General features: G+C 62.4%; 48 protein-coding genes (2 of these 48 cut by a window edge). 16 read left to right on the forward strand and 32 right to left on the reverse strand.

Annotation, left to right across the window (positions count from 1 at the left end; genetic code table 11):
* The 3 genes in view from lptC to ACLBXN_RS16130 are tightly spaced (each overlapping or abutting the next) and all read right to left on the reverse strand, a layout consistent with a single transcriptional unit that may run on beyond the window.
* Positions 1-111, reverse strand: partial view of an LPS export ABC transporter periplasmic protein LptC gene (gene lptC, locus ACLBXN_RS16120; protein ID WP_447612809.1) — the 5' end (the start) only. It extends 510 nt beyond the left edge of the window; the window shows 111 of its 621 coding nt (coding positions 1-111); the start codon lies at positions 109-111; its stop codon lies beyond the left edge, outside the window.
* Positions 108-668, reverse strand: a complete 561-nt coding sequence (locus tag ACLBXN_RS16125; protein ID WP_003060185.1) for a KdsC family phosphatase — start codon at positions 666-668, stop codon at positions 108-110. Before ACLBXN_RS16125 ends, lptC begins: the two co-directional genes overlap by 4 nt.
* The gene (locus tag ACLBXN_RS16130) at positions 668-1,669 is read right to left on the reverse strand and encodes a KpsF/GutQ family sugar-phosphate isomerase (protein ID WP_043004579.1); all 1,002 of its coding nucleotides are present in this window, start codon (positions 1,667-1,669) and stop codon (positions 668-670) included. The genes ACLBXN_RS16125 and ACLBXN_RS16130 overlap by 1 nt, the downstream gene beginning before the upstream one ends.
* 111 nt (positions 1,670-1,780) lie before the next feature.
* Between ACLBXN_RS16130 and ACLBXN_RS16135 the strand changes: the two genes are divergently transcribed.
* The gene (locus tag ACLBXN_RS16135; protein WP_003060181.1) at positions 1,781-2,338 is read left to right on the forward strand and encodes an adenine phosphoribosyltransferase; all 558 of its coding nucleotides are present in this window, start codon (positions 1,781-1,783) and stop codon (positions 2,336-2,338) included.
* Between the two features lie 21 nt (positions 2,339-2,359).
* Here ACLBXN_RS16135 and ACLBXN_RS16140 read toward each other — a convergent pair whose 3' ends face one another.
* The 8 genes from ACLBXN_RS16140 to def form a co-directional block, all read right to left on the reverse strand.
* Positions 2,360-3,034, reverse strand: coding sequence for a hypothetical protein (locus ACLBXN_RS16140; RefSeq protein WP_211458210.1), 675 nt, complete (start codon positions 3,032-3,034; stop codon positions 2,360-2,362).
* Between the two features lie 143 nt (positions 3,035-3,177).
* Positions 3,178-3,657 carry a Crp/Fnr family transcriptional regulator gene (locus ACLBXN_RS16145; RefSeq protein WP_043004576.1) on the reverse strand — a complete coding sequence of 160 codons (480 nt, stop codon included), beginning with the start codon at positions 3,655-3,657 and terminating at the stop codon, positions 3,178-3,180.
* Between the two features lie 294 nt (positions 3,658-3,951).
* Entirely contained in the window at positions 3,952-5,145 is a 1,194-nt protein-coding gene (locus ACLBXN_RS16150) for a phosphoglycerate kinase (RefSeq protein WP_447612810.1), read from the reverse strand.
* Between the two features lie 222 nt (positions 5,146-5,367).
* Positions 5,368-5,700 (reverse strand): AzlD domain-containing protein, encoded by a 333-nt coding sequence (locus ACLBXN_RS16155; protein WP_003060173.1) that lies wholly within the window; start codon positions 5,698-5,700, stop codon positions 5,368-5,370.
* Positions 5,697-6,467: an AzlC family ABC transporter permease gene (locus ACLBXN_RS16160; RefSeq protein WP_447612811.1), complete on the reverse strand. Its 771-nt coding sequence runs from the start codon at positions 6,465-6,467 to the stop codon at positions 5,697-5,699. The genes ACLBXN_RS16155 and ACLBXN_RS16160 overlap by 4 nt, the downstream gene beginning before the upstream one ends.
* Positions 6,464-7,429: a methionyl-tRNA formyltransferase gene (gene fmt / locus ACLBXN_RS16165; protein ID WP_447612812.1), complete on the reverse strand. Its 966-nt coding sequence runs from the start codon at positions 7,427-7,429 to the stop codon at positions 6,464-6,466. Before fmt ends, ACLBXN_RS16160 begins: the two co-directional genes overlap by 4 nt.
* A gap of 42 nt (positions 7,430-7,471) precedes the next feature.
* Positions 7,472-7,969 (reverse strand): hypothetical protein, encoded by a 498-nt coding sequence (locus tag ACLBXN_RS16170; protein WP_211458205.1) that lies wholly within the window; start codon positions 7,967-7,969, stop codon positions 7,472-7,474.
* A gap of 11 nt (positions 7,970-7,980) precedes the next feature.
* Entirely contained in the window at positions 7,981-8,493 is a 513-nt protein-coding gene (def, locus tag ACLBXN_RS16175) for a peptide deformylase (protein ID WP_447612813.1), read from the reverse strand.
* Between the two features lie 203 nt (positions 8,494-8,696).
* Between def and ACLBXN_RS16180 the strand changes: the two genes are divergently transcribed.
* Both ACLBXN_RS16180 and dprA read left to right on the forward strand, forming a co-directional pair.
* Positions 8,697-9,884: a LysM peptidoglycan-binding domain-containing protein gene (locus tag ACLBXN_RS16180; RefSeq protein WP_447612814.1), complete on the forward strand. Its 1,188-nt coding sequence runs from the start codon at positions 8,697-8,699 to the stop codon at positions 9,882-9,884.
* A gap of 14 nt (positions 9,885-9,898) precedes the next feature.
* On the forward strand, positions 9,899-11,092 hold the full coding sequence (dprA, locus tag ACLBXN_RS16185) for a DNA-processing protein DprA (protein ID WP_447612816.1): 1,194 nt from the start codon (positions 9,899-9,901) through the stop codon (positions 11,090-11,092).
* Positions 11,093-11,153: 61 nt separating this feature from the next.
* Here dprA and ACLBXN_RS16190 read toward each other — a convergent pair whose 3' ends face one another.
* From ACLBXN_RS16190 to ACLBXN_RS16210, 5 genes are all read right to left on the reverse strand, one after another.
* Complete coding sequence (locus tag ACLBXN_RS16190; protein WP_447612817.1) at positions 11,154-13,544, reverse strand: DUF1631 domain-containing protein; 2,391 nt, start codon at positions 13,542-13,544, stop codon at positions 11,154-11,156.
* Positions 13,545-13,599: 55 nt separating this feature from the next.
* Positions 13,600-14,556 carry a protein translocase subunit SecF gene (gene secF, locus ACLBXN_RS16195; RefSeq protein ID WP_003060159.1) on the reverse strand — a complete coding sequence of 319 codons (957 nt, stop codon included), beginning with the start codon at positions 14,554-14,556 and terminating at the stop codon, positions 13,600-13,602.
* Positions 14,557-14,567: 11 nt separating this feature from the next.
* Positions 14,568-16,466 (reverse strand): protein translocase subunit SecD, encoded by a 1,899-nt coding sequence (gene secD / locus ACLBXN_RS16200; RefSeq protein WP_043004566.1) that lies wholly within the window; start codon positions 16,464-16,466, stop codon positions 14,568-14,570.
* A gap of 87 nt (positions 16,467-16,553) precedes the next feature.
* Positions 16,554-16,886 (reverse strand): preprotein translocase subunit YajC, encoded by a 333-nt coding sequence (gene yajC / locus ACLBXN_RS16205; RefSeq protein WP_003066810.1) that lies wholly within the window; start codon positions 16,884-16,886, stop codon positions 16,554-16,556.
* Between the two features lie 366 nt (positions 16,887-17,252).
* Positions 17,253-20,831, reverse strand: coding sequence for an indolepyruvate ferredoxin oxidoreductase family protein (locus ACLBXN_RS16210; protein WP_447612818.1), 3,579 nt, complete (start codon positions 20,829-20,831; stop codon positions 17,253-17,255).
* A 198-nt stretch (positions 20,832-21,029) separates the two neighbouring features.
* Between ACLBXN_RS16210 and ACLBXN_RS16215 the strand changes: the two genes are divergently transcribed.
* Positions 21,030-21,512 carry an Lrp/AsnC family transcriptional regulator gene (locus ACLBXN_RS16215; RefSeq protein ID WP_003072240.1) on the forward strand — a complete coding sequence of 161 codons (483 nt, stop codon included), beginning with the start codon at positions 21,030-21,032 and terminating at the stop codon, positions 21,510-21,512.
* Positions 21,513-21,723: 211 nt separating this feature from the next.
* Positions 21,724-23,433: an MFS transporter gene (locus tag ACLBXN_RS16220; RefSeq protein WP_447612819.1), complete on the forward strand. Its 1,710-nt coding sequence runs from the start codon at positions 21,724-21,726 to the stop codon at positions 23,431-23,433.
* 92 nt (positions 23,434-23,525) lie between these two features.
* Here ACLBXN_RS16220 and mltA read toward each other — a convergent pair whose 3' ends face one another.
* A complete protein-coding gene (mltA, locus tag ACLBXN_RS16225) occupies positions 23,526-24,701 on the reverse strand; it encodes a murein transglycosylase A (RefSeq protein WP_343676793.1) in 1,176 nt (391 codons plus the stop codon).
* Between mltA and ACLBXN_RS16230 the strand changes: the two genes are divergently transcribed.
* The gene (locus ACLBXN_RS16230; protein WP_167007731.1) at positions 24,700-24,870 is read left to right on the forward strand and encodes a hypothetical protein; all 171 of its coding nucleotides are present in this window, start codon (positions 24,700-24,702) and stop codon (positions 24,868-24,870) included. The genes mltA and ACLBXN_RS16230 overlap by 2 nt on opposite strands.
* 184 nt (positions 24,871-25,054) lie before the next feature.
* Positions 25,055-25,714 (forward strand): OmpA family protein, encoded by a 660-nt coding sequence (locus ACLBXN_RS16235; RefSeq protein ID WP_167007728.1) that lies wholly within the window; start codon positions 25,055-25,057, stop codon positions 25,712-25,714.
* 76 nt (positions 25,715-25,790) lie between these two features.
* Here the strand turns inward: ACLBXN_RS16235 and ACLBXN_RS16240 are convergent, their stop codons facing one another.
* From ACLBXN_RS16240 to ACLBXN_RS16255, 4 genes are read right to left on the reverse strand one after another with little or no spacing between them, the layout of a single operon-like run.
* Entirely contained in the window at positions 25,791-26,420 is a 630-nt protein-coding gene (locus ACLBXN_RS16240; RefSeq protein WP_003066795.1) for a response regulator transcription factor, read from the reverse strand.
* A gap of 5 nt (positions 26,421-26,425) precedes the next feature.
* Positions 26,426-28,498, reverse strand: coding sequence for a two-component system sensor histidine kinase NtrB (locus ACLBXN_RS16245; RefSeq protein WP_211458196.1), 2,073 nt, complete (start codon positions 28,496-28,498; stop codon positions 26,426-26,428).
* A complete protein-coding gene (locus tag ACLBXN_RS16250; protein WP_447612820.1) occupies positions 28,495-29,310 on the reverse strand; it encodes a carbon-nitrogen hydrolase family protein in 816 nt (271 codons plus the stop codon). The genes ACLBXN_RS16245 and ACLBXN_RS16250 overlap by 4 nt, the downstream gene beginning before the upstream one ends.
* Positions 29,307-33,368 carry a YhdP family protein gene (locus ACLBXN_RS16255; RefSeq protein ID WP_447612821.1) on the reverse strand — a complete coding sequence of 1,354 codons (4,062 nt, stop codon included), beginning with the start codon at positions 33,366-33,368 and terminating at the stop codon, positions 29,307-29,309. The genes ACLBXN_RS16250 and ACLBXN_RS16255 overlap by 4 nt, the downstream gene beginning before the upstream one ends.
* A 183-nt stretch (positions 33,369-33,551) precedes the next feature.
* Between ACLBXN_RS16255 and glnE the strand changes: the two genes are divergently transcribed.
* Positions 33,552-36,335 (forward strand): bifunctional [glutamate--ammonia ligase]-adenylyl-L-tyrosine phosphorylase/[glutamate--ammonia-ligase] adenylyltransferase, encoded by a 2,784-nt coding sequence (gene glnE / locus ACLBXN_RS16260; RefSeq protein ID WP_447612822.1) that lies wholly within the window; start codon positions 33,552-33,554, stop codon positions 36,333-36,335.
* Positions 36,336-36,686: 351 nt separating this feature from the next.
* On the opposite strand, the gene ACLBXN_RS16265 is transcribed toward glnE, so the two are convergent.
* Positions 36,687-37,304 carry a glutathione S-transferase C-terminal domain-containing protein gene (locus ACLBXN_RS16265; RefSeq protein ID WP_043003322.1) on the reverse strand — a complete coding sequence of 206 codons (618 nt, stop codon included), beginning with the start codon at positions 37,302-37,304 and terminating at the stop codon, positions 36,687-36,689.
* Between the two features lie 170 nt (positions 37,305-37,474).
* On the opposite strand from ACLBXN_RS16265, the gene purB reads away from it, so the two are divergent.
* The gene (gene purB, locus ACLBXN_RS16270) at positions 37,475-38,854 is read left to right on the forward strand and encodes an adenylosuccinate lyase (RefSeq protein ID WP_034401209.1); all 1,380 of its coding nucleotides are present in this window, start codon (positions 37,475-37,477) and stop codon (positions 38,852-38,854) included.
* Positions 38,855-39,004: 150 nt separating this feature from the next.
* Positions 39,005-39,565 carry a YaeQ family protein gene (locus ACLBXN_RS16275; RefSeq protein WP_003072218.1) on the forward strand — a complete coding sequence of 187 codons (561 nt, stop codon included), beginning with the start codon at positions 39,005-39,007 and terminating at the stop codon, positions 39,563-39,565.
* A 3-nt stretch (positions 39,566-39,568) separates the two neighbouring features.
* Here ACLBXN_RS16275 and ACLBXN_RS16280 read toward each other — a convergent pair whose 3' ends face one another.
* Positions 39,569-40,018: a DUF3717 domain-containing protein gene (locus tag ACLBXN_RS16280; protein WP_003060116.1), complete on the reverse strand. Its 450-nt coding sequence runs from the start codon at positions 40,016-40,018 to the stop codon at positions 39,569-39,571.
* A 425-nt stretch (positions 40,019-40,443) separates the two neighbouring features.
* Here ACLBXN_RS16280 and ACLBXN_RS16285 point away from each other — a divergent pair, with 425 nt between their 5' ends.
* The 3 genes from ACLBXN_RS16285 to ACLBXN_RS16295 all read left to right on the forward strand — a co-directional run bounded on the left by ACLBXN_RS16285 (position 40,444) and on the right by ACLBXN_RS16295 (position 42,268).
* Positions 40,444-41,199, forward strand: coding sequence for a TerC family protein (locus tag ACLBXN_RS16285; protein WP_003060114.1), 756 nt, complete (start codon positions 40,444-40,446; stop codon positions 41,197-41,199).
* A 133-nt stretch (positions 41,200-41,332) separates the two neighbouring features.
* Positions 41,333-41,806 (forward strand): hypothetical protein, encoded by a 474-nt coding sequence (locus tag ACLBXN_RS16290; protein WP_043003320.1) that lies wholly within the window; start codon positions 41,333-41,335, stop codon positions 41,804-41,806.
* A gap of 111 nt (positions 41,807-41,917) precedes the next feature.
* Positions 41,918-42,268: a phage holin family protein gene (locus ACLBXN_RS16295; RefSeq protein WP_029158475.1), complete on the forward strand. Its 351-nt coding sequence runs from the start codon at positions 41,918-41,920 to the stop codon at positions 42,266-42,268.
* On the opposite strand, the gene ACLBXN_RS16300 is transcribed toward ACLBXN_RS16295, so the two are convergent.
* Positions 42,227-43,888, reverse strand: a complete 1,662-nt coding sequence (locus tag ACLBXN_RS16300) for a M48 family metalloprotease (RefSeq protein ID WP_447612823.1) — start codon at positions 43,886-43,888, stop codon at positions 42,227-42,229. The two genes, ACLBXN_RS16295 and ACLBXN_RS16300, sit on opposite strands and share 42 nt — an antisense overlap.
* A gap of 200 nt (positions 43,889-44,088) precedes the next feature.
* On the opposite strand from ACLBXN_RS16300, the gene moaC reads away from it, so the two are divergent.
* Positions 44,089-44,562 (forward strand): cyclic pyranopterin monophosphate synthase MoaC, encoded by a 474-nt coding sequence (gene moaC / locus ACLBXN_RS16305; protein ID WP_447612824.1) that lies wholly within the window; start codon positions 44,089-44,091, stop codon positions 44,560-44,562.
* A 48-nt stretch (positions 44,563-44,610) separates the two neighbouring features.
* On the opposite strand, the gene ACLBXN_RS16310 is transcribed toward moaC, so the two are convergent.
* From ACLBXN_RS16310 to ACLBXN_RS16335, 6 genes are all read right to left on the reverse strand, one after another.
* Positions 44,611-46,560 (reverse strand): O-linked N-acetylglucosamine transferase family protein, encoded by a 1,950-nt coding sequence (locus ACLBXN_RS16310; protein ID WP_447612825.1) that lies wholly within the window; start codon positions 46,558-46,560, stop codon positions 44,611-44,613.
* Positions 46,561-46,566: 6 nt separating this feature from the next.
* Positions 46,567-46,878, reverse strand: a complete 312-nt coding sequence (locus ACLBXN_RS16315) for a hypothetical protein (RefSeq protein ID WP_447612826.1) — start codon at positions 46,876-46,878, stop codon at positions 46,567-46,569.
* Positions 46,879-46,957: 79 nt separating this feature from the next.
* Positions 46,958-47,458, reverse strand: a complete 501-nt coding sequence (locus ACLBXN_RS16320) for a pilin (protein WP_447612827.1) — start codon at positions 47,456-47,458, stop codon at positions 46,958-46,960.
* 185 nt (positions 47,459-47,643) lie between these two features.
* Positions 47,644-48,363, reverse strand: coding sequence for an FHA domain-containing protein (locus ACLBXN_RS16325; RefSeq protein WP_447612828.1), 720 nt, complete (start codon positions 48,361-48,363; stop codon positions 47,644-47,646).
* 313 nt (positions 48,364-48,676) lie between these two features.
* Entirely contained in the window at positions 48,677-49,225 is a 549-nt protein-coding gene (gene ssb / locus ACLBXN_RS16330; RefSeq protein ID WP_003060089.1) for a single-stranded DNA-binding protein, read from the reverse strand.
* A 217-nt stretch (positions 49,226-49,442) separates the two neighbouring features.
* Entirely contained in the window at positions 49,443-50,615 is a 1,173-nt protein-coding gene (locus ACLBXN_RS16335; protein WP_447612849.1) for an MFS transporter, read from the reverse strand.
* A gap of 226 nt (positions 50,616-50,841) precedes the next feature.
* Here ACLBXN_RS16335 and uvrA point away from each other — a divergent pair, with 226 nt between their 5' ends.
* Together uvrA and ACLBXN_RS16345 are read left to right on the forward strand one after the other, a co-directional pair.
* Positions 50,842-53,910, forward strand: a complete 3,069-nt coding sequence (uvrA, locus tag ACLBXN_RS16340) for an excinuclease ABC subunit UvrA (RefSeq protein WP_447612829.1) — start codon at positions 50,842-50,844, stop codon at positions 53,908-53,910.
* A gap of 53 nt (positions 53,911-53,963) precedes the next feature.
* Entirely contained in the window at positions 53,964-55,136 is a 1,173-nt protein-coding gene (locus ACLBXN_RS16345; RefSeq protein ID WP_447612830.1) for an NAD(P)/FAD-dependent oxidoreductase, read from the forward strand.
* Between the two features lie 201 nt (positions 55,137-55,337).
* Here ACLBXN_RS16345 and ACLBXN_RS16350 read toward each other — a convergent pair whose 3' ends face one another.
* A complete protein-coding gene (locus ACLBXN_RS16350; protein WP_003072187.1) occupies positions 55,338-56,321 on the reverse strand; it encodes a Bug family tripartite tricarboxylate transporter substrate binding protein in 984 nt (327 codons plus the stop codon).
* A 205-nt stretch (positions 56,322-56,526) separates the two neighbouring features.
* On the reverse strand, positions 56,527-57,395 hold the 3' portion of the coding sequence (locus ACLBXN_RS16355) for a LysR family transcriptional regulator (protein WP_447612831.1). The gene runs 40 nt beyond the window's last position; the window shows 869 of its 909 coding nt (coding positions 41-909); the start codon falls outside the window, past its right edge — the gene reads right to left on this strand; the stop codon is at positions 56,527-56,529.

Genomic DNA, 57,395 nt, shown 5'->3' on the forward strand with positions numbered 1-57,395 from the left:
CTTGGGGGCATTGCGCACCAGCCACCAGGTTCCCAATGCCAGCAGGCCCATGATGAGCACCGGCAGGTACATCGAGGCCTTATCGCCGACACGGCGCCATTGCCCGCTCATGTGCCATACCCCGCAAGCAGCGCGGCATAAGCGCCATTGGCGGCCAGCAGCAGATCGCAGAACTGCCGCACCGCGCCCTCCCCGCCATGCCTGGCACTGACCCAGTCGGCCACATGCAGAGCCTCGTCATGCGCATTGGCCGGGGCGCAGGCAAAGTGGCTGCGACGCATGACGGGCAGGTCGGGCCAGTCGTCCCCCATGGCGCCCGCCTGCTCCCAGTGCAGCCCCAGTTCCGCCAGGATGGACTCGGCAGCAGGCACCTTGTCCTCGGTGCCAAAGCGCGCATGCTCAATGCCCAGCTGCTTCAGGCGCAAACGTAGCGGTGCGGAGTCGCGCCCTGTCACCACGGCCGGCGTGATGCCGGCCTTTTGCAGCATTTTCAGGCCATGGCCGTCCAGCGTGTGGAAACGCTTGAGGACTTCACCCTCGCCCGAGAAGTAAAGACCGCCATCGGTCAGAACGCCATCCACATCGAAGAAGACCACGCGGATTCCCTGGGCCTTGAGCAACAACTGCGGATCCCATTGCTGGCTGGGTGTCAGAGCAGGTCGGTTCATCAAATCACCTTGGCGCGCATCAGGTCGCGAATATGCACCACACCCTGCAGGTGCTGGCTGTCATCGGTTACCAGCACGGCGGTAACGCCATGCTCTTCCATCATGCGGGCCGCGGCCACCGCCAGCAAGTCAGGCTTGATCGTCAGAGGCCTGGCGTGCATGACATCGCTGGCCACACGGCTGCGCAGATCCACGCCGGCTTCCACGCAGCGGCGCAAGTCTCCGTCGGTGAAAATGCCCACCAGCTCGCCGCCTGCGTTGACCACTGCAGAGCAGCCCAGGCCCTTGGCGCTCATCTCGCGCATCAGCTCCACACTGCTCACATCCTGGGCCACCTGGGGCACATCGGCACCGCGGCGCATCACGTCGCGCACATGGGTCAGCAAGCGCCGACCCAGCGCTCCACCGGGATGCGAGCGCGCAAAATCCTCGGCCCCAAAGCCCCGGGCGTCGAGCAAGGCCACGGCCAGCGCGTCTCCCATAGCCAATTGGGCGGTCGTGCTCGCAGTGGGTGCCAGATTCAAGGGACAGGCTTCCTTGTCCACACGGGTATCCAGCACCCAGTCTGCATGCTTGGCCAGTGTCGAGCTCAGCCCGCCGGTCACTGCCACCAGCGGAACGCCCATGCGCTTGATGGCGGGCAACACACCGGTCAGCTCGTCGGTCTCGCCGCTATTGGACAAGGCCAGCACCAGATCATCCTGCGTCAGCATGCCCAGGTCGCCATGGCTGGCCTCTGCAGGGTGCACGAAAAAGGCGGGAGTCCCGGTGGATGCCAGGGTTGCGGCCACCTTGCGGCCCACATGCCCGCTTTTGCCCATGCCCATGACCACCACCCGGCCCGGCAGCTGCAAAATGCGCTGCACCACGGCCGTGAATGCGCCATTGAGGCGCTCGGACATGGAACGCAGGGCAGCGGCCTCGATATCCAGGGCCTCGCGGGCCAGGTTCAAAGCTCGCGGTGCGTCGATCAGACGCGAATTGGCAGCATCAGAATTCATGCCCGGATTTTAGCCAGCCCCTGCCTGCCGGGCAGCGGGCAACATCCCTTTGGCCCGCATTTCAGGCCTGAGACCCTACACTGACGAGCATTCAAAGAACTCGGGCTAGCCATGCAAACCTCCACCAGCGTCAACGACTATCTGCGCGACCATATCCGCACCGTGCCGGACTGGCCTGCACCGGGCGTGCAGTTCCGCGACATCACGCCCCTGCTGCAGGACCCCAAGGTCTTTCGCGTCATGACCGACGCCTTTGTGCACCGTTACATGGACCCCAAGCTTCGTCCCGACGTGGTCGCAGGTCTGGATGCCCGCGGATTCATTCTGGGTGCAGTGATCGCACACGAGCTCAATATCGGCTTTGTGCCCATCCGCAAAAAAGGCAAGCTGCCCTTCACCACGGTTGAAGAAACCTATGAGCTCGAATACGGTAGCGCCACCGTGGAACTGCATACCGATGCCGTCAAATCGGGAGACCGTGTACTGCTGATTGACGATCTGATCGCCACCGGCGGCACCATGATGGCCGGCAAGAAGCTGCTGGAAAAGCTGGGGGCAACGGTGGTGGAAGGCGCGGCGATCGTGGACCTGCCGGAACTGGGCGGCTCCAAGCATCTCAAGGACAGCGGCCTGCCGCTGTTCACCCTGGTGGATTTCGCCGGACACTGACCGAGCTGCTCACAGCCCTGATCAGCGCAACTCCCCATACTGCGTCGCACCCAGAGAGCCCAGGCCGGAGACGGCAAATTCGCCACCTTCCTCGTGGCCTGAGCCAGGACCCAGCAAGGGTGCCTGGCGGGAGTGGCGCGCGCCTGCCGCAGAGGAGGCAGCGGCCATGGCCACTGCCTGCTTGAAAGCATCCATCTCCTGCGCGTCAATGGGCTCGAAGGGGCGGCCCGCTTGCACCGCCACGGCAGGCGGCGCCTGGCGCGGCGCGGTCATTGTTGGGGCAAAGCCGTCAAACTGTGTCTGCGCAAAATCGGGGGTGGCGGCGGCTTGCAGCTGCCCATTCACGCGCCAGTACACGGCGTGAACCCCGGCATCCATGCGGGTTCTGGCGAGCTCTGCAATCAAGGCCTCGATACGTCTTTGCTGCGAGGCATCTGCCGCATACGCGGGGGCCAGATCCACCATCACGACAAAGCGCTGGCCGACGTTGTCCAGCGAGAGCACCTTGAACTTGTAGCCGGCAGAGAGAATGCCGACCCTGACCATGGCTTCGCGCACGATGACGTACAGCTGCTCGCGTCTGGCGGAGCGCTCCCGGCGCTGCGACTGACGCGCCCCCGGATCATCCTCGTGGCGCGATGCTGGCGTGCCATCGTCTTGGCGAGGCGCGCGAGAAAACCATCGAAACAGGGACATGAGCACACTCGATCAGGCTGTATTTACAATAGGACACATTCTGCCTCCTGGTCTGAAGCAGCTTGTGACATTGGCTGAAATATTAGCCTTTGTCCGACGTGGATCAAGCGCCCAACCCGCGCCAGATACAAAAAAATCTTCGCTCAGGTGCTCGCCACCCGGCGGCGACTGTCCCCTGCACGGCGTGCCAGTACCTGACCTGCCATGGTCAGCAGCGCCAGGGCCAGCGCAGGCTGGCGATTGGCAATTTCCGAATAACGCAACGCTGTCAGACACCATAGACGGCTGGGCGCTGCGGCCTGCACCGTGGCCTTGCGTGGCCTATGGGCGAAGAAGGCGCCCTCCCCCACAATCGCCCCCGGCCCCACCAAGGCCAGGCGGATTCTTTCCTTCGAATCCTGGTAATGCACGCTCAGCGAGCCGTATTCCACCATGTACAGATTGCGATCCAGCGCCCCTTCGGCAAACAACACTTCGCTGGCCGCCAGGTTGATCGGCTGCAGATACGGCGCCAACAACTCCCATTGCGCGGCACTGAGCACGTTTTGGGCGGTATCGGTGGCAACCGAAGTTGTCATCGCCTGGACCAGCGCCGACAAATCCTGAGGTGTGGAAGCGAACATAAGCAGTGAGTAGAACGCGAACGCCGCATGCCATCCGGGTGGACAACTCCGGATTCACATCCCGGCCGCTCAGGGCAAAAGAAATTCATAGCGCGCCATGGTTGACCATCAACGCAGGCTGAATGCTAAGCGACTCCGACAGTCCCGCCAATCACTTGCGCCGCCGAGTTACTTTTGCACACTTCAGATGTCTGCATTCTGATCTGCTCCAACAAAAAAGGATCGACTAGTCGATCCTTTTTTGATAGCTGATATCGCCCTAACCATATAGGTTAGCGCCCTGTTTCAATCAAATCAGCCGTTGGCGCGCTTTTCCAGGATTTCGAAGGCGGGCAGCTTCTTGCCTTCCAGCACTTCCAGGAAGGCACCGCCGCCGGTGGAGATGTAGCCCACGTCCTTTTCAATGCCGTACTTGGCAATGGCGGCCAGGGTGTCGCCACCGCCGGCAATGCTGAAGGCAGGGGACTGGGCAATCGCCCGGGCGATGACCTTGGTGCCATTGGCAAACTGATCGAACTCGAACACGCCCACGGGGCCGTTCCAGACGATGGTGCCGGCCTTTTTGAGCTGCTCGGCCAGCAGGGCTGCGGTTTCCGGACCGATGTCCAGAATCATGTCGTCGTCCGCCACTTCGGAGGCTTTCTTGACGGTGGCCACGGCGTCGGCAGCAAAGGTCTTGGCGGTGACCACGTCAGTGGGCACGGGCACATTGGCGCCGCGGGCAGCCATGGCGTCGATCACGGCCTTGGCATCGGCCACCAGATCGGGTTCGGCCAGCGACTTGCCGATCTTCAGGCCAGCAGCCAGCATGAAGGTGTTCGCAATGCCGCCACCCACGATGAGCTGATCCACCTTGTCGGCCAGGCTCTTGAGGATGGTCAGCTTGGTGGACACCTTGGAGCCGGCGACGATGGCGGCCAGGGGGCGCGCAGGCGCGGCCAAGGCCTTGTTCAGCGCATCGATCTCGGCCGACAGCAGCGGACCGGCGCAGGCGATGGGCGCGTATTCGGCGATGCCGTAGGTCGTGCCTTCGGCGCGGTGAGCGGTACCGAAGGCATCGTTCACAAAGATGTCGCAGAGCTTAGCCAGCTTCTGGGCCAGCTCGGGCTTGTTCTTCTTCTCGCCCACGTTGACACGGCAGTTCTCCAGCAGCACGACCTGGCCGGGGGCAACCTGCACGCCATCTACCCAGTCGGCCACCAGAGGCACATCGCGGCCCAGCAGCTCGGACAGACGCTTGGCCACGGGAGCCAGCGAGTCCTGGGGCTTGAATTCACCTTCGGTGGGGCGGCCCAGGTGGCTGGTGACCATCACCGCAGCGCCAGCCTTCAGCGCCATCTCGATGGCCGGAACGGAAGCGCGCACACGCGTGTCTTCAGTGATTTCACCCGCATCGTTCAGGGGCACGTTCAGGTCGGCACGGATGAAAACACGTTGACCCTGGGCCTTGCCCTGAGCGCACAGATCGGAGAAGCGGATGATGTTCATGCAGCAAAAAAGCGACTCCGAAAGTCGCCCATACAAAGGTTGAAAAACAAAAAATCTGTCTGCATTTTAGGTCGTTCATCCTTTGCAGCCATCGTTTTCACCTGCTTACTCGACTCAAAAACAGGAGCATCTTGCGCACGCTGTAACTGGATTTCAGGCCTTTTCAGCGACAGATCATATGAAAACAGGAGCACGCGGCTCCTGTTTTCTCTGGCCTTGGGGCTACCAGCCCATGCCGATATGCAGCGGCAGGTAGATCGCCATGCCCAGTGCGATGGTTCCAAGAATGCTGCGCTTGTAAAAAAAATACACCACAGAAGCGGCCAGCGCAGGCAGTCGCGCATCGGCCAGGCTGCCTATCAGCTGACCATTGCTCATCACGATCTCGGGCGCAATCACTGCGGCCAAGGCCGCCAGCGGCGCGTATTTGAGCCCGCGCTTGAGCCAGTTGGGTAGTGGCAGCTCACGCTCGGGAATCATGAAGAAGGCACGCGTGATCAGCGTGATGAGGGCCAGACCGATACAGGCGACGATGACCCAGAAACTGCTCATCATGACTGCGGCTCCTCATTCTTTGCCGCCGACAGCTGGCCGGCCTGCTTCTGCAACTGCTCGGCCATCAGGCCTGCAGCCACGGCGGCGGCAATCGCCACCAGGATGTTGAGCTTGAGCGGCAGCGCAAAAGCCGCCACGGCAGCCGTGCATGCCACGATGGACGCCACCCAGGTCGCGCGATCCTTGAGCATGGACAGCAGCACGCCCAGCAGTGCCAGCACACCGGCAAAGCCCAGGCCCCAGGACAGGGGAATCTGGTCGGCCAGAAAAATGCCCAGCGTGGACGGGATCTGCCAGGCCAGCCAGTTGGTCAGTGCTGCACCCCAGAAATAGGGCAACTGCTCGGCCTGCGGCCTGGCCTCGGGGTAGCGGCGCATGAAGTTCACGAAAATCACATCGCCGCTGAAATAGGCGACCGCCAAGCGATGACGCAGACTCAGATGGGCGAAATAGCTGCGCCACATGCTGGACAGGATCACGAAACGCAGGTTCACGCAGATGGCGGTGAACCAGACCACCCACAGCGGCGCCCCCACGGCCATCAGCGGCAGCACGGCCAGTTGGGCGCTGCCCGCATAGACGCTCAGGCCCATGAACAGCGCCAGAGGCACGGAAAGACCGCTCTTGACCATGGCCACGCCAGTCACCAGCCCCCAGGCGGCGATGCCCAGGGCCGTGCCCCCCATCTCCTTGGAGCCGACCCAGAAAAACGGATCCCTGACTATCGATTTCGCACGCTGACCCAGCGTGATCGCCATATCCGTCATACCTCGCCAGCGCCCTCTCCCAGCAGCGCACCAACCGGGAGCTCGAAACCGCGCAGAAAATCGCCGGCGGCCAGGCGCTTGCCACCCGCACGCTGCAACAGCGTCATATTGAGCACGCCGCTGCCGCAGGCCACGCGCACCCCCTGAGCATCGGCCGACAGCACCATGCCGGGCGCACCAGAGCCTTCCTCGGCCCTGGCCTCCCAAACCTTGATGGCTTCGCCGTCCAGGCTGGTGGCGCCGCCTGGGAAGGGGTTGAAGGCACGCAGGCGGCGTGCGATGACTTCGGCGTTTTCGCTCCAGTCGATCAGGCTCTCCGCCTTCTCGATCTTGTGGGCATAGGTCACACCAGCGGCAGGCTGGGGCGTGCGCGACAGGCCACCGCAGGCCGCCATTTCCAGTGCTTCCACGATCAGACGACCACCCAGCGTGGCCAGCTTGTCGTGCAGGCTGGCCGTGGTGTCGTGCGCAGCAATCGGCAGACGCTCGATCACGCACATATCGCCGGTATCCAGACCGGCATCCATCTGCATGATGGTGACACCGGTCTCGACGTCTCCGGCCTCGATGGCGCGATGAATCGGCGCTGCACCGCGCCAGCGCGGCAGCAGGCTGGCATGAATGTTCAGGCAACCCAGGCGCGGCGTGTCGAGCACCCATTGCGGCAGGATCAGGCCATAGGCCGCCACCACCATCACATCGGCCTGAGCGGCCTCGATCGCGGCCTTGGCGGCAGCAGCGTCTTCGGGATACTTGCCGTCCAGACGCAGGCTCAGCGGCTGGGCCACGGCAATGCCCTGTTCAAGCGCGCACTGCTTGACGGGAGAGGCTTGCAGCTTCATGCCGCGCCCGGCGGGGCGATCAGGCTGGGTCAGCACCAGCGGAACTTCAAAACCTGCGGCCAGCAGACTCTCCAGGGCCACGCGCGCAAATTCGGGCGTACCCGCAAAAATGACTTTCATGGAACTCACAAATTAAAAAGGCAGCCGTCGGCTGCCAGGTCTTCAACGGTGCGGCTCTCTGAGGTACATGCTCTCATCAGTGAACATGACCTTCTGCACCACACCTTGCGGGTCTATGTGCACATGGGCACGCCGACCAAAGGTATTGTCCAGAAAACGGTAGGTCCAGATGTCACCTTTGAAGCTGTAGACCCCCTCGACTATGGCGGGCGGGCCGAACATGCGATAGACATCGTCGCGGGTATCCACGCCATTGCGCAGCGCAAAAAAGTGCGCTGTATCCAGCACCTGCTCCACGCGCACCAGCTTGCGCTGGGCATCGAAATCCATGTGATAGACCTGCTGACCGGCCGGCTGCTGGCTGTAGACCAGGCGCTGGCCGCCCTCGGGCAAGGCCACGACCAGAGTGGGCTTGCCCATGCCTCTTTCCACCTCGGCCTGAGGCATGCCGGGCTTTTGCCACTGGGGCACCATGCAACCCGCCAGCCCCACTGCCAGCAGACTTGCAGTCAACAGGGTTTGCAGGCGAGACAGGGACATGGAAGCTCCGATCAGGCCCGCAGGGCCTGCTTCTGGGCCTTGACCAGCTTGGTCTTGATGCGGTTGCGTTTCAGCGGCGAGAGGTATTCGACAAACACCTTGCCCAGCAGGTGATCCATCTCGTGCTGGATGCAGATGGCCAGCATGCCTTCTGCGTCGATCTCGCGGCTGTTGCCGTTCTCGTCGAGGGCCTTGACCTTGACGGCAATGGAGCGCTCCACCCCGTCGTAGATGCCGGGCACGGACAGGCAGCCTTCTTCGCCCAGCTGCGTTTCCTCGCTGGCCCAGAGGATCTCGGGGTTGATCAGCGCCATGGGCTCGTTGCGCTCCTCTGACACGTCGATCACGATGACCCGCTCATGCACATCGATCTGCGTCGCGGCCAGGCCGATGCCCTGGGCGTCGTACATGGTCTCGAGCATGTCTTTCACCAGAGTCTGGATGCGCTCATCCACCTGCGCCACGGGCTTGGCAACCTTGTGAAGACGGGGATCGGGATAGCAGAGGATGGGAAGAATGGCCATGGTGTGTCGGTAAATCTGTCGTTATTGTCCCAACATTTGACGCCAAACGCTTGTCACGCCCTCAATAAACATTGATCTATCGAGGCCTTGCATCGAGAATTTCGACACATTTGTAAGACTTGTAGGCTGGCTATGCCAAGATCGGCCACAGTGCGGCGACGCGAGGGACGCTGCAGCAAACGAATCCCGCCAGAAGGAATTTCATGACCGCATTTGCCACTGCACGCGCCCTGAGCATCGGTGCCACATTGCTTGCAGCCCTGACTTCGGTCCATGCCCAGAGCTACCCTGTGACCGCCACCCAGCGCTCCACCGCACAGCAAGTCGCTCAGCAGGGCATCCCCGAAAGCGAACTGGCGCCCAGCGCTCCCGCGCAATACACCGTCAAGCGCGGCGACACGCTCTGGGGTATTTCGGGCCTGTATCTGCGCCAGCCCTGGCGCTGGCCCGAACTCTGGGGCATGAACCTCTCCAGCATCGCCAACCCGCATCTGATCTACCCCGGCCAGGTGCTGTATCTGGTGCGCAGCAACGGCTATGCCCGTCTGTCGACCGCGGCTCCCAACGGCGATCCCGAAGTGGTGCGCGTGTCACCGCAGACACGTGAATCCTCACTGAACGATCTGGCCCTGCCCACGCTGCCGCCGCACCTGATCGAGCCCTTCCTGGCCGAGCCACTGGTCGTGGACAGCCAGGCCCTGGCACAGGCGCCGCGCATCATCGCCACCCAGGACAAGCGCGTGCTCATGGCCAATGGCGATCGCGCCTATGTGCGCAACTCCGGCGGTGCGCTGATCACCACCGGCAAGGGACAGCCCGCGAGCTACCGCATCTTCCGCGATGCCACGCCTCTCAAGGACCCCGTCACCGGGGAAATCCTGGGCTACGAAGCCAAGTACCTGGGCAGTGCCACCGTGGCGCGTGGCGAGACCTTGCTGGCATCCGAGCCAGGCCAGCCCGCACAGACGGCACCCGGCACGGTGGATATCATCCGCTCCAAGAACGAAATCCGCGCCGGCGACCGTCTGCTGCCCTCGCCCGAGCAGCAATACCTGAGCTATGTGCCCCATGCACCGCGCCAGGCGGTGGAGGCCGCCGTGGTCTCCATCTACGGCGACTCGGTGGGCTATAACGCGGCCCAGAACCAGGTCATTGCCATCAACAAGGGGGCCCGGGACGGCATGGACATCGGCGCGGTGCTGGAACTCGTCAGCAAGGGCAATGTCATCGTGGACAAGACCAGCGCCAGCCGTGACCGCGTGAAGCTGCCCGACGAGGCCAATGGCTATGCCATGGTCTTCAAGGTGTTTGACCGGGTTTCCTACGCGCTCATCACCACGGCCCAGCGCGGCGTGAATGTGGGCGACGGCCTGCAGTCGCCTCTGCCCTAACATGGAGCCAAAGCATGGTGCCCACCGTCTCCCAAGATACGCACCATGCCTGGCCCGATGCCGAGACCCTGGCCTGGCTGCGCCTGCTCTTGACGCCCGGCCTGGGGCGCACCACGGCACGCCGGCTGCTGACCAGGGCCGGCAGTGCCGAGGCGGTCTGGCGGCTGCCGCCGTCCATCTGGGCGGAATACGCCACCCAGGCCCAGATCAAGGCCGGGTCCGAGCCTCCCGCCGACTGGGAACAGCATTGCAGCGCACTGGCCAGCTGGCTGGCCTCCCCCGCACCGGGGCTGCTGCACACCGTGATCCATCTGGGCCACCCCCAATATCCTGACTGCCTGCTGCAGACCGAAGATCCGCCCCTGCTGCTGTTTGTCCAGGGCTCGGCGACCTTGCTGGCATCTGCCCGGCCCTGGTTTCCGTATCCTTCCACCCTGGCCATGGTGGGCAGTCGCAATCCCTCGGCCCAGGGCCTCATCAATGCACGCAGCATGGCGCAGGCACTGGCCGAGCAAGGTCTGTGCATCGTCTCGGGTCTGGCACGCGGCATCGATGCAGCCGCCCATGAGGGAGCGCTTCAAGCCCGTTCAGGCACACACCCCTGCACGATTGCCGTGGTCGGCACCGGGCTGGATCAGGTCTATCCGCGCGCTCACGCCAGACTGGCGCAGCAAATTGCGCTCCAGGGAATGGTCATCAGCGAATACCCGCTGGGCAGCGGACCCCTTCCCCAGCATTTTCCGCAGCGCAACCGCATCATCTCGGGCCTGTCGCAAGGCACGCTGGTGGTGGAGGCCGCCCTGCAGTCGGGCTCGCTGATCACGGCCCGCCTGGCCAACGAACAGGGGCGTGAAGTCTTTGCCATTCCCGGCTCCATCCACGCACCGCAGTCCAAGGGCTGCCATGCGCTGATACGCCAGGGAGCCAAGCTGGTGGAAACTGCCGACAACGTGCTCGAAGAGCTTCAGGGGCTGAAACCCGTACCAATCCAAGCTGAACAGGCGCAAGAAGCCATCGGAAACAAGGCATCCATATCCGAGCACCCGCTGCTGCAGGCGCTGGGCCATGATCCCATGACGCTGGAGTCCTTGAGCGATCGCACGGGCTGGGATGCCGCCCATCTGCAGGCGCAGCTGATGGAGCTGGAGCTCGATGGCCTGGTCGCGCGCCTGCCGGGCGGCCTGTACCAGCGACTCACTCAAGGCTGAAACGCCCGGCACTCGCGCCCCTGCGCAAAGAGACACCGGGAGGACGCCTAGCGCCTGTGGGTCAGGCCAGCCTTTCCGGATTCGCCTGAATCTTCTGCAGCGCATCACGTGTGGCGCGCACCGTCAGCGCCTCGGCGTCATGCACGGCCAGCAGGCCTGCCTGCAGATAGGTGGCCATGCGCTGCGCCTGCAGCAGATAGCAATGGCCATCCAGCGAGGCGAACAGATGCAGATGCCGGCGACGGCTGTGCCAGACATATTGCACCTGTACGCGGCTGCCGTTGTGGTCCAGCGTGAACCAGCGGCCGCTTTCCAGCGATCGGGCCCACTCCAGCATCGCCGGCTCCACCGGGCTGTCCGTGTTGGGAATGACGTTCAGGTCGCCCGCATCCACGCCCAGCATCAGCTCTATGCTCTCGCTGGACAGCGGCATATCGTCGAGCTTGCCATCCTCGCTGATGTATTTTTCCAGCTCCGACAGACGCTTGGCCATGGCCTCGATCCGCTCGGCCGGAATGGCCGCAGTCTTGGACATGAAGGCCTGCGCCAGCGTATCGGTCAATACCTTGATCGCGGTCGACTGCGCATCGCCCGTCACGCTCACCAGCTCCAGCCCTTCGCGCAAGGTCTGCAGCAAGGTCGGCAGACCCTGGATGACGCGCGCACGCTCCTGACGCGACGGCTTGGCACTGGCCGACCAGACCAGCTCGCTGGCCGCCTGCTTGAAGCGCATGGCCCGCGCATCCTTGGCGCCATAGCGCACGGTGGCCATGGCCAGCACATCGGCCCAGGACTTGAAGAGAAAGTCGCGCACCTCTTCGCGCACCGGCATATCGGTGAGCATATTGCGCAGCTCGATGGTGTACTGGATGGCCAGCGTTTCCTTCTGCTCCACCTGCTGGGCCACGCTGGTGATCTTGGCCGTGGACCGGTTCTGGGCAAAGTGCTTGGTGAGAAAGGCCTCGAACTCGCGCAGCACCAGGGCGAAGACCTTCTGCCCTGTCTCGGGATACTGCTCTATCACCTGGACCACGCGGCGAATCTCTGTCTCCAGCGCATTGCCATTGATGCTGCTGGCATCGAAGCCCATGACGCAGGAGCCCATGCGGTCGATCAACTTGCGCGCCGGGTGATTCAGGTCGCTGAAGAACTGTGGCTCGGCCAGGGCCACGCGCAACACCGGCACCTGCAGGCGCGCGAACCAGACACGAATGGACGGCGGCAGCCGGTCTTCCGAAAGAATGCTCTGGAACATCAGCGCCACCACCTCGATGGTCGCCTTCTCCCCCGTTGTCTGGGCCTTTTGCTTCCAGTCGGCCGAGCGCTCGCGCACCTGATTGACCAACTGGCCGATCGCTGCCGGGCTGTAGTCCATGGCAGGCATGGCCATGGCCGAACCGGCCGCACCCGGATACTGTGCCTGGAGTTCGGCCACCATCAGCTGTTGCTGCTCCTGCAGCGCCTGCGCCAGGGCGGCAGAGGCCGGAGGCATGGGAACCAGCGGGGCGCCGGGCATCAGGCCAGGAATGCCGACCGCCGGCTGGCTCAGCACCTGGCGCAGCTGATTCATGGCATCCAGCGCGCGATGGCGCGCCCGCGCCAGCATGCCGAGACCGGCGCTGGCGCCTGGCGGCAGGGCAATACCCGGCTCGGCTCCGAAACCTGCCGCCATGCCTGCGGGCATGAACTGCTGCATGGCAGAGCTGCTCCAACCGGTCTCGGCAGCATGGCCAAAGCCGCTGGCGCCGCCCAGAGGAATGGCGCCGGTAGGCGGACCGCCCTCCGTGCGCTTCACCCGCAGCGGGGCATCCTGGGCCTTGCTGACGCCTTTGGCATCCAGCAGCTTGTGCAAAATGCCGTATTCGGACTCCATCAATGGCGCCAGCGCATTCTGCAAAGGCTCCACGGCCCGCAGCAAATGCTTGCGCTCCATGCCGCAGCTCAGCCATTGCTCGACCAGATGCAGGCAAATGGTCTCGGCCCGGAACATGTCCCGGGAAGGCAGCTCATGCCCCTCCAGCGCCTGCATGCGCAGGCGCATGGCCTCGAAACCGGGCTGCAGCGTCTCTCCCATGGCCAGGGCCATGCGGGAGGCCAGAATCTTGTTTTCGACGACATCGTCGCTGAGCAGCTCGAAGTTCAGCGGAGCCGATCCCGAAGCGCTGCTCTCGCCTGCTTGGGAAGGCGGCTTGCGCGCAGCCTGCTGCAGCGCCTGCGCACAAGCTTGTACCCAGGCGTCCTTGTGCTGCTGAAAGCCGACCCAGGCTTCGCGCCACTCCTGCATCTCCTTGGCCGTGGAGACGACGCCGGTCTGGTTGGCAAGAAATTCATCCAGCTGCTGGGCGACCTTGGGCAGGCCCTGGCAAATGCCATGGACCCAACGCAAACGCGCCTGCCAGCCCAGCTGTTGCGGGGCCGCAGGCGCGGTGGAGGAAGACTGCGATGGAGCCATTCCGTAAGTGTAAGTCGGCGGGAGCGGTTATGCGCCCGCCGTAATGGTCAAAGCATCAGACCACGGCTCCCGCGTTGGGATCGTTGGGGTCTTGCGAGCCGGGCTTGGTCGGAGCCTTGACCAGATCCTCTCGCTTGACGCCGAGCCACATGGCAATGGCAGCCGCCACGAACACCGAGGAATAGATACCGAACAAGATGCCGATCGTCAGTGCCAGCGCAAAGTAGTGCAGGCTGGGGCCGCCGAAGAAGAACATGGACAGCACCATGGCTTCGGTCGAGGCGTGGGTGATGATGGTTCGGCTCATGGTCGATGTGATGGCGTGGTCGATCACCTCGTGCGTGCTGAGCTTGCGGAACTTGCGGAAGGCTTCGCGGATACGGTCGAAGATCACCACGGACTCATTGACCGAGTAGCCCAGCACGGCCAGCACGCCCGCCAGCACGGAGAGCGAGAACTCCCACTGGAAGAAGGCGAAGAAGCCCAGGATGATGATCACATCGTGCAAGTTGGCAATGATGGCGGCCACACCGAACTTCCACTCGAAGCGGAAGGCCAGATAGATGATGATGCCCAGCACCACCATGCCCAGCGCCATCAGGCCGTTGTGCATCAGCTCGTCGCCCACCTGGGGGCCGACAAACTCGGTACGGCGCAGCGTGACCTCGGCATCCTCGGCCTTCAGCGCAGTGATCACCTGCTCGCTTTGCTGGGCAGTCGTCACGCCTTTTTGCACGGGCAGACGGATCATCACATCCTTGGATGTGCCGAAATTCTGCACGATCACATCGGCATAGCCGAGCTTGGAAACGGTTTCCCGCACCTTGCCGATATCGGCCGGCTGGGTGTAGGCCACTTCCATGACCGTACCGCCCGTGAACTCCACCGACAGATGCAGGCCGCGCGAGAACAGGAAGAAGACGGCCAGCGCAAAGGTGATGAAGGAGATCGCGTTGAAGACCAACGCGTACCTCATGAACGGAATGTCTTTTTTGATGCGGAAGAACTCCATGATCTTCCTCCTTAGTTGTTGCTGCCGCGACCGGCCACGGAACGAAGACCCTCACCCTCAGGCTTCCAGACCTGACCGATGGAGACGCTCTTGAGCTTCTTCTTGCCGCCATACCAGAGGTTGACCAGGCCGCGAGAGAAGAACACGGCCGAGAACATGCTGGTCAGAATGCCGATGCAGTGCACCACGGCAAAGCCGCGCACCACGCCCGAACCGAAGGCCAGCAGGGCCAGGCCGGCGATCAGCGTGGTCACGTTGGAGTCCAGAATCGTGTGCCAGGCATTCTCGTAGCCGGCATGGATGGCCGCCTGGGGCGAGGCACCGGCACGCAGCTCTTCGCGGATGCGTTCGTTGATCAGCACGTTGGAGTCGATGGCCACGCCCAGCGCCAGCGCCATGGCGGCGATGCCGGGCAGGGTCAGCGTGGCTTGCAGCATGGACAGAATGGCCAGCAGCAGAAGCACGTTCACCGACAGGGCAATCGTGGAGAACACGCCGAACAGCATGTAGTACATGCACATGAAGGCCGCAATCGCCACCATGCCCCAGACCACGGAGTGGATACCACGGTTGATGTTGTCAGCACCCAGGCTCGGGCCGATGGTGTATTCCTCGATGATCTCCATGGGTGCGGCCAGCGAACCGGCGCGCAGCAGCAGCGAGGTGTCGTTGGCTTCCGCCGTGGTCATGCGTCCGGATATCTGCACGCGGCCGCCGCCGATCTCGCCACGGATCACAGGAGCCGTCACCACCTCGCCCTTGCCCTTTTCGAACAGGATGATGGCCATGCGCTTGCCCACGTTCTCGCGCGTCACGTCCTTGAAGATGCGCGCGCCCTTGGCGTCCAGCGTCAGGTTGACGGTGGGCTCCTGGGTCTGGCTGTCAAAGCCGGGCTGGGCGTCCGTCAGATTCTCGCCGGTCAGCGTCACCTGCTTTTGCACGATGATGCTCTGGCCGTTGCGGTCCAGATACTTCTCGGAGCCGAAGGGCACGGGGCCGGAGCCCATCTCGGCCGAGCGCGCTTCGGCGGACTCGTCCACCATGCGCACTTCCAGCGTGGCGGTACGGCCCAGAATGTCCTTGGCCTTGGCGGTGTCCTGCACGCCGGGCAGCTGCACCACGATGCGGTCCAGGCCCTGCTGCTGGATCACGGGCTCGGCCACGCCCAGCTCGTTGATACGGTTGTGCAGCGTGACGATGTTCTGCTTGAGCGCCTGCTCCTGCACCTTGCGCAGGGCCTCGGGCTTGATCGAGGCCACCAGCTTGAAGCCGGTGCCATCAGGCGAGGAAGTGGCCGTCAGATCGGGAAACTGGTCCGCGATCAGATTGCGCGCAGACGTCAGCGTGGCTTCGTCGCGCACGCGGATGGTGACGTTGTTGCCGTCGCGGCTGACACCGCCGTGGCGGATATTCTTGTCGCGCATGGTGGAGCGCAGATCGCCCGCATAGCTCTCGGCCTTCTTGGTCAGGGCCGCGGCCATGTCCACCTGCAGCATGAAGTGCACGCCGCCGCGCAGGTCCAGACCCAGATACATGGGCTTGGCACCGATGGCCGTCAGCCAGTCGGGCGAGCGCGACACCAGGTTCAGCGCCACGATGTAGGCGGGATCGGAGGGGTCGGCAACCAGAGCCTTCTGGATGACGTCCTTGGCCTTGAGCTGCTCGTCGGGCGTATCGAAGCGGGCGCGCACCGAAGTGCCCTCCAGCGACAGCGAAGTGGCTTTGACGCTGGCCGCGCTCAAGGCGGATTCCACCTTTTGCAGCACTGCGTTGTCCACCTTCACGGTGGACTTGGCCGAGGACACCTGCACCGCAGGCGCTTCACCAAAGAAATTGGGCAGGGTGTAGAGCACCCCCACCAGCAGCGCGATCACGATGATCGCGTACTTCCAGACCGGGTATCGGTTCATGATCGCGCTCTTTTTTTTACAGCAACGCACAACGGGTACGCACACTCTGTTCGAGCGCCGTACCCTCAAAATCCACAGCGGACAGGCTTACTTGGCCGTGCCCTTGGGCAGCACTTGCACCACAGCCGAGCGCTGGATCTGGACTTCCACGCCGGAAGCCACTTCGATGTAGATGAATTGCTCGGCCATGCGGGTCACGGTGCCGATGATGCCGCCGGCGGTAGCCACTTCGTCACCCTTGGCCAGCGCGTCGATCATGGAGCGGTGTTCCTTCTGGCGCTTCATCTGGGGACGAATCATCACGAAGTACAGCACCACGAACATCAGCACCAGAGGCAGCATGCCGGTGAGCGAACCCATGAAGCCGCCTTCAGCAGCGGCGGCAGGAGCGGTCTGGGCGAAAGCAGAAGAAATGAACACGAAAAAGACTCCGAAAGAGTGAATTTGTCAGGAATAGGTCCCGGCAGATGCACGGTTGCGCGTCTGGCCAGGTCAGCGGGACATTGTATTCGGCTGGCTTGCGCCCAAGATTTGCATGGGCAGCCGCGCAGCACAGGCATTCCCTGATGCGATGAGGACCTCCCTTCCCACATCAACAAATCCTGCAAAAAGCATAGCTATTAGCGCATTACCTGTATTGTTTTCTGACTGTTTTATATTTGAATATCAGTCAATACAGGCGCTGGCAGCTATCAATTTTCGATAAACCACCGCCAGCACCACGCCTCTGGCCATGAATACAAAGGCCGGGTCGCCCCGGCCTTGTTCTGATGCGCTTCGGCGCAATTAGTTCACTGCCATCCGCCGCACCGCTGCGACCGCAGGCGCCGCAACGCCGTTCCAGCGCGTCATCAGCGCCTGCCACTTGATGCGCGCCGCCGCCAGATGGTGCTCCTTCACATGGCCGTAGCCGCGAATGTCCTCGGGGATGGAGGCGATCTCCACAGCCAGCGCCAGCTTGTCGGCCGTGAGGCCTGTCAGCAGGGTGTCGATGCACTGGCGGTATTCGACGATCAGGGCGCGCTCGGTGCGGCGCTCCTCGGTGCGGCCGAAGGGATCGAGCGCCGTGCCACGCAATCCCTTCATGCCGGCCAGCCAGCCCATGGCCTTGCGCATCCAGGGGCCATAGGACTTCTTCAGCAGATGGCCCTGCTCGTCTTTCTTGGCAAAGCCGGGAGGCGCGAGGTGATGCACGAGCTTGTAGTCGCCCTCGAACATGTCGCTGATCTTCTGGGTGAACGCCGCCTCGGTGTGCAGACGCGCCACCTCGTACTCGTCCTTGTACGCCATCAGCTTGAACAGATAGCGCGCCACGGCCTGGGACAGGCGCGTGCCTTGCTGCAGCGGCTCTTCCGCCGCGCGCACCTTGGCCACGAAGTCGCGGTACTGCTGGGCATAGGCCGCGTTCTGGTAGGCCGTGAGGAATTCCACACGCTTGTCCAGCATTTCCTCGAGCGACGGCTTCTTGACGAACTGGATCACCTGCGATGCCTGATACAGGGCGCGCACGGCCTCCAGATCATGGGCGCAGCGGCGGCCCCATTCAAAAGCCTCCTGATTGCGCGCCACCTGCACGCCGTTGAGCTCCATGGCGCGCATCAGCGAAGCATGGCTCAGCGGCACCTTGCCCTTTTGCCAGGCGTAGCCCAGCATCATGGGATTGGCGTAGATGCTGTCGCCCAGCAGGGCCGTGGAGGCCTTCTCGGCGTCGAAGCTGCCCAGGGCACCATGACCCACGGCCTCGGCCAGCGCCGTGGCGCAGCGTGCGGCAGGCGACTGCCAGTCGGGGTTGCCCACGAAGGTGGCCGTGGGCGCGGCATGGCTGTTGAGCGCCACATAGGTGCGCCCCGGCTGCATCACCGACAAGGTGGTGGGCGTGGCCGCCACGATGGGGTCGCAGCCGATGACCAGATCGGCCTTGGCCATGTCCACCTTGGTGGTGTAGATGGCATCGGCGCGGTTGGCGATCTGGATATGGCTCCAGGTGGAGCCGCCCTTCTGCGCCAGACCGGCCGCATCCTGCGTGACCACGCCCTTGCCTTCCAGGTGCGCGGCCATGCCCAGCAGCGAGCCGATGGTGATCACGCCCGTGCCGCCGACACCGGCCACCACGATGCCCCAGGCCTGCTCGGCCACGGGCAGCACGGGCTCGGGAATGTTGGGCAGGGCATCCAGGCTGCCCTTCTTCTCCTGCTTGGGCTTCTTGAGCTGACCGCCCTCGACGGTGACGAAGCTGGGGCAGAAGCCCTTGACGCAGGAATAGTCCTTGTTGCAGCTGTTCTGGTTGATGCGGCGCTTGCGGCCGAACTCGGTCTCCACGGGTTCCACCGACAGGCAGTTGGACTGCACCGAGCAATCGCCACAGCCCTCGCAGACCAGCTCGTTGATGACCACGGTCTTGTCGGGCGTGCTCAAGGTGCCGCGTTTGCGGCGGCGGCGCTTTTCCGTGGCGCAGGTCTGGTCGTAGATGATGGCCGTGCAGCCCTGGAGCTCGCGGAACTGGCGCTGGATCGCATCCAGCTCGTCGCGGTGGTGCACGGTCACGCCCTCGCCCAGCTTCACGCCATCGTATTTCTCGGGCTCGTCAGTGACGATGACCAGCTTGCGCACACCTTCGGAGAGCAGGCTGTTCATGATCTGCAGCACCGAATGGCCTTCGGGCCGCTCGCCCACGCGCTGGCCGCCCGTCATGGCCACGGCGTCGTTGTAGAGCACCTTGTAGGTGATGTTGGTGCCGGCCGCAATGCTCTGGCGTATCGCCAGCAGCCCGCTGTGGAAGTAGGTGCCGTCGCCCAGGTTGGCGAAGACATGGGCTTCCTTGGTGAAAGGCGCCTGGCCCACCCAGGTCACGCCCTCGCCGCCCATCTGCGTGAAGGTGCTGGTGCGGCGGTCGGGCATCCAGGTGGTCATGTAGTGGCAGCCGATGCCGGCCACGGCGCGCGAGCCTTCGGGCACGCGTGTCGAGGTGTTGTGCGGGCAGCCGCTGCAGAACCAGGGCGTGCGGTCGCCGGTCGAGACCTCCTTGGCCGCCTTGATCGCCGCTTCGCGGGCGTCGAGCACGGCCAGACGCTGCTGCATGCGCGCTTGCACATGCTCGGGCACGCCCAGCTTCTTCAGGCGCTGGGCAATGGCGCGCGCAATGATGGCGGGGGTCAGATCGGCCGTGGGACGCAGCAGCCAGTCGGTGCTGGGGTTGGGCAGCGACCATTCGCCACCATGCTCGTCGCTGAACTTGCCCACCACATTGGGGCGCACGTCGTCGCGCCAGTTGTAGAGCTCTTCCTTGATCTGGTATTCGATGACCTGGCGCTTTTCCTCGACCACCAGAATTTCCTGCAGGCCGCGTGCGAAATCGCGCGTGATCGTGGCCTCCAGCGGCCAGACCACATTCACCTTGTGCAGCCGGATGCCCAACTGGTGGCAGGTGTCCTCGTCCAGCCCCAGGTCGGCCATGGCCTGACGCGTGTCGTTATAGGCCTTGCCGCTGGCGATGATGCCGAAGCGGTCGTTGGGGCCCTCGATCACGTTGTGGTTGAGCTTGTTGGCGCGCACATAGGCCAGGGCCGCATACCACTTGTAGTTCATCAGCCGCGCTTCCTGCTCCAGCGGCGGATCGGGCCAGCGGATATGCAGGCCGCCGTCCGGCATCTGAAAGTCTTCGGGCAGGATGATGTTGACGCGATCCGGGTCCACCAGGACCGAGGAGGAGGACTCCACCACCTCCTGGATCGTCTTCATGCCCGACCACAGACCCGAGAAACGGCTCATGGCAAAGGCATGCAGGCCCATGTCCAGGATGTCCTGCACATTGCTGGGGAAGAACACCGGCGTGCCGCAGGCCTTGAAGATGTGGTCGCTCTGGTGCGCGGCCGTGGAGGACTTGCTGATGTGGTCGTCACCCGCGATCGCAATCACGCCGCCATGCTTGGCCGTGCCCGCCATATTGGCGTGCTTGAACACGTCGGAGCAGCGGTCCACGCCCGGCCCCTTGCCGTACCAGATGCCGAAGACACCGTCGAACTTCTTGGTTTCGGGATAGAGATCGAGCTGCTGCGTGCCCCAGACCGCCGTAGCGCCCAGCTCTTCGTTCACGCCGGGCTGAAAGACGATGTGATTCGCCTCCATATGCTTTTTGGCGGCCCACAGCGACTGGTCGTAAGTGCCCAGGGGCGAGCCGCGATAGCCGCTGATGAAGCCGGCGGTATTGAGCCCGGCCTGCGCATCGCGCAGGCGCTGCAGCATGGGCAGCCGGACCAGGGCCTGCACGCCGCTCATAAAGGCGCGGCCGCGGGCCAGGGAATATTTGTCGTCCAGAGTCACAGACTCCAGGGCACGACGGACTTCATCGGGCAAAGGGGCATTCATGGCTTGTCTCCATGTGGGTGACCACCCGTGGCAGCTGTTGGCTACCAGAGCAGCATATTGCTTTGGGCATTCCTGCGCCAGAGGCACGGAACGCAAGTTGTTTGAGCAAAGTTTACGGAAAACGCCCTGAATAGAGCTTTCTTTTTATTGCCGGGATTAACCTAGTTTTTGAAAGAATCTTGCTGTAAATTTCGCCTCATGAATCAACTTGATCGCTTCGACTGGGCCATCCTGAATGAGCTGCAGATGGATGGGCGCCTCACCAATGCCGAGCTGGCCCAGCGCGTGGGCCTGTCCGCCGCGCCCTGCTGGCGGCGCGTGCGTGCGCTGGAGGAGTCGGGCTACATCACCGGCTATCACGCCACGCTGGACCGCCACAAGCTGGGCCTGGGCGTGCTGGCCTTTGTGCGCGTGGATGCCGCACAGAACACGGCCGACATCACGCTGCGCATGGAGGAAGCCATTCGCCTGCTGCCCGAGGTCACCACCTGCCACTACATCAGCGGCGCGGGCACCTTCGAGCTGCAGGTCGTGGCCAGGGATCTGGAGAGCTTTTCGGGCTTTGTGCGCAATGTGCTGCTGCGCCTGCCCAACGTCAAAGACGTGCACACGATCTTTTCACTGGGCGAGGTCAAGTCCAGCAGCGCGCTGCCACTGCCCAGCACGCTGACGCATGCCTGAGCCCGGTCGGCGCACTTCAAAAGTGAAGCGCGTACCGCTTGATCCATGGGAAATACCTGCCGTATCGGCATTGAAATCAATGACTGGCATGCGCTGCAAGCTCACTGATCAATAGCAACCGTCACCGCTGCGACAGATGGCCGCCGCAGCCTGGCGCTGTGAGGAACTACGTATTTGTCAGCACAACTTTCCTGCTACAGAATCGTGCACCATGGCCCACGATGATTCCGCAGCACGCGCTTCCCACAATCCAATAATTTCAGACTCCGGCCAGGTCCCTGCAGGCAAGCTGCTGGAAGATCCCTCGGCCATGCATGACGGCGGCGCGCCGCCGGCCGCGGCCCCGGGCGTCTGGACACCGCTGGCCACGCCCACCTTCCGCATGCTGTGGATGATCTGGATGACGGCCAATATCTGCATGTGGATGAACGATGTGGCGGCCGCCTGGCTGATGACATCGCTGACCACCTCGCCGGTGCTGGTGGCGCTGGTGCAGTCGGCCTCCACCCTGCCGGTCATGCTGCTGGCCCTGCCCAGCGGGGCGCTGGCCGACATCCTGGACCGGCGCCGCTACTTCATCGTCACCCAGTTCTGGGTGGCTGCCGTGGCGCTGCTGCTGTGCCTGGCCGTGCTCTCGGGCCAGCTGACGCCCTATCTGCTGCTGGCCCTGGTGTTTGCCAACGGCATCGGCCTGGCCATGCGCTGGCCGGTGTTCTCGGCGCTGATCCCCGAGCTGGTGCCCAAGCACCACCTGCCCTTTGCGATGGCGCTCAACGGCGTGGCCATGAATGCCTCGCGCATCATCGGCCCGCTGGTGGCGGGCGCCCTGATTGCCAGCTTGGGCAGCGCCTGGGTGTTTGTGCTCAATGCCGTGCTGTCCATCGTCTCGGGCTTTGTGCTGCTGCGCTGGAAGCGCCAGCAGCCCGCCAACCCGCTGGGCCGCGAGCGCCTGGGCTCGGCCATGCGCGTGGGCCTGCAGTTCATCCAGGAGTCGCCGCGCATGCATGCCGTGCTGCTGCGCACCGTCTGCTACTTTCTGCAGGCTGCCGCCATCATGGCGCTGCTGCCGCTGACGGCCCAGCGCCTGGACCACGGCACGGCCAGCAGCGGCAGTGCCGGCACCTTCACGCTGCTGCTGGCGTCCATGGGCGCGGGCGCCATCCTGGGTGCCATGCTGCTGCCGCGCATACGCCAGATGCTGTCGGGCGAGCGCACGGTGCTGGCCGGCGTGGCCGCGCAAAGCCTGGCCACGCTGACCGTGGCCTTCGCCCCCCATATCGCCGTGGCCGTGCCGGGCATGATGCTCTCGGGCCTGGCCCTGCTGGCCACGGCCAACACGCTGGGCGTGGCCGCGCAGATGGCCCTGCCCAACTGGGTGCGGGCGCGCGGCATGTCCATCTACCAGATGTCCATCATGGGCAGCACGGCCATTGGCGCCGCCATCTGGGGCAAGATCGCCAGCCTGGGCTCGGTACAGATCAGCATGGCCGTGGCCGCCGTCAGCGGGCTGACGGCCCTGCTGATCGTGCAGCGCCTGAACCCGGACCGCGACATCGAGGAAGACCTCAGCCCTTCGCGCGCCTTCACGCCGCCGACAGCCGCGTCGACGCCCGAAGCCGGCCGCGTGGTGGTGACCATCGAGTACCTGATCGATCCGGCCAGGGCCGGCGCCTTCCGCGATCTGATGCAGCTGAGCCGGCGCAGCCGCCTGCGCCAGGGCGCGCTGTCCTGGAGCCTGCTGCACAGCATGAGCCAGCCAGAGCGCTTCGTGGAGCAGATCACCGACGAATCCTGGACCGAGCATCTGCGCCGCTTCGAGCGCGTGACGACCGCCGATGTGGCGCTGCGCGACCGCAAGCTGAGCTTTCACAAGGGCAAGGAGCCGCCCGTGGTGCAGCGTTACTTCACCGACGCTCTTTAAAAAAGAGCTGCTAGCGCTTTCAGTGCAATGATTTCAGATAGTTATTCATCGGATTCTTTGCCTGACAAGCGCTGGCAGCTCCTGTTTTTGCATCAGCGCAGATGCGGCGCCGATCCGGCCAAGGCCTTGGGCCAGAAGGCCCAGAGCTTGAGCGGCTGCTTGATGCGGCCCGCCACATCACCGGCCTCGGCCCCCCAGCCCATGAAATAGTCGGCGCGCACGGCGCCCAGAATGGCGCTGCCCGTATCCTGCGCGAACACCAGGCGGTTGAGCGAGACCGTAGGTCCGGGCGTGGACAGCCAGACCGGCGTGCCATAGGGAATGCTGTTGCGGTCCACGGCAATGGAGCGGCCCGGCGTCAGCGCCACGCCCTGCGCGCCCTTGGGACCGAACTGGGCATCGAAGTCATTGAGCGCCTCCTCGCGGAAGAACACATAGCGCGGATTGCTCCAGAGCATCTCGTTGACACGCGAGGGATTGGCGGCAATCCAGGCGCTGATGCCGGGCCAGGTGGCATCGCGCACCAGGTTCTGGTCGAGCAGCCAGCGGCCCACGCTCTTGTAGGGCTGATCGTTGGTGCCGGCATAGGCCACGCGGATCATGCGCTGACGGCCATCGGCCTCGGTCAGCATCAGCCGGCCCGAGCCCTGGATATGCAGCACCAGCATGTCCACCGGGTCGCGCAGCCAGGCAATGGCGCGACCGGCCAGGGCGGCCTGGGCCTCGGAGTTGGTGTCGATCTGCTGGCGCGTGAACCAGGGCTTGCGCTTGCCAAAGCCCTGCGGGACCTGATAGATGGGCACGTTGAAGCCGTTGCCCTGAACCCGGCGCGCCTCGTACAAGGGCTCGTAATAGGCGGTCAGCATGCCGTCGGGGCTGCCCGTGGTCGCTTCGATGCGATAGGGCTGCAGCGTGTTCATCATCCAGCTGCGCTGCTCGTCTTCCGAGGCAATGCTCAGGCGGCGCACCTCGCCGCACAGATTGGCAAACACGGTACTGGGCCGCTCGCAGTTCTTGATCCAGGCATTCCAGGCCTCGTTCAGGGAATCCTGGGGCACGCCGGGCAGCTCGCCCCAGTCCACCGCCACCCAGCGGCTTTTTGTCGGTACATTGGCGGTGAACGGCGGCTTGGCCGTGGAGGCTGGCCCGCCATGCGGCGCCATCTCGGGCACCGGTGCCGGATCGTTTTGCTGCTTGGTGGTGGTGCAGGCCACCAGGGTTCCTACAATCAGCGCCAGTGAAAAACGGCGCAGGAGATGGAAATTCATGGGTCTGATTTTGCTTGAAGCACTGCTGGCATTGGCCATTCTGGTCGCTATTGTGTGGTGGACCATGTTCTCGGGTCGGAAAAAGGGTGAGTTGCCGGCCCCGGCCGAGCCAACGCCGCGCCAGGAAACGCTGGCCGACGCCGGCCAGGATGGCCCCGATCGAGCTTAGCCCATGGCGCTGCAGCCATTGCAGCGCGGGCTGATTGTGACAATCTTTTGCATCAGAAACCGCGCGCTGGCACGCGTCCTACTTTTTTCGGTTTCTCTTGGCAGTACGCTCAAGGCCTTGCAGCTTTTACGCGAAGCTGGTTTGCAGGACCCTCCGGGTCGTTCATCAAACTAAGGAGTTTTCTATGCGCAAGCAATTGGCTGTGACGGCCGCCCTGGCCTCTGCTCTGTTGATCACCGGCTGTGCCAATACCGGCGGCATGTCGGACACCACGCGCCGCACCGCCACCGGCGCAGGCGTGGGCGCACTGGGCGGCGCTGCCATCGGAGCACTGACCGGCCACAACGCCGGCACGGGCGCCCTGATCGGCGCTGGCGTAGGTGCACTTGGCACCTATATCTGGTCGCAGAACCTCGAAAAGCAAAAGCGCGAAATGGAAGCCGCGACCCAGGGCACAGGCGTGGGCGTGACACAGACCGCGGACAACCAGCTCAAGCTGGACATCCCCAGCGACATCTCCTTTGATACCGGCCGCGCCGACATCAAGAGCAACTTCGCCCCTATCCTCGACCGCTTTGCCGAAGGTCTGCGCAACAATCCCAACGCAGAAGTGCGCATCATCGGTCACACCGACAGCACTGGCTCCGATGCCATCAACAATCCGCTGTCGCTGCAGCGTGCCGAGAGCACCCGCAACTATCTGACTTCGCGTGGCGTCAACGGCGCCCGCATCCAGGTGCAGGGCATGGGCTCGCACCAGCCTGTGGCTTCCAATGCCACCAACGAAGGCCGTGCGCGCAACCGCCGCGTGGAAATCTTCGTGGGTGAGCGCGCTCCCCAGTAAGACAGGCACCAGCCAGCAAAAAGCCCCGCAAAGCGGGGCTTTTTTCATGGCGATTGCGCAGTGCGCAGGCTGCGGCTCAGGCGTTGCGCAGCAGATTGGCCAGCTCCACGGCCGACTTGACCTGCATCTTGTCGAAGACACGCGCCCGGTGCACTTCCACGGTGCGCACGCTGATGTCGAGCTGATCGGCGATGAGCTTGTTCGGCACGCCCTCGACGACCAGCTTCATCACGTCCTTTTCACGATCGGTCAGCTCGTCGAGGCGGCTGCGCACCTCTTCGCGCGCCTGCAAGGCGGCCAGATGCTCGGCAGACAGCGCCAGCGCCTGCTCCACACGGTCCACCAGCGCATTGTCGGAAAACGGCTTTTCGCAGAAATCGAAGGCACCGCGCTTGACCGTATCCACGGCCGTGGGGACATCGGCATGGCCGGTCAGAAAGATCACGGGCATGGCCTCGATCTGGCCGCGCTCCAGCATGCGATTGAACAGCGACAGGCCGCTCATGCCCGTCATGCGCATATCGAGCAGCAGGCAGCAGGGGCGGCGCGTCACGGGGCTGGTCTGCAGCACCGCCTGCTCGAATTCTTCGGCGTTGCGATAGCACTCGCTCAGCAATCTGCGCGAACGCAGTAGCCATGCCAATGCCTCTCGGACATCGGCATCGTCGTCCACCACGTAGACGGTAGCGTCGGTTACAGGTTCCATGAAGCCTAGTTCTCTCTGGGTTCCCAGTGGGCCGGCAGCGTGAAGACAAACTCCGTGCCCTGCGGGAGGTGCGGGCGGTAATCAAGATGACCACCATGTTGCTCCACCACCGTGCGGCACAGGCTCAGGCCCAGGCCCATGCCTTCGGTGCGCGTGGTGAAGAAGGGGGTGAACAGCTGCTCGGCGACTTCCGCAGAAATGCCGGCGCCGCAGTCCATGATGGAAAATTCTACCCAACGCGCGCCATGACCCTCAGAACTGCGCCTGACCGTCAGGGTCAGCACCCTGTCCTTGAGCGCGGGCTGGTCCATGGCCTGCATGCCGTTGCGCGCCAGATTGAGCAGCACCTGCTCGACCATGGTGACATCGCAAAGCACCCCCGGCAGATCTGCCTCCAGCTCCAGTTGCACTGTGGCGTTGAGCTTGTGCGCCTGCAGATAGACCAGGGGCATGACCGCATCGATCAGCTCCGCGGGCTGCACCACCTGCCGGGACTTGTCGCGCCGGCGCACGAAGTCGCGCACGCTCTTGATGACCTTGCCCGCGCGGTCGGCCTGAAAGCTGATGCGCTCCAGAGCCATGCGCAAATCCTGCAGATGCGGGTCCTCGGCATCAGGTTCATGTGCCAGCAGATTGAGCGATCCCGTGGCATAGCTGGAGATGGCGGCCAGCGGCTGCGTCAGCTCATGGCTGAGCATGGAGGCCATCTCGCCCACCGTCGCCAGGCGGGCCGTGGCCTGCAGACGCTCCAGCGAGGCGCGCGACATCTCCTCCATGCGGCGCTGCTCGCTGATGTCGATGAAGGCGCTCATCCAGCCCGTGTGCTGGCCCTGGGCGGTGATCAGCGGCGCCTCGAAAATCAGCACCGGAAAGCGCGAGCCGTCCTTGCGCATGAACACGCTCTCGTGGCCCTGGCGCGGCGTGGGCAGCAGGCCGGCAAGGCGCTGATCGCGCCGGCTCACATATTCCTGGGCCAGCTCGGGCGGCCAGTAAGGCGCCACATTGAGGCCCAGCAGCTCCTGCGCGCTGAAGCCCACCATATTGCAGAAGGCCGGGTTCACATAGGTGATGCGCCCCTGGAGATCGCGGGCACGCATGCCCGTGACCAGGGAATCTTCCATGGCCTTGCGAAAGGCCAGCGCATCGCCCAGATCGCGTTCCGCGCGCAGGCGGCGGCGGTTGTCGCGCACCAGCACCACCACCACGGTCACCAGCGCGATCGACATGCCGGTCACCAGCGCCGTCATCACATTGGGAAAGACGCTGGGCGCGTGATGCCAGCTGTCCATGCGCAGCACCAGGGTGTTGCCGGGCAGGTCCAGCAGTTGCTGGGCCGTGAACATGCGCGAGCCGCGCCAGGCCGCTCCCACCATGGCCAGACGCGTGCCGTCCGGCTCGGTGAACGACACCTCCTGGGTGCGCGGCAGGGACTTGCCCACCTGGGCCATCAGAATGCCCTGCAGGCTGTAGGTGCCCAGCACATAGCCCACCACATGACCGTTCTCCGTCAGCGGCATGCAGACCTGCATGGTCTCGGTGCCCAGGCCTTCGCCCAGCAACTGGAAACGGCTGGGCGAATACGACGGCCCGTTGACGCGCCTGGCCTGGGTACAGGTCAGGGCCTCGCCCGAATGCAGCTCGGGCAAATGGCTTTCGTCTTCGACCAGCAGGGTGCGATAAGGCGTCTCGGCATGCTCGATGAGGCGCATGTTTTCGCCCCGCCACTCGATGCGCATCAGGTCACGGCGCTGCTGCAGCAGCTCAGTCGCGTGCTCGCGCCAGGCCGAGTGCTTGCCGCTGTAGGCGCTCAGCGCCAGCAGATCCTGCAGATTGCGGCCCAGCGCCGCACGGATATCGCCGACGGCATTGGCGGTATCGCGCTCCAGCTTCTCCTGCACCTGCGATGCTTCATAGCGTCCAGCCAGCCAGACCATGGTGACCAGCATGCTGACCACCAGTGCCACCAGCAAGGTCCACAGGGACCAGCGCTTCCAGGCCATGCGCCAGCGCCGCCAGGGCCAATGGGCAGGATGGTCCTCGGGCAGTTCGTCAAGAGCAGTATTCAGCGGTTCAGTCACAGCACACGATGGGTCAAGGCCGGCAATTGCTGGCGCACCTGCAGCAAGCGGTCACGGTTGAGCTCTCCCGCCACCACGCCGGTGCCGCTGGCCTGCAGGCCCTGCACCTCGCCCCAGGGGTCGATCAGCAGGCTGTGGCCCCAGGTGCGGCGGCCGTTTTCATGCACGCCGCCCTGGCCGGGCGCCAGCACATAGGCCAGGTTCTCTATCGCCCGCGCCCGCAGCAGCACCTCCCAGTGCGCCTGACCCGTGGTGTAGGTGAAGGCACTGGGCACCAGCAGCAGGTCGGCGCCCTGGGCACTGAGCGCGCGGTACAGCTCGGGAAAGCGAAGGTCGTAGCAGACGCTCAGGCCCAGGCGCCAGCGAGCGCCGTCTCTGGCCTGTATGTCGCAGACCACGGGCTGGCTGCCCGCCTGCACCACGGCGGCCTCGGTATAGCTCTCGCGCCCGTTGTCGAACTGAAAGAGATGGATCTTGTCGTAGCGGGCCACGCACTCGCCGTCGGGTGAATAGACCAGACTGGTGTTGAGCACATGACTGTCGTCAGCCGCCTGCAGCGGCAGCGTGCCGGCCACCACCCACAGCTGGAGCTGCCTGGCGGCGGCGGCCATGAAGTCCTGGATCGGCCCCTGGCCAAAGGCCTCCCGGTAGGCCAGCTTGTCGGTGTCCCTGGCGCCCATGGCGCAGAAATATTCGGGCAGCACCACCAGCTCCGCACCCAGGGCGGCGGCCTGCTGCATCAGGCCGCGCGCCTGCGCCAGATTGGCGGCGACATCCTGACCCGAGACCATTTGTAGAGCGGCAATCTTCATGGCTTCTCCTGTGAGCCTGTGGCGCCAGCGGGCTGCTTGCCGGCATCATCGGCACCGGTCTTGGGCACGCTGCGTCTGGGCAGCTCGGTCACTTGCGGATCTTCCCAGCTGCCGTGGATATGGAACTCCTTGGTCGTGGCCGCAATCAGCGGACCACGCAGAATCATCTGGGCCAGAAAGCTGCTCAGCCCCACCACGGGGTTGATGGCCGTGGCGACCAGGGAAGCGGACAGGGCGTTGATCTCCGGCACCACCACCACATGCAGGTCCTGGGTTTCCTTGTCGATATCGGCAGAGCCCTCCATCAGCACGGCTGCGTTCACGCCCTTCATCTGCATGTTATTCGTCTTGGCAATGCCGCGCTCTATGGTGACATCGCCTCGCATGAAGTCGAACGAGAAGCCGTTGCGGAACACGTCGCGGAAATCCAGCGTCAAGCGCCTGGGCAGGGACTGCAGGCTGAGCACGCCCAGCAGCTTGGCCAGGCCCGGCTCAGCCTTGAGAAACTGACCTTTTTGCACCTCCAGGTGCACGGCGCCGGACATGGTCTTGAACCCCGGCGTCACAGGCGATCCGGTCCAGCCGATCTCCCCCTGCAGCTCGCCCTGTCCATTGGCGACCACACCGGGCATGTCGAAGCGATTGAGCAGCTTGCCCACATCGCGCAGATGAAGCTGGAACTGCAGCTGTGTCTGGCCCGGGTGCTTCTGGTCGCCGGAGCGCAGCGCCCAGGAGCCCTGCGCCGTCAAGGTTGCCTCGGGTGTGCTGATATTGAAGCGCGACAGCTGCCATTCGCGCTTGCCCACGCCGAGAGACAACCCGTGATTGCGCGCCACCACATCCAGCTTGCCCAGCGAACGCTTGCCCAGCTGGAAGTCGTCCACGCTGACCTGCAGGGCCGGCAGTTCGCGCAAATCGCTGCTCTGGGCAGCCGCCGCCTCCACGCCCTCGTCCGGACCGTCGGGAATGCTCAGACGCGAGAGCTTGGCGATGACCAGGCCGCCAGGCTCCTGCGCATTGGCCTCGCGATACTCAATGCGCCCGGCCAGCTCGCGCGCCTGGATCTGGTTGGTCCAGACCTTGTTGGCATGGCTGAGCTGCAGGGAGACATCGTGCAGCGAGCGGCCATGGAGCTTGACCTCGCGTGCCTTGAGCACCAGTTGCTGAGGCACAAACTGACGCCAGCTCTCTTCCTCGACAACGGGGCCATCGGCAGCGCTCGCTTCGCCCTCGGGCCACAGCCGTCCCCAGGCATCCAGATCCAGCACCGGCAGCTGCACCCTGGCCTGCAGACCCGCAGGCGGCAATGCGGCTTCCGCCTTGCCCGACTCCACCAGCTCCAGACTGCCGCGCGTGATGCGGGCCTGTGCCCCGCTGATATCGCGCTCCAGCAGGGCTGCGGCCTGATTGCCCCATTGCACGCTGAGCTGGTCGGTCAGCGGCTTGGCCACTGCGGGCACAGTGCGATTGACGCGCAAGGCCAGGGAGCTGTCGGCGGCCTTGCCCAAGGGCGCCGGCAGCATGACCGCCATGCCCTGCAGCTCGGACTGCAGACTGATTTCCGGCACGCTATGCAACACCTTGATCTGCAGGCCATAGCGTGCCTGGCCCTGCAGATGCCTGCCCAGAGCCGCCAGCTCGCTCATCTCCTTGGCGTCACGCAGGCCCTGGGCCGTGGCCACGCCGTCCACACGCAGCTGAACCGGGGCCGTGGCGGCATCGGCACCGGGCTTCATGCCGCCCTCGATGCGCACGTCACCGCCCAGCGCTCTGGCCTGCACGCCTGAGAGCTGAAAGCCGGTTTCCGAGAACTGCACATTGCCGCGCAACTGGCTGAGCACGGGCACCTCGGGCATCAGCTGCAGCGTATTGCCCGACAGCGCCACTTCGCCCTGTACCTTGCTGCGCTCCATGTGCAGGGTGGGCAGATGCAGCTTGAGGCTGAGCTTGGCATTGCCCGTGGCCCGGCTGCTATCCAGCACATGAGCGGTCAGCGCAGACAGGGCGGAGCCTTGCACCAGGTTCAGCATATCGCCCAGGGCACCATGGGCCTTGGCGTTGACCTCCACCTCGGTCTGGTTCCAGTCGGCCACGCCGGCCTGCGCTTCATCAACCACGATGGCGGTATGACCCAGAAAGCCCTTGGCCTTGCGCACCTGCATGGAGTTGCGGTCGAACACCAGCTCGCCCGAAAGCCTGGTCAGCGGCGGCCAGGGCTTTTCGCCTGGACTGAGCAGATAGCCGGGCACGAACTGGTAGTTCACGTCCTGCACCTGGGCGTTGATGTGGAACTCGCCCTTGCCCGGCTTTTCAAAGGGCACATGCTCGAGTTCGCCCTTGACGCGGAAGTTCACCGCACTGGCCTGGCCCGTGGTGATGGCCTCGCGCACATAGCGCAGCGCATCGCTGCCCAGGTCCTGGGGCAGATAGCGATAAATGCGCTCACCCTTGGCGCGGCTGAGCTGCCCCTGCAGATCCAGCAGCCCCGGAAAACGCGGCTGCTCCTTGGTCCCTGCACCGGACTGCCAGCTGGCCTGGGCCTGGCCGGCCGTGTCTTCATTGGCAAAGCGCAGCCGGGGCACCTGCACCTTGATGGTCTGGCCCTTGTCCAGCAGCTGCCAGCGCACCAGGCTGTCGAGCTGATCGAACGGGATATCAGGGTCTTCGAACACCCCGGGGAAGCTCAGCATGGCCTGATTGGCTCCCGGCGTCTTGGTCAGCGTGGCCTCGCCGCTGTCCTGGTCCAGGGAGAACTTGCCGCTCAAGCCCCGTACGCCGGGAATGCCTATGCTGTGGGGGCCCTCCTCCGAGGCCTGGGAACGCAAGCCCAGCTGCTCGAACCGCCCCGATGCCTTGTACTGCGCCAGCTGCTCCAGAGGTCCGCGCCAGGACAGCTTGAGATCGCTCAGCTGTCCTGCCGGCGCCAGCGCCCTGAGCTGGCTCTGAACGGTTGGCGGCAGGGGCAGGCGCTGCAGCATCTGCGCCGCAATGGCCAGGTCGATGCCATCGGCCTGAACATCACCATGTTCGCCCTGGCTACCTTGCTCGGAAGCGCCGGTCGGTACATAGCGCAGGCTGAAGTCGCCTCTTGGCCAGTTCAGCCCGTCGTCGGCCGTGAACTGCAGCCCCTGGACGGAAAACTGGTAACCATTCTGATTCTTGGCCCGCAAACGCCCTCTCAAGGCCTGCAGAGCCAGGGGCTCGGGTCGGTCCCGCCACTGCAGCTGCAGCGCCTGGACCGCGACATCGGCCACCGCGCCCACGGGCTGGCCGTGCTCCACATCCAGCCAGGCCCTGACCGAGCCCTTGCCCTGCTGCAGCTTCCAGTCCTGCGGGCCCAGATACTGGCCCAGGTGCGACAGGTCGATATGCGTGAAGTCCAGATAGGCCTGTCCGCTCCAGCGCTCCAGACGCCCTTCATGCACCGACAGCAAAGGCTCCTTGAAGTTGCCCATGACCGTGAAGCGCTGGCCCCAGCCCTCTGGCGGCGTGGCATCCAGCCGCAGGGAGTGATGCCAGCGCTTGTTGCGCAGCACCAGATCTACATCCTGCAGTTGCAAGGGCGCGGCATTGCGCAGCTCGTCCACCCACTGCAGCTTGCCGCCTCGGATGGCGATTTCGGGCTGGGAGAAGATCCAGTCGGAGTCGCCCCCCTGCCCCGGGTCGGATGACACGGCAATGCCGGCCACAAAGATCTGGCCGTCGGCATCGCGGCGAACCGTCAGATCCGGCCCTTCAAGGTATATCTGCTCCACGCCCAGGGTCATCAGCGAATGGGCAGAGACCGCCACCACCACCTTGGGCAGCAGCAAGGCCTCACTCTTGTTCGCGGGGTCATGCAGGACTACGTCGCCCAGCTCGAAAGTCGGCACCAGACCCGATCGGTACGCATGCAGCCGGCCTATGGAAACCGGTACACCCAGGCTGCGTGAGGCCAGGGACTCCAGCTCGGGGCGCCACTGTTCGATTCGCGGCACAATCCAGAAATGGAGCACCCCCCACACGGTGGCCAGCAACAGCCACAGGCTCAGGACCAGTCCCAGAGACCACCGTGCCAAGCTGGCCAGCCTATGAATTTGGCGAGTTGGGAGTGGTTTCGGTTCGATCATCGGTGGCCTAGCAATGGCAGGAATTATGACCGGCGCCCCCGTGCGCGTTTCGGTAACCACACGTTGCCGAGCTGATTACCTGCCTGCCTGACACCATTTTTTACGGTCCGCATGCAGTCCCCAGAGCAAGCAATGGCAGAAAACGCCCTCAATGTTCCTTCCCCGGCCCAGTACTCGCGCTTTGTGCAGCGCCTTCACCGCCGTTACGAGAACTGGTTTGACGCCTTGCCGCCGGGAGCCCCCGACCGGGCCCTGATGGAACAGGCCCTGGGCACGCTGCAGTCGCGCGGCCTGGACCTCTCCGCCGCGCTGCGCGTGCTGCGCCAGCTGGTGATGGAGCGCATCATCGTGCTGGACTGCGAACAGCAGGCACCTCTCGCCGTGGTGACCAAGGCCGTCACCGAGCTGGCCGAGCTGGCCCTGGATCGTGCCTGCACCCAGGTGCGCACCGAACTCGACACCCGGCATGGTGCGCCTCAAGGCCCTGCCGGCCAGGAAGTCCAGTTCTGGGTCATAGGCATGGGCAAGCTCGGCGCCCGCGAGCTCAATGTCTCCAGCGACATCGACCTGATCTACGTCTACGAACATGACGGCGACACCCAGGGCAAGGCCGACGGCCGCGGCGTGATCTCCAACCACGAGTACTTCGGCCGTGCCGTCAAAGGCATCTTCAGCCTGATTGGCGACACCACCGAACACGGCTTTGTCTTTCGCGTCGACCTGGCCCTGCGGCCCAACGGCAATTCAGGCGCCCCCGCCGTCTCGCTGTCCTCGCTGGAGGAATATCTGCAGATTCATGGCCGCGAGTGGGAGCGCTTTGCCTGGCTCAAGAGCCGCATCGTGGCGCCGCTGGCCGATATCCAGACCCCCAACGTCCAGGCCCTGCGCAGCGTGGTGCTGCCTTTTGTATTCCGCCGCTATCTGGACTATGCGGTGTTCGACTCGCTGCGCAGCCTGCACCGCCAGATCCGCGACCATGCGTCCAAGCGCAGCGCGGGCCACCCCGAACGTGCCAACGACGTCAAGCTCTCGCGCGGCGGCATCCGCGAGATCGAATTCATCGTGCAACTGCTGCAGGTGGTGCGGGGCGGCCAGTTCCCCGAGCTGCGGCGCCGCCCTACGCTGGAAGCCCTGCAGCGCCTGGTGCAGGCCAATCTGATGAGCGCCGAGATTGCCGACGCCCTGAGCCGCGCCTACATCTTTCTGCGCCAGGTGGAGCACCGCATCCAGTATCTGGACGACCAGCAGACCCATGTGCTGCCCACGCGCGACGATGATCTGCTGTGGATTGCCCGCACCCTGGGCTATGGCGATGCCTGCGGCTTTCTGCACCAGCTGGACGAGCACCGCGAACTGGTGGCGCAGGAGTTCGACACCTTGCTGGGCGGTGACTCCCAGCAGTGCAGCAACGGCCATTGCAATGCCGCCAAGGCGGCGGCAGGTGGTCCGCCCACGCCCCGCGACATCGAGGAGCTGATCGAGGCCCTGCCGCCGTCACTGGCCGGTCAGGTCGCCGACTGGCGCAGCAACACCCGCATCAACGGCCTGCGTGACGAGGCCCGTGCGCGCTTGTTCAGGCTGGTGGAACGCACCGCGCAATGGGTGGAAAGCGGCCAGTCCGGCGAGGAAGCAGCCAAGCGTTTTCTGCAATGGCTGGAGCCCCTGCTGCGCCGCGAAAGCTACCTCGCGCTGCTGCTGGAACGGCCAGCGGTTCATGAAAGACTGCTGCATCTGCTCGGAGCGGCGCGCTGGCCTGCGCGCTATCTGCAGCAACACCCCGGCGTGATCGACGAGCTGGCCAGCGATGCCATTCTCAAGGAGCGCTTTGTCGCAGCAGACTTCGAGCATGAGCTGGCCATGCGTCTGGCCGCCCTGCAATCCACGGGCGAAGACGACGACGAAACCCTGCTCAATCTGCTGCGCCGCGCCCACCATGCCGAGGTCTTCCGCACCCTGGCGCGCGACATCGAGGGCCGCATTACCGTAGAGCAGGTGGCCGACGACCTGAGCGCGCTGGCCGACAGCGTGCTGCGCATCACGGCCCAATGGTGTTGGAGCCGGCTCAAGAGCCGCCATCGCGATACGCCGCGCTTCGGCATCGTGGGCTATGGCAAGCTGGGCGGCAAGGAGCTGGGCTACGGCAGCGATCTGGACATCGTCTTCGTCTTCGATGACGACGATGACCGCGCTCCCGAGATCTACGCGGCCTATGTGCGCAAGCTCATCAACTGGCTGACCGTCAAGACCGGCGAAGGCGATCTGTTCGAGATCGACACCGCGCTGCGCCCCAACGGCAGCTCGGGCCTGCTGGTGACCAGCTTCGAGTCCTATGCCAACTACCAGCAGCAGCGCGGCAGCAATACCGCCTGGACCTGGGAGCACCAGGCCATGACGCGTGCCCGCTTTGTGCTGGGCAGCCGCGACTTTCCCTCGCCTGCAGACGCGCCCGCGACCGATCTGCACCTGCATCAGCGCTTTGATGCGGTGCGCGAAGCCGTAATCACCGCACCGCGCGACGCCGCTGCGCTGCGCAACGAGATTGAAACCATGCGTGAGCGGGTACGCGGCGCCCATCCGGTGCGCGGCGGCCTGTTCGACGTCAAGCACAGCCCCGGCGGCATGGTGGATGTGGAATTTGCCGTCCAGTACCTGGTGCTGGCCGAATCCGGTGCACACCGCGAGCTGATCGCCAACGTGGGCAATATTGCCTTGCTGCAGCGCGCCGAAGACGCAGGCCTGCTGCCCAAAGGCGTGGGCTATGAAGCCGCCAAGGCCTACCGCGAGCTGCGTCGCCTGCAACACGTGGCAAGACTGGACGAGCGCTCCGGACAACTGGAGCCGGAACAGGCCCAAGTCCAGCGCGAAGCGGTACTCAAGCTCTGGACTGCGGTGTTCGTGCCCGGTACCGCAACCTAGGACAGGCAATCATGTCACGGGATTGAAGATTGGTGAGCGCCCGCTTTTCAGGGCGCTGGCAGCATCCATCAAGATTTGCCTACAGGCATTGCCAAACTGTTACAAAAATGAAACCCACTAGGGCTGGAACTTCTGCAACAGTGTCTTATCTGATAGTCAAGTGCAATGAACTGACAGGTCTGCATTCACCAATTTCCAGTTGCGAAGCCTGTGGGTACGCCCATTGAAAAATCCCCGGAGCGCTTCTCCTCCCTCCCTCTCTTAATTCGTTTCGGGATGCTTCGCAACTTTTTTATGCCCCAAAAAAAGGCCACTTTCGAGTGGCCTTTTTCTTGGCTGACATGCCGCCACTCAGTGGGGCACGGTATTCACAAAGCTGGGGCGCGCCGCCAGCTTGGTCAGCAAGGCGGCCAGATTCGGATGCTCGGCGCGCCAGTCCAGCTCGGGAAAGCGGAAATCCAGCCAGGCCAGGGCGCAGCCGACGCTGATATCGGCCAGCGTCAGATGCGTGCCGCCGCAGCAGAACGGCTTCTCGCCCAGCCCCTGCGACATGACCTTGAGCGCGGCCCGGACCTTGCCCATCTGGCGATCCATCCAGGCCTGGCTACGCTGCTCTGCGCTGCGGCCTGGCCAGGTGGCCTCCAGCCTCACCAGAACGGCAGCATCCAGCATGCCGTCGGCCAGGGCCTCCCAGGTCTTGACCTCGGCGCGCTCGCGACCCGTGCCCGGAATCAGCTTGCCGACCGGCGAAAGTGTGTCCAGATATTCGACGATGACGCGCGAATCGAACATTGCCTCCGTGCCGTCCATCACCAGACGCGGCACCTTGCCCAGAGGATTGCCCGTACCGGGTGAAAGCGCTTCCTCCCAGGGGTTTTCTTCGACAAATTGATAGTCCAGCTTCTTTTCGGCCAGCACGACGCGGACTTTGCGCACATAGGGGCTGGTGGTGGAGCCTATTAGTTTCATAGCAGCGGTTCCATGACACGAGTCACCGGCGACGGGCCGGTGCAATGATTCTATGCGCTGCCATGGCGGCCCGGCGGCCGCCGCACCGGGTCTGCATGCGCGCCAGCCACGGCCGCCGAGCAACCCAGCGCTGCGTGCGACTGATGCAGCGCACCTACAATTGCGCCACCATGAACCTGTCCTCCCTCACCGCCATCTCTCCCTTGGACGGCCGCTACGCCGCCAAGCTGTCCGCACTGCGCCCCATCATGAGCGAATACGGCTATATGCACCGCCGTGTTCAGGTCGAGGTGACCTGGTTCATCGCCCTGTCCGATGCCGGCTTTGCCGAGTTCCCCGCGCTGTCGGCCGAATCGCGTGACTATCTGCACGCGCTGGTTGCCAACTTCTCCGAAGCCGATGCAGACGCCATCAAGGCCATCGAAAAGACCACCAACCACGACGTGAAGGCCGTGGAGTACTGGATCAAGTCCAAGTTCGATGGTCGCGCCGAGCTGCAGAAGGCTGCCGAATTCGTGCACTTTGCCTGCACCAGCGAAGACATCAACAACACCAGCCACGCCCTGCAGATCCGCGTCGGCCGCGACACCGTGCTGATGCCCGCCATCGACGGCATCATCGCCAAGCTGCGCGAGATGGCCCACCTCTATGCTGAAGTGCCCATGCTCAGCCGCACCCACGGCCAGACCGCCTCTCCCACCACTGTGGGCAAGGAACTGGCCAACGTGGTCGTGCGCCTGCAAAAGGCCGCTGCCAACATCGCCGGCGTGAAGATCCTGGGCAAGATGAACGGCGCCGTGGGCAACTACAACGCCCACCTGTCGGCCTGGCCCGAATTCGACTGGGAAGCCTTCAGCCAGAACGTGGTGGAATCCGCCGAGCCCAAGGGCCTGGGCATCAGCTTCCAGCCCTACTCCATCCAGATCGAGCCCCATGACTACATGGCCGAGCTGTTCGATGCCATGGCTCGCACCAACACCATCCTGATCGACCTGTCGCGCGACATCTGGGGCTATGTGTCCCTGGGCTTCTTCAAGCAGCGCCTGAAGGCCGGCGAGATCGGCTCGTCCACGATGCCCCACAAGGTCAACCCCATCGACTTCGAGAACTGCGAAGGCAATCTGGGCATGGCCAACGCCATGCTCAAGCATCTGGCCGAAAAGCTGCCCATCAGCCGCTGGCAGCGTGACCTGACCGACTCCACCGTGCTGCGCAATATCGGCGTTGCCTTTGGCTACACCACGCTGGCCTACGCTTCGCTGATGACCGGCCTGAACAAGCTGGAACTCAACGAAGAGCGCCTGCAGGAAGACCTGAACAACGCCTGGGAAGTGCTGGCCGAGCCCATCCAGACCGTGATGCGCCGCTATGGCGTGCAGGGCGCCTACGAAAAGCTCAAGGAAGTCACGCGCGGCAAGACCGTGCTGGCCGAAGACCTGCACCGCCTGATCAACGGTCTGGAAATCCCCCAGGCCGACAAGGACCGTCTGCTGGCCATGACGCCTGCCTCCTACATCGGCAAGGCTGCCGAGTTGGCCAAGCGCGTTTGATTCGCAAGTTTGATCCGCAAAAAGAATAGCTGCTAACGCTTGATATTCAAGCTTTTCAGCATCAAAGAGCTGCCAAAGCCAATGTTGATTGGTGCTGGCAGCTCTTGTTTTTGATAGTTTTCAAAAGGACTGCCTGCGGGCAGCACCGCCATGGCCATCAAGTCCACCATCTTCAAAGCCAATCTGTCGATTGCCGACATCGACCACAACTACTACGCCGACCACAATCTGACGCTGGCGCGCCATCCCAGCGAAACAGATGACCGCATGATGGTGCGCCTGGTGGCCCTGGCGCTGAACGCCTGGAAGCTGCAAGACCTGTGCAACGGTGACGGCACGCTGGGCTTTGGCATTGGTTTGTCCGACCCTGACGATCCGGACGTGCACATCACCGATTACACCGGCCAGAAGCGTCTGTGGATCGAAGTCGGCCAGCCCGACGAAAAGCCCATCACCAAGGCCTGCAACAAGTCGGACCACATGCTGGTCTACCCCTTCAACCACGCTGCCCATGTCTGGTGGAAGGGTCTGGAAGGCAAGCTGGCCCGCCAGAGCAAGCTGGAAGTGCATTACATCGACTCGGAAGTGGCCCAGCAACTGGGTGCGCTGGCCGAGCGCAGCATGCAGCTGCAGGCCACGATTCAGGAAGGCCAGCTCACCTTGTCCAGCAATCTGGGCACGGTGTTTGTCGAGCCCACGCGCTGGAAATAAGCTTCAGAAACTCTGGCCGCGCCGCTCCGCCGCGCGTTCCGCATAGCGGTTGAAGCGCCAGGAATCGCCCTCGACCGTGATGCGGCGCCATACGGCCCGCTTCTCGGCGGGCTCCATGGCCGTCCAGTACTGCACTTCGTCAAAGCTGCGGCCGCAGCCCTTGCATTTCTCATCGCCCTGGCTGGTGGAGCAGATGGCAATGCAGGGCGTATCGGGCATGGTGTCGAACCAGGCCAGCCAGGCCGCCATGGCGTGTGAGGGAAAGCCCTCCACGGCCACGTCGGGCTCGCATTCATAAATCATCAGCGCATACACCTCGGCCAGGGCCTTGACCTCGGGTGCCAGCAGCACGCCGTCGGGCGATGGGGCACGGCCTCGCCAGTAATTGATGGCCGCTTCGATGTCGGTGATGTGAATGGCAGTCATGGAGCAGGCATCATAAGCCGCAGCCATGAGGCCTGCGCCAGCAAGGTTGCTGCATTTTTGGTAGCTACCCACGCTTTGTGTAAAAGCGTCGCAGGACTGCTGCTCAATATAAAACCTGTGAACTAGATGGGTTTTGAAGCTTGAAATCCCATGCCTGCTGTGTTGAAATGCGCAGCTTCGAAGGGGAGTAGCTTATCGGACGCATCTTGTGCGTCATGAGCGGATGGTCGTCAATACGAAGCGCAAGCTTCCGGCCATGCGGTTTGCAGACTGACTGCAATCGAGCAAGACCTTTGATAGGCCGATGACGGTCAATCAAAGTGTCTTCCCCTGCACGATTCCTCGCGCGGGTTTGCGCTTCGACTTACGTCACCTTGGTCTTCACCCGCTGGCGTCAAGTGCCAAACCTATGCAGACTGCACCAGCGGCATTCCACAACGAGGAAAAATCACATGGATCTGGACTTTCTGACCCACACGCCCTTCTGGATTGCGCTGGGCCAAATCATCATCATCGACATCCTGCTGGGCGGCGACAACGCGGTCGTGATCGCGCTGGCCTGCCGCAAGCTGCCTCCCGAGCAACGCCGCAAGGGCATCATCTACGGCACGGCCGGTGCCATCATCCTGCGCATCATCCTGATCGCCTTTGCCATGGTGCTGCTGCAGCTGCCCTTCCTGAAGGTCGTGGGTGCCGTCCTGCTGATCTGGATCGGTATCAAGCTGATTGCTCCCGATGACGAAGGTCACGACAACATCGAAGGCAGCGACAAGCTGTTTGCCGCCATCAAGACCATCATCGTCGCCGACCTGGTGATGTCCGTGGACAACGTGATCGCCATCGCCGGCGCCGCCCAGAGTTCTGGCGACCACCAGATGCTGCTGATCGTGCTGGGTCTGCTGATTTCCGTGCCCATCATCGTCTGGGGCTCGCAGCTGGTAATCAAGCTGATGGAGCGCTTCCCCATGATCATCGTGGCCGGCGGCATGCTGCTGGGCTGGATCGCGGGCGGCATGTTCGTGACCGACCCCGTGTTCGTGAACACCGAGAAGTGGCTGTGGATGCCCAAGCTGGGCACCACCGATGCACAAGGTCTGGCCGAGATCTCCAAGACCCTGTACTGGGCAGCCCATATCGGCGGCGCGCTGCTGGTTCTGGCCCTGGGCAAATTCATTGCCAGCCGCCGTCCCGCGGTTGCAGCCCACTAAGCCTGGAAAACCCAGCAATTCGTGAAGGAATGCGGGAACTGACCGCAGCCTTCACGACTCACAATAGAAACAAGTCGGCACATTCCTACAGAGGTGCCGCATTCTTCAACCTTCGTTCCAGTTAGGACGCACTTTGAACCCCATCATTGTTTACGTGGATGACGCCACATACGCCCAGCCTATGCTCGAGGCACTGGCGGGATCAAGCCAGGCGGCTTCCTCCCACTGGTTGCTGGTGGCCTGTGCTCCGCGCATGACCCACCGTGTGAGCAAATGGGTCAGCCACCGCGCTCGCGAGAACTGGCGCGGCAAATGGGCAGACAAGCTGTTTACGGCCTTGATGCCCGTCATGGCGACGAGCGGCGGCAAGGTCACGCCCGTGCTGGCCAAGGGCCCGCTGACCGAGCTGGTTACCGAGCTGCAGCAGGAACATGGCGCAGCGCAGATCATCGACGCCCGCCGTCCCAAGCAGGAGGCTGTACAAGCCGCTCCCGTCAAGGCCAATGCCAAGACCAATGCCAACGGCGGCCGCTGGAATCTGCCTGGCACCATGGCCGCGATTGCCGCCATGATGGGCTTTGTGATCGACGACTCGCTCTCGATTTAAGAGCAGCTTCCAAACCTTGAAAGCCTTGTGCGGTGACCACTGCACAAGGCTTTTTTCATGGGCCGGCAGTGCGCCAGCGCGCAGGCAGCACCTACTGCTATGCTGGGCGGCATGAAAATCCTCGTCAAATGGCTTCTTTGCGCGGCGGCTCTGCTCGGGGTCGCCTATGTCTACAGCGGCGTTCAGGTGCAAAGCTTTGGCTCGGCCATGATTGCGGCCCTGGTCATCGGCCTGCTCAACACCATCATCCGGCCCATACTCGTGGTGCTGACCCTGCCCGTGACCATCGTCACCGTGGGTCTGTTCCTGCTGGTGGTCAACGGCCTGATGTTCTGGATGGCCTCGGGCCTGCTGGGCGGCTTCCACGTCGCCGGCTTCTGGGCCGCCATGCTGGGCGCGCTGATTTATTCGGTGCTGGGCCTACTTATTGACCGCCTTGTCGCTCAGCTGTTCCCGGAGTAGCTCTTCGACGGCACGCAGACGCGTGTCGATGATGGAGGCCTCGAAGTAATCAGCCCTGGCCCCGGCCTTGCGGGCCAGATCCTGGGCTGCCTTGAAGCGATCCACCGCTGCCGCATAGTCATAGTGGGCCACCTGGGCCTCGGCCTCGGCCCGCAGGGCTCGCATTTCCTGGCCCTGGCTGCGCCATACGCGCGCCAGCGTCTGCCAGGCCGAACCATCGCGGGGATGGTCCGTCACCCAGGTCTGCAAGGGACTGGCCATGGAGCCTGCCTGATTGAGCCTGAGCAGGATCTCCGTCTTGAGCAGCAGCTCCGGCCTGCGCGGCGCAACCCGCTCCACCACATCAATCGTGGCCAGGCTGGGCCCGGCCTCGCGCGGCCCGACCTCACGTGGCCCGGCCAGATTGCCGCTGGCCGTCACCTTGGGGGCTGTCTGGGGAGCCATCATGGACTGCAAGGGCAAGGCAGCCAGAGCCGCCTGAGGATTGTCGGCCTTGTACTCGAGCTCGGCATTCAGCCATTTGGCTTGAATACTCGCTGGTGCATTGCCTGCCGTCGCCGTGAGCAGCCGCTGCACCATCTCGCGCGCCAGCGGCCAGTCGCGCAGATACATGGCGCTGAGCGTGGCCGCATAGAGCTGAGCGACCTGCTCGAACTGACTCAGACTGGAAAAACTGCCGGAACGCGGCAGTGTGGCCCACTGGCGGCGCACCTCTACACCGGCGTTGGAAATCACGCGCGCGCGGGCCGACATCATCACATGCTCCAGCGTGGGCACGGGATCGGCCGCGCGCTTACCGGGCGGAATGCGCGAATCCATGTCCGCGATACGCTGGGTGGTCAAGGGATGGCTGCGCAGATAGGGCCAGCTGCCGTTGTCATTGAGCCGGCTGGCCTGCTGCAGCTTGCCGAACATGCTCACAAAACCCTGGGGAGCAAAACCGGCAGGAGACATCAGGCTGTAGCCCATGCGGTCCGCCTCGCTCTCCATGGCGCGCGAGAAATTCAGCTGGTTCTGCATCACGGCCGCCGGACCACCCATCATGATGGCCATGGCCGCATCGGGGCTGCGCGTGGCCGCCAGGGCGCCCAGCAGCATGGAAGCCAGCATCAGCGGCGTCTGCTTGCCCTGCTGCGCCATCATGCGGGCAATGTGGCGCTGGGTGATATGGCTGGTTTCATGGGCAATGACCGAGGCGAGCTCATCGCCGCTGCTGACCACGCCTATCAGTCCCAGATAAACGCCCATATAGCCGCCGGGCAAAGCAAACGCATTGACCTGGCGATCCTTGCCCAGGAGCAGCGTCCATGCAAAGCGCTCCTCCAGCTCGGGCGACAGCTCGCCATTCTTGCGCGCCGCATCCTGCAGATGCAGCCAGATGCCTTCCACATACTCCTGCAGCACCGGGTCATCCAGATAGTCCGGGTCGCGGTACAGCTCGCGGGCGATGGAGTCACCCAGACGCCGCTCCTCGCCCGTGGTCAGCGACGAGGCACCATCGCCCAGAGTCGGCAAACCCGCCGCCCGGGCACCGGGTGCCAAGGGTGAGACTGCTTGAATAGCTATCAAAACAGAAGCTGTCAGCGCTTTTAAAATATGAACTGTACGCAGTTTTGGCATCAAAAATGGCATGGCAATCACAGCATTGCCGGCATACAGATCTTCCATATGCCGACCGTTCAACACCCCACTATGATGCCTTGATTGATGGAAACGGCGACATGCCCGCCTGGGATGCCCAGGTAAAGCCGCCAGTCCATCCCTGCTCAACCTCGATTGGGCGGCAAAACCCAAGCCGTCTGCCGCCGGAAAGAACCGCCATGTCCTCTCTTACCCACTTTGACGCCCAGGGCCAGGCCCATATGGTGGACGTCGGTGCCAAACCCAGCACCCATCGCATAGCCGTCGCCGAAGGCCGCATCACCATGAAGCCGGAAACCCTTGCCATTGTGCAGACCGGCAGCGCGAAAAAAGGCGACGTGCTGGGCGTGGCCCGCATCGCCGCCATCATGGCCGCCAAGAAGACCAGCGACCTCATCCCGCTCTGCCACCCCCTGGCTCTGACCCGCGTTGCCGTGGAGTTTGAGCTGGAGCCCGAATCCAGTTCCATTCTTTGCACCGCCACCGTCGAGCTAAAAGGCCAGACCGGCGTGGAAATGGAAGCCCTGACTGCCGTGCAGGTTGGCTTGCTGACTATCTACGACATGTGCAAGGCTGTGGATAAGGAGATGGTGATGGGGGGGACGAGAGTATTGGAGAAGCATGGAGGGAAATCAGGGAGCTGGATCAGCTAATAATTAGATATCTAATATAAAAAATACTTTCTTTCTAAAATAAATACCCTATCTATTATAAATATATGATTTTTCACAATATTCCATCAAGCTGGATTCAATTACACCTTCGATCTCTTTTGTAACTGATACTGCTAGTTTTTCATTAACATCATTTAGAACTACCCGAAGAGATCTACGTACTTCCGCTAGATCGCTTGTATTTTTCGAAAAAAACAATGCATTATCAATATATGATTCTTTACTCATTGCACAAAACCTTTGAAGTCCAACGGCTCGCATAATTGACGCCCCCACGTTTGACAATGCGGAGTTACCATCCAATGCAATAATCGGAACTCCCATCCAGAGAGAATGAAAGGTGGTCGTCCCCCCGTTGTATGGAAATGTGTCAAGCGCCAGATCAATTTGATGATGAAGTATTAGATAATCTTTTAAACTCACTTTTTGTTTAAATATCAAACGATCTGAATCAACATTAAATTTTGAAAATTGCTCTGAAAATTTATCAATTAACTCCGACGTCGCATTCCCAATCATCAATCTACTGCCTAGAGATTTATTTAATATCTGAGCCCAGACTTCAATAGCATCATCAGTAATTTTTGATGGATTATTAAGGCAACCAAAAGTAAATGGATTTCCAGAATGAACAGGGAGCTCATTGACGAATGGACTATCTGGAGAAGGACTGAAAGTACCACTGGCTGATAGGCGGATCAATTTTTCAGAATGGAAGCTCTCTGTTGTGCCTGTTGGGTCAAGGGATTCATCTGTAATACGATAATCTATTGCTCGCAACCCGGTAGTCGCTTGATAGCCAAGCCATGTCATTTGCACAGGAGCTGGTTTTCTCGCGAAAGTTAGCAATCGATTATTCCCGGTATGACCCGACAAATCAATTAGCACATCAATCTCATCTTCTCGGATGCGGGAAGCCAATTCAGAGTCTGTCATCCCATAACATGGAATCCATTGATCTGATTCTCTTTTTATTCTTTCAGAAACCACATCTATTGTAGGATACGAGTAATAGGAAAAAATTTCAAACTTTGATTTATCGTGATTTTTAATAATCGGTTCGAAAAAGAATGCTAACGAATGTGCACGAAAGTCTCCAGAAACATATCCTACTCGCAATTTCCTACTCACCAAAGCATCATCGCATTGATGATAATTTCCCCATTCATCCTCCAACTCTGCTTCAAAACTCTTCGAAAACTCTTGAGCAACGGAAAATTTTTCCGCCATTGAAATATTTTTGCTGTACTGAATAGCCAACAGATAATTGCTTGCAGCTATTGCCGAACTAGGATCTAGTGCTTTTGCCTTCTTCAAAGCATCAATTGCATCATCATGTCTACTTGTCTGAATCAAACAAGCCCCCATGCTTGCATAAAGCCCAGGCGACTGATCTCCAAGATTTACAGAATTTCTATAGTGCATAACTGCACTCGCATAATCACCAGTTTCCGCCAATAAGTTTCCATAATAAAAATAAAACTGAGAATTATCTGGAAAATTCTCAATGCCAGCTTCAATCAAAGAAATTGCATCTTTTATTCTCCCATTTTTAAATAACAAAAAACAATAATCAGCATAAATAGCCTCATTTTTCGGATCTAAAAAATTTGCTCGCTTCCAATATTTTTCGGCAGAAAATAGATCATCGACATTAAAATATGCACGCCCCAAGAGGAAATTAGCGCTACTACTTTCCGCATTGATTGACAGAGCCTTCTCCAAGACATTAATAGCCTCTAACCAGTTCGCTTTCTCTGTCAATGCATATCCAAGCCCAACATAACCATTAACTAAATTAGGGAAAATTGCAACATGTCGACGATAGTAATCAATGGCTTTATCAACGTTTCCTTGAGCCATTGCAGAATTACCCAATTGAAAGTTGGAGCTATCCTCAATTACATTAAGCTTTGGTTTTTTACTTTCATTGCCGGACTTTTTCGATTTAAGAATCTTTCTTAGAATCTGCAGCATATCTAATTACTTACAACGAAGAAGCAGCCATGTGGTCATGGAGTTTGCCACATCTGATTCGAATCCATTTTCCAAAAGTGTAAATTTAAAAGAACTACCCATCTGAGCCTTGGAGTATATATTCAGCTTATTGATGGAAATGAAGTTATTTAACTGTTTCTCGATGGAAAAAAGCGCTGAATCAAAGCGCTTCTCTTCTTTTTTCAAAGGTTTTATTCTTTTCTTGCTCTGTTCCTTGGATGCAGCTTTAACAAGCAGCATTGCCATGTTTACACCAAATTCTTTTGATACATCAGCACCAAGCCATTTATTCAGCATAAAGCTCCAATAAAAAAGCATGCCGAAGTCGGCATGCTTTTAGTTGAATTAATTCAATATCTTTTTTCAGTGCACTTAATTAGCTACGGCACTCTGCAGGTACATACTTCTGATTGATTGTACCTTTACCAACAGCAGTATTCGTGACAGTACTGCTTGCAGCAGCACAAACCCAAGTAATAGAACCGCTCGTCGGAATTGTTGAGGCAGTTGAAGTTCCAGCCAACGCAACACCTGCGTCGCGCGAGCCATCAAGAGGCGTCAGAATCAATGTTTTACCACCATCAATGGCATTTTGATAAGTAATTGTTACTTTACCGGTAGTATCGTCAATTTCAATTTTGTTGACATTCTTGGTTGCACCTGGAGCAATCCAACCCGACTTAAAAGGCGAAGCATTCGCGGCATTTTCAGCCACCGCAGTTTTTGCTGAGGCTGCCAAAGACAAGCCGTCAACGACCTTGGCTCGGACTGTGTAATCCTGATAAGCAGGCAGAGCCACGGCAGCCAGAATACCGATGATCGCGACAACGATCATCAGTTCGATCAGGGTGAAACCCTTTTGAATGGAACGCTTCATTTCAAACTCCCTAGTTGGATGAGACCCAGGCTATGAAGCAAGCGGCATGCCAACAAGCTGACCGGTTGAAAGCACCACACAAGACAACACGTTTGGCAACATTCACGCGAGTTTGAGTAACAATTTTGGCAATCCGATCGCAAGCGGTGACAAATTTGTCAGATACTTAACGCCCGTCAAGCCAGTCACTCCACGACAAAGCGCATGGTGCTGCCCGCCAGGTCCACCGTATCGCCATTGAGCAGGGGCACGGAAAGAGGTCCGACTACCTGACCATTGAGCTTGAGGTCTTCACTGGCACCCTCCAGCTGGGTAAGCACAAAGCCATGAGGCTTCTGGGTGATGGAAGCGATGGCTACTCCAGGCTTACCCAGGGTGGTGACGACTTTGAAAAGCGCTATTTCCTTGCCTGCCAGGCTGCCGGTGAGCATGCGAATCACGGCGTGACGCTCCGGCAGTGCGGCAAGCGAGCCCTGAATGGTGGAACTGAAGCTGGAGATCTCGCCAAACCCGGAAGGGCTGGCCAGTTTGGCATGGCCGCTGTCCGCTTCTTCGGAAATGTGCGCCAGCGCCGCCTTTTTGCCGCCCGGGGCAGACGAAATATTGGTATCGGGGATCACAGTGTCGAGAAAACGGATCTTGTAGCGCCCAATGTCCAGCAGGTCACCGTTGAGCAGATACTGCTTCTGGATGGCACGGCCATTGACATAGGTGCCGTTGGTGCTGCGCAAGTCCTCGATGCTGACCTTGCCGCCAGTGATGGTGAGCACGGCATGCTCGCCGCTGACCGCCAGATTCTCGATCACGATGTCGTTATAAGGACGACGACCCACGGTCGTGCGCTCCTTGGTGAGCTGCACTTCCTTGATGACTGCGCCGTCGATTGAGATGACCAAAGTCGGCATGCTCGAAGCTCCTGAGGAAACGCCAAGTCCCGCTTGGCTGCACTGGCAGAGATCCCTCACACTTGAGTGTGTGATTCAGCGCCCGCCCCCTAATCGTAACTGGATGAAACGCGCCTGGATGCAGCATCTTATTTCACTAATTCGATGAAGCCAGCGATCCCATTGAAATTTTCAACCCTGCTGCCATCTGCCTGCAACATCTATGGAATTGCTCCTGCAATCTCTCCGTTCACCGCATGAGAAAAGCCCACGCTGATGGGAGCGCGGGCTTTTGCAGATTCCTGGAAAGCGGCAACTGCCGCCTGTCTCTGAATTAAAACGGGATATCGTCATCCATGTCGTCAAACCCCGACGCAGCGCGCTGGGGAGGAGGAGCCATGGGAGCAGGAGCAGAACGCTGCTGCATGGGTGCCGGTGCGGGGCGCTGCTGCATGGGCGCGGGAGCCGGACGGCTGGGTGCCTGATAGCTGCTTTCACCGTAACCATCGTCGCCGCCGTAGCCGCCTTGCTGCTGACCACCGCCCTGGCGGCTTCCCAGCATCTGCATGGTGTCGGCGCGGATTTCGGTGGCGTAACGCTCCTGGCCGGAGGCCTGATCGGTCCACTTGCGGGTGCGCAGGCTGCCTTCGACATAGACCTGGCTGCCCTTGCGCAGATACTGCCCCACGATTTCGGCCAGCTTGCCGTTGAAGACCACGCGGTGCCATTCGGTGGCTTCGCGGTTTTCACCGGTGTTCTTGTCGCGCCAGCGGTCCGTGGTGGCGATGGTCACATTGGCCACCTGATCGCCGCTGGGGAAGGTGCGCATTTCAGGGTCACGGCCCAGATTGCCGACGATGATGACTTTGTTGACGGATGCCATAGAAATACCTTTTCAAAAAGTGGCCCGGGCAGTCAAGAAAGGTCCCAAACCAATGAAGCTCGTATTCTGCCCCAAGCCCGCCCTGAAGAGCACGGGATTTCCCGATATCCCATATCGGCCATGCCGGTCGCTCCGGCAACTCCGCGCAGGCAGCTGAGCAAGAGACTGAGTCTTTGCACCGCCAGCATCAGCTACCGGTGGGAAGGCGCACGGCGCCTCAGTGACGACCTACCGGGCGCAGCGGCCAGGTCACGGCCAGCCACAGGGCAACCAGTACCGCCGTCATGATGAACAGGCCCGGCACACCCGCAAATTTGGCGACAGCACCGCCGACAGCACCGCCAGCAAACAGTCCCAGCGACTGCAAGGTGTTGTAGGCACCCAAGGCCGCACCGCGCAGCGGCGCCGGTGCCATGCGCGAGACCAGGCTTGGCTGGGTGGCCTCAAGCGCGTTGAAGCCGCAGAAGAACAGAAACATCAGCAGCGCCATGCACCAGACCGTAGGAATGGTGCCGCTGGCGGCCAACATGCCCAGACCGAGCTGCACGACCAGCACCAGGCCGATGGCCCCCAGCAGGGCGGTGCGCAGCCTGCCCTTGCGCTCCATGGAAAACAGCAAGCCCATGGCAACAAAGGACAGCAGCACGGCCGGCAGATAGATGTGCCAATGCTGCTCCTTGGCCAGACCGGCTTGCACCAGCATGGCCGGCACGGCAACCCACATGGACATCTGCACGGTATGCAGAATGAACACACCGAAATTCAGGCGCAGCAGATCGGACTGGCCCAGCAGCTCGCTGAACCGCCCCTTGGGCGCATCGGCATGCTGCCTGGGCTCGGGCGGCACCACCCACAGCACCACGGCAATGCCGGCCAGCGCCAGCGCGCAGGTCAGGCCGAAGATGCCGGACAACCCAATCCAGGCGTTGAGCAGCGGTGCCAGCACCAGTGCCAGCGCAAACATCAGGCCGATGCTGCCGCCCACCAGGGCCATGGCCTTGGTACGCACGCCATCGCGCGTCAAGTCGGCAAGCAAGGCCGTGACCGCAGCAGACACGGCGCCCGCGCCCTGAATGGCACGCCCCGCCATCAGGCCGGTCAGCGAGTCGGCCATGGCCGCAATCAGGCTGCCCGCCGTAAACACCAGCAGGCCGGCGACAATGACCGGCTTGCGGCCGATACGGTCGGAGGCCAGCCCGATGGGCAGCTGGAACAGGGCCTGGGTCAGACCATACAGACCCATGGCCAAGCCGATCATGGCCGGGTCGTCACCGCCCGGGTATTTGCGTGCCTCCAGCATGAAGACGGGCAGCACCAAGAACAGGCCCAGCATGCGCAGCGCAAAGATCAGCGCCAGGGCGCCGCTGGAGCGGCGTTCCTGGGAGGTCATGGTGGTGGAGGATTTGTCCGTGCCCTGCGTGCCCGCGCTGGGGGAGGTATTGATTTTTTTCACGCTCAGATTTTGCCAAGAGTCAAAGTCTTATGCCCAGGTTAACTAAATCACTGCCGGGCAAAAGAGAGGAAATAAAACCGTAGATTGTCCGTGAACATGAATCATCTAGTCACGCGCAAGCCCGTCTGACTATCATGGAGAGTTTTCCCCGTCTGGAGCGCCCGTGTCCCTGAAGCCTGATTCGCCCTCTGAAGTCCAAGATGACAGCCTCTATCTGGGCCGTTCTCTGGCGCAGACACGCATCGCCATTCGCGGCGCACGCACGCACAACCTCAAGAACATCGACCTGGACATCCCCCGCAACCAGCTGGTGGTGATCACCGGCCTGTCGGGCTCGGGCAAGTCCAGTCTGGCCTTCGACACCTTGTACGCCGAAGGCCAGCGTCGCTATGTGGAGAGCCTCTCGGCCTATGCACGCCAGTTTCTGGGCCGCCTGGACAAACCCGATGTCGATCTGATCGAGGGCCTGTCGCCCGCCATTTCTATCGAGCAGAAGGCCACCAGCCACAACCCGCGCTCCACCGTGGGCACGGTGACCGAGATCAACGACTATCTGCGCCTGCTCTACGCCCGTGCCGGCACACCGTTCTGTCCCGACCACAATCTGCCGCTGCAGGCCCAGACCATCAGCCAGATGGTCGACAGCGTGCTCCAGCTGCCCGAAGACACCAAGCTGATGATCCTCGGCCCCCTGGCGCGCGAGAAAAAGGGCGAGTTCGCCGAGCTTTTCGTGCAGCTTCAGGCCCAGGGCTATGTGCGCTTTCGCGTCGACGGGCAGATCTACGACGCCCAGTCCCTGCCCAAGCTGGAGAAGAACGAGCGCCACAACATCGATGTGGTGATAGACCGCGTCAAGGTGCGCGAAGACATCAAGCAGCGCCTGGCCGAAAGCTTCGAGGCCGCCTTGCGCGCCGGCGGTGCCGATGCCGGCGGCCGTGTCATCGCGCTGGAAATGGACGGTGGCAAGGAACATCTGTTCAGCGCCAAGTTCGCCTGCCCCCTCTGCGACTACTCCCTGCCCGAGCTCGAGCCGCGCCTGTTCTCCTTCAACTCGCCCATGGGCGCCTGCCAAGCCTGCGACGGTCTGGGCAACAGCGAGGCCTTCGACCCCGACCGCGTCGTGCCCTTCCCGTCGCTGAGTCTGGCCAGCGGAGCCATCAAGGGCTGGGACAAGCGCAACAACTACTACTTCTCCATGCTGGAGAGCGTGGCCAAACACTATGGCGTGAGCACCGAGACGGCATTCGAGGAGCTGCCCGAGAAGGTGCGCAACGTGATTCTCTTTGGCTCGGGCGACGAGTCCATGGAGTTCAACTATGTTTTCGAGAGCGGCGAGCGCAAGGGCGAAGCCTTCATCAAGTCGCATCCGTTCGAAGGCATCATCCCCAATATTCAGCGCCGCTTTCGCGAGACCGAATCCCAGGTCGTGCGCGACGATCTGGCCAAGCTGCGCAGCATCCGCAAATGCCCCGAATGTGAAGGCACGCGCCTGCGCCGCGAAGCGCGCTTTGTGCGCGTGGGCGATGGCGAGCAGGCCCGCTCCATCTATGAAGTAAGCCATGCCACGCTGGCCGATGCGCTGGGCTGGTTCAAGCAGCTGAGCATGGCCGGCGCCAAGGCCGAGATTGCGGACAAGATCGTGCGCGAGATCGCCTCGCGCCTGCTCTTCCTCAACGACGTTGGCCTCTCGTACCTGAGCCTGGACCGCAGCGCCGACACGCTCTCGGGCGGCGAGGCTCAGCGCATTCGCCTGGCATCTCAGATCGGCTCGGGCCTGACGGGCGTGATGTATGTGCTGGACGAGCCCTCCATCGGCCTGCACCAGCGCGACAACGACAAGCTGATTGCGACACTCGAGCACCTGCGCGATATCGGCAACAGCGTGATCGTGGTCGAGCATGACGAAGACATGATGCGGGCGGCCGACCAGATCATCGACATGGGTCCGGGCGCCGGCGTGCATGGCGGTCGCATCATGGCCCAGGGCAGCTATGAGGACATCAAGGCCAGCCCCGATTCGCCCACTGGCCGCTACCTGAGCGGCGTACAAAGCATTCCCGTGCCCAGGCAGCGCACCGCCTGGCTGCCCGTGCTGCGCAAGGACAGTGAAGCCGAAGCCAGTCAAAGCGCATCGCGCTTTCCCGTCACGGCCGCGAAAAAGCGGGAGTCCGCGAGCAAGGTGCGCACCGACCTGCAGGCACTGACCGTGCAAGGCGCGCGCGGCCATAACCTCAGGAACGTGACGGTGGACTTCCCCGTCGGCCTGTTCACCTGCGTGACCGGCGTCTCGGGCTCGGGCAAATCCACCCTGGTCAACGATACGCTGTATGCCGAAGCAGCGCGCCAGATACACCGTGCAGGCACCGAGCCGGCAGCGCATGACGACATCGCAGGCATCGACTATTTCGACAAGGTCATCAACGTCGATCAGTCGCCCATCGGCCGCACGCCGCGCAGCAACCCGGCAACCTATACCGGCCTGTTCACGCCGATCCGCGAGCTGATGGCCGAAACCAATACCGCCAAGGAGCGCGGCTACGGCCCCGGACGTTTCTCGTTCAATGTCTCGGGCGGCCGCTGCGAAGCCTGCCAGGGCGATGGCGTGGTCAAGGTGGAAATGCATTTTCTGCCCGATGTCTACGTGCCCTGCGACCTCTGCCACGGCCAGCGCTACAACCGCGAGACGCTGGAAGTGCAGTGGAAGGGCCGGAACATCTCGCAGATTCTGGAGATGACGGTCGAAGACGCACATGCCTTCTTCAAGGATGTGCCCAGCATTGCGCGCAAGCTGCAGACCCTGCTGGACGTGGGCCTGTCCTATATCCGCCTGGGCCAGAGCGCGACCACACTGTCGGGCGGCGAGGCCCAGCGCGTCAAGCTCGCGCAGGAACTGTCCAAGCGCGACACTGGCCGCACGCTCTACATCCTCGACGAGCCCACCACGGGCCTGCACTTCGCCGACATTGCCCTGCTCCTGAAAGTGCTGCACCAGCTGCGCGATGCGGGTAACACCATCGTCGTGATCGAGCACAACCTCGACGTCATCAAGACCGCCGACTGGCTGATCGACATGGGCCCCGAGGGCGGCTCGGGCGGCGGCCAGGTCGTGGCCCAGGGCACGCCCGAAGACATCGCAGCCAACCCGGCCAGCGTGACGGGACGCTACCTCAAGCCCTATCTGGACAAGGCCCCTGCCAAGTCCAAAGCCAAATCGTCATCAAAACAAGACTGATCAAGCGCAACAAGCTATGTTTTGCATAGCTTGTTGCGCCAGGGAGAGAAACAATGCAGAAGGATGTCTGGGATTTCGTCATCGTGGGCGCGGGCATGGCCGGTGCATCGGCCGCCTGGCAGCTGGCGCAGTCGGGTGGCGAGAACCCGCCCTCGGTGCTGATGCTGGAGCGCGAATCCCAGCCCGGCTATCACACCACCGGCCGCTCGGCCGCGCTGTTTGAAGAGCATTACGGTCCCGCCCAGGTTCAGGCCCTGACCCGCGCCAGCCGCGCCTTCTACGATGCGCCACCGGCCGGTTTTGCAGAAAGCCCCATCCTCGCACCGCGCGGCGTGCTCTATGTGGGCACGGCCGATCAGCGGGATCTGGTGGATGCCGCCCACGCCGAAGCTCAGGTTCACTCCCCCGATGCCCAGCGCCTAAGCGCCGCACAGCTCAAGGCCCTGGTTCCCGTGCTCGACACCGAGGTGCTGGTGGACGGCTTTCTCGATACCGGTGCGCGCGACATCGACGTGCACGCCCTGCACCAGGGCTATATCCGCGGCCTGCGCCAGCGCGGCGGCGACCTGTGGTGCAACGCCGAGGTCCAAGCCATCACCCGGGTCAACGACTTCTGGCACATTGCCCTGCCCCAGGGCCGTAGCCTTCGTGCCAAGGTCATCGTCAACGCCGCTGGGGCCTGGGTGGATGTCGTGGCCGCCATGGTGGGTGCGGCTCCCATCGGCATCACCCCAAAACGCCGCAGTGCCTTCACCTTCCCGGCCCCCGAAGGCATGGACGCCACGCACTGGCCCGCCATCATCAGCGCCGATGAAAACTGGTACATCAAGCCCGATGCCGGCCAGTTGCTGGGCTCACCCGCCAATGCAGACCCCGTGGCACCGCACGATGTCGTGCCCGAAGAGCTGGACATTGCGACCGGCATCTATCACATAGAGGAAGCCACCACGCTGCAAATCCGCCGCCCCTCGCATACCTGGGCCGGCCTGCGCAGCTTTGTCGCCGATGGCGAGCTGGTGATCGGCTGGGATGCCTCGCCCACGCCCGTGCCGGGCTTTTTCTGGGTCGCCGCCCAGGGCGGCTATGGCATCCAGAGCGCCGCCGGCTACAGCCTGCTGGCGCGCAATCTGCTGCTCGGGGAAACGCTGGATGCGGCGCTGGCCGCACAGAAGGTGAATGTGGGGGCAGTGTCGCCTGCGCGTTGTCAGCTGGCGACTCAGAATTGAGAGCTGGTTGCGCTTTGTGGGTCTGCGCTTGATGCCGATTTGATCCGATTATTACGGCTTGCTTGATTGGCACTCAGAGGACGGGTCTCGGCCCGCCCTCTGTCCTGCAATCAGCAGAAAAAACAAAAACGGCCTGCGCTCCGGAGGCACAAGCCGTTTTCAAACCTAGGCGACCTCAGGTCACCACTGGTCAAAGCAAGATCAGTTCTCGATATGCGCGAACTGAACAATCTTTGCGTACTTGGCAATCTCGGTGTTGATGTACTTGCCGGCATCCACCTTGGGATCGGCCACCACGTTGCCGGTCTCTTCCATCTTCTTGCGGAACTCGGGCGAAGCCATGGTTTCTTCCAACGCCTTCTTCAGCTTGGCGGCGATGGGAGCGGGCAGGCCCTTGGGGGCCATCAGTGCAAACCAGCTGTTGATGTCCACGTTCTTGAACTGGGGCAGTTCGGACAGGGCAGGGATATCGGGTGTGATGGCCGAGCGCTTGGCTTCGGTCGTACCCAGAGCCACAACCTTGCCGGCCTTGATATGGGGCAGGCCCGAGGACAGCACGAACACGCCGAACTCGATGTTGTTGCCCACCAGGTCGGTGGTCAGCGGAGCCACGCCCTTGTATGGCACATGGGTCATCTGCAGCTTGCCCTGCTCCTTGACCAGTTCGCCGGCCAGGTGCAGCGCCGTGCCCACGCCGGAGCTGCCGTAGCTGAACTTGTCGGGGTTCTTGGACACCAAGCTCACAAACTCGGCCGCGTTCTTCACGCCGGCCTTGTGCGATGCGACCAGCACCATGGGCTGGGAACCCACCAGACCGATGGGAGTGAAGTCGCCGATGTTGTACTTCACGGCCTTGTTGATGAGCCTGGCAATGGCCAGCTCATTGTTGGCGCCCACCATGATGGTGTAACCGTCGGCAGGGGCCTTGGCCACCTTTTGCGCACCGATGGCGCCACCGGCGCCGCCCAGGTTTTCCACCACCACGGGCTGGCCCAGATGCTTAGCCAGGCCGTCGGCCACCAGACGTCCCACCAGGTCGGTGCTGCCGCCGGCCGGGTAGCCCACGACCATGGTGATGGCCTTGCTGGGATAGTTGTCGGCGGCGATGGCAGGGACTGCCACGGCAGCGCCCAGCAGCAGGCCCGCAGCGATGGCGGTACGGCGGAGGATGTTTGTGTTCTGCATGAAACTATTCCGAATCTGTATGAGGCAATTGTCCGAATACGGAGAAAACCTTTCAGTGCCGATCTGGCACATTTCCGTGCCATTTCAGCACATCAAGGTGTTTTCGGGCAAATCGAGAGGAGGCAACGCCGCCAGGAACCCGATACCCTCTGTTGTTTTTCCAGCCTAAGGTGTGGCCGCAGGCAAAAAAGGAGTGACTGCTCAGTTACTGACCGGTGATATCGGTCCAGAACTGCTCCGCAGCAGTGCTCAGCCGGCGTTTGGGCCGATAAAGCCGCACATCGAAATGCACATCCAGACTGCCGTCGCCGGCCAGCGCCAGACGGCCGTCCTGGCAATCGCGCTGCACCATGGACCAGGGCATCCAGGCCACGCCCAGGCCCTTGAGCACGTACTCGTAATTGGCATCCGCCGAATCGCATTCAATGCAGCGGCGCAGACGCGGCCACAGAGGATGGCTGGCAAGATGGTCTTCGACCAGCCGCCCCAACGCCATGCTGTGCGAAAAAGCCAGATAAGGCATGGGGCTGGCACCGGGCAGCAGAGCCTGCGCCAGTGCGAACAGGGGCTTGCCTTCAGCATCGGCCCGGGCCACGGGCACCAGCTTGTCGCTCATCACCGTCAGATAGCTGAACTGGCGGCCATCCAGCCGCACGGCGATGGCGGCATGGTGGTAGAGCAGGGCAAAGCTGACCTCGCCGCGCTGCAATATGTGCACGGTTTCATCGAGTGTGCGGGTGACGATGCGCATCTCCGCCGTCTGCAGCACGCTGCCATAGCGCGCCAGCCAGTCGGCCACGATGGTGCGCGCCAGCGTGCGCCCCGTGGCCAACGTGATTACATGGGCCTGCCGGCCGGCCACGGCCTGCAGCTCGTCATGCGACTGGGCCAGGGTGTGCACCATCTGCTCGGCGGTGTCGCGAAAGGCCTCGCCGGCCGCAGTGAGACGAACCGGCCCGCCGCCCGCCTCGATCAGCGGGGTTCCAGCCCACTCCTCCAGCGCACGGATGCGCCGGCCGAAAGCCGGATGGGTGACATGGCGCAGCTCCGCCGCGCGGGTGAAGCTGCGCTCCT

Source organism: Comamonas sp. C24C (genome assembly GCF_053345995.1).

Bases quoted from the DNA above. Each gene is read 5' to 3' on its own strand.
- ACLBXN_RS16125 (WP_003060185.1), bottom strand. From the start codon at position 668: ATGAACCGACCTGCTCTGACACCCAGCCAGCAATGGGATCCGCAGTTG.
- ACLBXN_RS16130 (WP_043004579.1), bottom strand. From the start codon at position 1,669: ATGAATTCTGATGCTGCCAATTCGCGTCTGATCGACGCACCGCGAGCT.
- ACLBXN_RS16135 (WP_003060181.1), top strand. From the start codon at position 1,781: ATGCAAACCTCCACCAGCGTCAACGACTATCTGCGCGACCATATCCGC.
- ACLBXN_RS16140 (WP_211458210.1), bottom strand. From the start codon at position 3,034: ATGTCCCTGTTTCGATGGTTTTCTCGCGCGCCTCGCCAAGACGATGGC.
- ACLBXN_RS16145 (WP_043004576.1), bottom strand. From the start codon at position 3,657: ATGTTCGCTTCCACACCTCAGGATTTGTCGGCGCTGGTCCAGGCGATG.
- ACLBXN_RS16150 (WP_447612810.1), bottom strand. From the start codon at position 5,145: ATGAACATCATCCGCTTCTCCGATCTGTGCGCTCAGGGCAAGGCCCAG.
- ACLBXN_RS16155 (WP_003060173.1), bottom strand. From the start codon at position 5,700: ATGATGAGCAGTTTCTGGGTCATCGTCGCCTGTATCGGTCTGGCCCTC.
- ACLBXN_RS16160 (WP_447612811.1), bottom strand. From the start codon at position 6,467: ATGACGGATATGGCGATCACGCTGGGTCAGCGTGCGAAATCGATAGTC.
- fmt (WP_447612812.1), bottom strand. From the start codon at position 7,429: ATGAAAGTCATTTTTGCGGGTACGCCCGAATTTGCGCGCGTGGCCCTG.
- ACLBXN_RS16170 (WP_211458205.1), bottom strand. From the start codon at position 7,969: ATGTCCCTGTCTCGCCTGCAAACCCTGTTGACTGCAAGTCTGCTGGCA.
- def (WP_447612813.1), bottom strand. From the start codon at position 8,493: ATGGCCATTCTTCCCATCCTCTGCTATCCCGATCCCCGTCTTCACAAG.
- ACLBXN_RS16180 (WP_447612814.1), top strand. From the start codon at position 8,697: ATGACCGCATTTGCCACTGCACGCGCCCTGAGCATCGGTGCCACATTG.
- dprA (WP_447612816.1), top strand. From the start codon at position 9,899: ATGGTGCCCACCGTCTCCCAAGATACGCACCATGCCTGGCCCGATGCC.
- ACLBXN_RS16190 (WP_447612817.1), bottom strand. From the start codon at position 13,544: ATGGCTCCATCGCAGTCTTCCTCCACCGCGCCTGCGGCCCCGCAACAG.
- secF (WP_003060159.1), bottom strand. From the start codon at position 14,556: ATGGAGTTCTTCCGCATCAAAAAAGACATTCCGTTCATGAGGTACGCG.
- secD (WP_043004566.1), bottom strand. From the start codon at position 16,466: ATGAACCGATACCCGGTCTGGAAGTACGCGATCATCGTGATCGCGCTG.
- ACLBXN_RS16210 (WP_447612818.1), bottom strand. From the start codon at position 20,831: ATGAATGCCCCTTTGCCCGATGAAGTCCGTCGTGCCCTGGAGTCTGTG.
- ACLBXN_RS16215 (WP_003072240.1), top strand. From the start codon at position 21,030: ATGAATCAACTTGATCGCTTCGACTGGGCCATCCTGAATGAGCTGCAG.
- ACLBXN_RS16220 (WP_447612819.1), top strand. From the start codon at position 21,724: ATGGCCCACGATGATTCCGCAGCACGCGCTTCCCACAATCCAATAATT.
- ACLBXN_RS16230 (WP_167007731.1), top strand. From the start codon at position 24,700: ATGGGTCTGATTTTGCTTGAAGCACTGCTGGCATTGGCCATTCTGGTC.
- mltA (WP_343676793.1), bottom strand. From the start codon at position 24,701: ATGAATTTCCATCTCCTGCGCCGTTTTTCACTGGCGCTGATTGTAGGA.
- ACLBXN_RS16235 (WP_167007728.1), top strand. From the start codon at position 25,055: ATGCGCAAGCAATTGGCTGTGACGGCCGCCCTGGCCTCTGCTCTGTTG.
- ACLBXN_RS16240 (WP_003066795.1), bottom strand. From the start codon at position 26,420: ATGGAACCTGTAACCGACGCTACCGTCTACGTGGTGGACGACGATGCC.
- ACLBXN_RS16250 (WP_447612820.1), bottom strand. From the start codon at position 29,310: ATGAAGATTGCCGCTCTACAAATGGTCTCGGGTCAGGATGTCGCCGCC.
- glnE (WP_447612822.1), top strand. From the start codon at position 33,552: ATGGCAGAAAACGCCCTCAATGTTCCTTCCCCGGCCCAGTACTCGCGC.
- ACLBXN_RS16265 (WP_043003322.1), bottom strand. From the start codon at position 37,304: ATGAAACTAATAGGCTCCACCACCAGCCCCTATGTGCGCAAAGTCCGC.
- purB (WP_034401209.1), top strand. From the start codon at position 37,475: ATGAACCTGTCCTCCCTCACCGCCATCTCTCCCTTGGACGGCCGCTAC.
- ACLBXN_RS16275 (WP_003072218.1), top strand. From the start codon at position 39,005: ATGGCCATCAAGTCCACCATCTTCAAAGCCAATCTGTCGATTGCCGAC.
- ACLBXN_RS16280 (WP_003060116.1), bottom strand. From the start codon at position 40,018: ATGGCTGCGGCTTATGATGCCTGCTCCATGACTGCCATTCACATCACC.
- ACLBXN_RS16285 (WP_003060114.1), top strand. From the start codon at position 40,444: ATGGATCTGGACTTTCTGACCCACACGCCCTTCTGGATTGCGCTGGGC.
- ACLBXN_RS16295 (WP_029158475.1), top strand. From the start codon at position 41,918: ATGAAAATCCTCGTCAAATGGCTTCTTTGCGCGGCGGCTCTGCTCGGG.
- ACLBXN_RS16300 (WP_447612823.1), bottom strand. From the start codon at position 43,888: ATGCCAAAACTGCGTACAGTTCATATTTTAAAAGCGCTGACAGCTTCT.
- moaC (WP_447612824.1), top strand. From the start codon at position 44,089: ATGTCCTCTCTTACCCACTTTGACGCCCAGGGCCAGGCCCATATGGTG.
- ACLBXN_RS16310 (WP_447612825.1), bottom strand. From the start codon at position 46,560: ATGCTGCAGATTCTAAGAAAGATTCTTAAATCGAAAAAGTCCGGCAAT.
- ACLBXN_RS16315 (WP_447612826.1), bottom strand. From the start codon at position 46,878: ATGCTGAATAAATGGCTTGGTGCTGATGTATCAAAAGAATTTGGTGTA.
- ACLBXN_RS16320 (WP_447612827.1), bottom strand. From the start codon at position 47,458: ATGAAGCGTTCCATTCAAAAGGGTTTCACCCTGATCGAACTGATGATC.
- ACLBXN_RS16325 (WP_447612828.1), bottom strand. From the start codon at position 48,363: ATGCCGACTTTGGTCATCTCAATCGACGGCGCAGTCATCAAGGAAGTG.
- ssb (WP_003060089.1), bottom strand. From the start codon at position 49,225: ATGGCATCCGTCAACAAAGTCATCATCGTCGGCAATCTGGGCCGTGAC.
- ACLBXN_RS16335 (WP_447612849.1), bottom strand. From the start codon at position 50,615: ATGACCTCCCAGGAACGCCGCTCCAGCGGCGCCCTGGCGCTGATCTTT.
- ACLBXN_RS16345 (WP_447612830.1), top strand. From the start codon at position 53,964: ATGCAGAAGGATGTCTGGGATTTCGTCATCGTGGGCGCGGGCATGGCC.
- ACLBXN_RS16350 (WP_003072187.1), bottom strand. From the start codon at position 56,321: ATGCAGAACACAAACATCCTCCGCCGTACCGCCATCGCTGCGGGCCTG.